Annotated in this window: 45 protein-coding genes and 1 pseudogene (1 of these 46 cut by a window edge); 28 read left to right on the forward strand and 18 right to left on the reverse strand. The window is 63.2% G+C overall.

The genetic code is table 11. From position 1 onward, the window contains the following. Positions 1-144: 144 nt before the first annotated feature. From P3T23_RS06985 to P3T23_RS07000, 4 genes are all read right to left on the reverse strand, one after another. On the reverse strand, positions 145-2,115 hold the full coding sequence (locus tag P3T23_RS06985) for a transglycosylase SLT domain-containing protein (protein WP_429260872.1): 1,971 nt from the start codon (positions 2,113-2,115) through the stop codon (positions 145-147). Between the two features lie 755 nt (positions 2,116-2,870). Next, positions 2,871-5,333 carry a glycoside hydrolase family 15 protein gene (locus P3T23_RS06990; protein WP_429315454.1) on the reverse strand — a complete coding sequence of 821 codons (2,463 nt, stop codon included), beginning with the start codon at positions 5,331-5,333 and terminating at the stop codon, positions 2,871-2,873. A 671-nt stretch (positions 5,334-6,004) separates the two neighbouring features. After that, on the reverse strand, positions 6,005-6,313 hold the full coding sequence (locus P3T23_RS06995) for a DUF4148 domain-containing protein (protein WP_429315455.1): 309 nt from the start codon (positions 6,311-6,313) through the stop codon (positions 6,005-6,007). 332 nt (positions 6,314-6,645) lie between these two features. Beyond that, positions 6,646-7,527: a LysR family transcriptional regulator gene (locus P3T23_RS07000; protein WP_429315456.1), complete on the reverse strand. Its 882-nt coding sequence runs from the start codon at positions 7,525-7,527 to the stop codon at positions 6,646-6,648. Between the two features lie 118 nt (positions 7,528-7,645). On the opposite strand from P3T23_RS07000, the gene P3T23_RS07005 reads away from it, so the two are divergent. Continuing rightward, positions 7,646-8,080, forward strand: a complete 435-nt coding sequence (locus tag P3T23_RS07005; RefSeq protein ID WP_429315457.1) for a VOC family protein — start codon at positions 7,646-7,648, stop codon at positions 8,078-8,080. 364 nt (positions 8,081-8,444) lie between these two features. Next, a complete protein-coding gene (locus tag P3T23_RS07010; RefSeq protein ID WP_429315458.1) occupies positions 8,445-9,275 on the forward strand; it encodes an EAL domain-containing protein in 831 nt (276 codons plus the stop codon). An 18-nt stretch (positions 9,276-9,293) separates the two neighbouring features. Here P3T23_RS07010 and P3T23_RS07015 read toward each other — a convergent pair whose 3' ends face one another. Both P3T23_RS07015 and P3T23_RS07020 read right to left on the reverse strand, forming a co-directional pair. Then, on the reverse strand, positions 9,294-11,375 hold the full coding sequence (locus P3T23_RS07015) for a pyridoxamine 5'-phosphate oxidase family protein (protein WP_429315459.1): 2,082 nt from the start codon (positions 11,373-11,375) through the stop codon (positions 9,294-9,296). Between the two features lie 135 nt (positions 11,376-11,510). Further along, on the reverse strand, positions 11,511-12,410 hold the full coding sequence (locus tag P3T23_RS07020; RefSeq protein ID WP_429315460.1) for a LysR family transcriptional regulator: 900 nt from the start codon (positions 12,408-12,410) through the stop codon (positions 11,511-11,513). 164 nt (positions 12,411-12,574) lie between these two features. Between P3T23_RS07020 and P3T23_RS07025 the strand changes: the two genes are divergently transcribed. The 3 genes from P3T23_RS07025 to P3T23_RS07035 all read left to right on the forward strand — a co-directional run bounded on the left by P3T23_RS07025 (position 12,575) and on the right by P3T23_RS07035 (position 13,779). Further along, positions 12,575-12,946 (forward strand): hypothetical protein, encoded by a 372-nt coding sequence (locus P3T23_RS07025; RefSeq protein WP_429315461.1) that lies wholly within the window; start codon positions 12,575-12,577, stop codon positions 12,944-12,946. A gap of 68 nt (positions 12,947-13,014) precedes the next feature. Continuing rightward, positions 13,015-13,395: a DUF5594 family protein gene (locus P3T23_RS07030; RefSeq protein WP_429315462.1), complete on the forward strand. Its 381-nt coding sequence runs from the start codon at positions 13,015-13,017 to the stop codon at positions 13,393-13,395. 75 nt (positions 13,396-13,470) lie between these two features. Next, positions 13,471-13,779, forward strand: a complete 309-nt coding sequence (locus P3T23_RS07035) for a hypothetical protein (RefSeq protein ID WP_429315463.1) — start codon at positions 13,471-13,473, stop codon at positions 13,777-13,779. Between the two features lie 42 nt (positions 13,780-13,821). Here P3T23_RS07035 and P3T23_RS07040 read toward each other — a convergent pair whose 3' ends face one another. The 3 genes from P3T23_RS07040 to P3T23_RS07050 are packed head-to-tail and all read right to left on the reverse strand — an operon-like array spanning position 13,822 to position 17,212. After that, the gene (locus P3T23_RS07040; protein WP_429315464.1) at positions 13,822-14,595 is read right to left on the reverse strand and encodes an SDR family oxidoreductase; all 774 of its coding nucleotides are present in this window, start codon (positions 14,593-14,595) and stop codon (positions 13,822-13,824) included. Continuing rightward, entirely contained in the window at positions 14,592-16,769 is a 2,178-nt protein-coding gene (locus P3T23_RS07045; protein WP_429315465.1) for a malate synthase G, read from the reverse strand. Before P3T23_RS07045 ends, P3T23_RS07040 begins: the two co-directional genes overlap by 4 nt. Positions 16,770-16,807: 38 nt before the next feature. Then, entirely contained in the window at positions 16,808-17,212 is a 405-nt protein-coding gene (locus tag P3T23_RS07050) for a heme-binding protein (protein WP_429315466.1), read from the reverse strand. Between the two features lie 457 nt (positions 17,213-17,669). On the opposite strand from P3T23_RS07050, the gene P3T23_RS07055 reads away from it, so the two are divergent. After that, the gene (locus tag P3T23_RS07055; protein ID WP_429315467.1) at positions 17,670-17,867 is read left to right on the forward strand and encodes a DUF3311 domain-containing protein; all 198 of its coding nucleotides are present in this window, start codon (positions 17,670-17,672) and stop codon (positions 17,865-17,867) included. Then, positions 17,864-19,357 carry a monocarboxylate uptake permease MctP gene (gene mctP, locus P3T23_RS07060; protein WP_429315468.1) on the forward strand — a complete coding sequence of 498 codons (1,494 nt, stop codon included), beginning with the start codon at positions 17,864-17,866 and terminating at the stop codon, positions 19,355-19,357. Before P3T23_RS07055 ends, mctP begins: the two co-directional genes overlap by 4 nt. Positions 19,358-19,454: 97 nt before the next feature. On the opposite strand, the gene P3T23_RS07065 is transcribed toward mctP, so the two are convergent. Beyond that, positions 19,455-19,841, reverse strand: a complete 387-nt coding sequence (locus tag P3T23_RS07065) for an SgcJ/EcaC family oxidoreductase (protein ID WP_429315469.1) — start codon at positions 19,839-19,841, stop codon at positions 19,455-19,457. 461 nt (positions 19,842-20,302) lie between these two features. Between P3T23_RS07065 and P3T23_RS07070 the strand changes: the two genes are divergently transcribed. After that, positions 20,303-20,815: an arsenate reductase ArsC gene (locus P3T23_RS07070; protein WP_429315470.1), complete on the forward strand. Its 513-nt coding sequence runs from the start codon at positions 20,303-20,305 to the stop codon at positions 20,813-20,815. Positions 20,816-20,856: 41 nt separating this feature from the next. Here the strand turns inward: P3T23_RS07070 and P3T23_RS07075 are convergent, their stop codons facing one another. The 3 genes from P3T23_RS07075 to pstS form a co-directional block, all read right to left on the reverse strand. Further along, positions 20,857-21,582 (reverse strand): cytochrome c biogenesis CcdA family protein, encoded by a 726-nt coding sequence (locus P3T23_RS07075; protein ID WP_429315471.1) that lies wholly within the window; start codon positions 21,580-21,582, stop codon positions 20,857-20,859. Then, positions 21,582-21,968 (reverse strand): thioredoxin family protein, encoded by a 387-nt coding sequence (locus tag P3T23_RS07080; protein ID WP_429315472.1) that lies wholly within the window; start codon positions 21,966-21,968, stop codon positions 21,582-21,584. Before P3T23_RS07080 ends, P3T23_RS07075 begins: the two co-directional genes overlap by 1 nt. A 73-nt stretch (positions 21,969-22,041) precedes the next feature. Further along, positions 22,042-23,070: a phosphate ABC transporter substrate-binding protein PstS gene (gene pstS / locus P3T23_RS07085; protein WP_429315473.1), complete on the reverse strand. Its 1,029-nt coding sequence runs from the start codon at positions 23,068-23,070 to the stop codon at positions 22,042-22,044. 561 nt (positions 23,071-23,631) lie between these two features. Between pstS and P3T23_RS07090 the strand changes: the two genes are divergently transcribed. The 5 genes from P3T23_RS07090 to P3T23_RS07110 all read left to right on the forward strand — a co-directional run bounded on the left by P3T23_RS07090 (position 23,632) and on the right by P3T23_RS07110 (position 30,936). Further along, on the forward strand, positions 23,632-24,582 hold the full coding sequence (locus P3T23_RS07090; RefSeq protein WP_429315474.1) for a GGDEF domain-containing protein: 951 nt from the start codon (positions 23,632-23,634) through the stop codon (positions 24,580-24,582). A 110-nt stretch (positions 24,583-24,692) separates the two neighbouring features. Continuing rightward, positions 24,693-25,307, forward strand: a complete 615-nt coding sequence (locus tag P3T23_RS07095; RefSeq protein ID WP_429315475.1) for a hypothetical protein — start codon at positions 24,693-24,695, stop codon at positions 25,305-25,307. 1,149 nt (positions 25,308-26,456) lie between these two features. Continuing rightward, positions 26,457-28,853 carry a type VI secretion system Vgr family protein gene (locus P3T23_RS07100; protein WP_429315780.1) on the forward strand — a complete coding sequence of 799 codons (2,397 nt, stop codon included), beginning with the start codon at positions 26,457-26,459 and terminating at the stop codon, positions 28,851-28,853. Between the two features lie 20 nt (positions 28,854-28,873). After that, the gene (locus tag P3T23_RS07105) at positions 28,874-30,286 is read left to right on the forward strand and encodes an N-acetylmuramidase domain-containing protein (RefSeq protein ID WP_429315476.1); all 1,413 of its coding nucleotides are present in this window, start codon (positions 28,874-28,876) and stop codon (positions 30,284-30,286) included. Beyond that, positions 30,286-30,936: a hypothetical protein gene (locus tag P3T23_RS07110; RefSeq protein WP_429315477.1), complete on the forward strand. Its 651-nt coding sequence runs from the start codon at positions 30,286-30,288 to the stop codon at positions 30,934-30,936. Before P3T23_RS07105 ends, P3T23_RS07110 begins: the two co-directional genes overlap by 1 nt. A 371-nt stretch (positions 30,937-31,307) precedes the next feature. Here the strand turns inward: P3T23_RS07110 and P3T23_RS07115 are convergent, their stop codons facing one another. Beyond that, on the reverse strand, positions 31,308-31,709 hold the full coding sequence (locus P3T23_RS07115; RefSeq protein WP_429315478.1) for an Arm DNA-binding domain-containing protein: 402 nt from the start codon (positions 31,707-31,709) through the stop codon (positions 31,308-31,310). 178 nt (positions 31,710-31,887) lie between these two features. Here P3T23_RS07115 and P3T23_RS07120 point away from each other — a divergent pair. Next, positions 31,888-32,319 (forward strand): annotated as a pseudogene (locus P3T23_RS07120) (diguanylate cyclase); the annotation flags it as partial. Positions 32,320-32,480: 161 nt separating this feature from the next. Here P3T23_RS07120 and P3T23_RS07125 read toward each other — a convergent pair. From P3T23_RS07125 to P3T23_RS07135, 3 genes are all read right to left on the reverse strand, one after another. Further along, complete coding sequence (locus P3T23_RS07125) at positions 32,481-32,720, reverse strand: hypothetical protein (RefSeq protein ID WP_429315479.1); 240 nt, start codon at positions 32,718-32,720, stop codon at positions 32,481-32,483. A gap of 54 nt (positions 32,721-32,774) precedes the next feature. Next, positions 32,775-33,083 carry a hypothetical protein gene (locus P3T23_RS07130; RefSeq protein ID WP_429315480.1) on the reverse strand — a complete coding sequence of 103 codons (309 nt, stop codon included), beginning with the start codon at positions 33,081-33,083 and terminating at the stop codon, positions 32,775-32,777. 107 nt (positions 33,084-33,190) lie between these two features. After that, positions 33,191-33,319, reverse strand: a complete 129-nt coding sequence (locus P3T23_RS07135) for a hypothetical protein (RefSeq protein ID WP_429315481.1) — start codon at positions 33,317-33,319, stop codon at positions 33,191-33,193. Between P3T23_RS07135 and P3T23_RS07140 the strand changes: the two genes are divergently transcribed. Together P3T23_RS07140 and P3T23_RS07145 are read left to right on the forward strand one after the other, a co-directional pair. Then, positions 33,318-33,569: a hypothetical protein gene (locus P3T23_RS07140; protein ID WP_429315482.1), complete on the forward strand. Its 252-nt coding sequence runs from the start codon at positions 33,318-33,320 to the stop codon at positions 33,567-33,569. The genes P3T23_RS07135 and P3T23_RS07140 overlap by 2 nt on opposite strands. A 165-nt stretch (positions 33,570-33,734) precedes the next feature. Beyond that, the gene (locus P3T23_RS07145; RefSeq protein WP_429315483.1) at positions 33,735-33,995 is read left to right on the forward strand and encodes a hypothetical protein; all 261 of its coding nucleotides are present in this window, start codon (positions 33,735-33,737) and stop codon (positions 33,993-33,995) included. Positions 33,996-34,244: 249 nt separating this feature from the next. On the opposite strand, the gene P3T23_RS07150 is transcribed toward P3T23_RS07145, so the two are convergent. After that, positions 34,245-34,406 (reverse strand): DUF1328 family protein, encoded by a 162-nt coding sequence (locus tag P3T23_RS07150; protein WP_429315484.1) that lies wholly within the window; start codon positions 34,404-34,406, stop codon positions 34,245-34,247. A 134-nt stretch (positions 34,407-34,540) separates the two neighbouring features. Here P3T23_RS07150 and P3T23_RS07155 point away from each other — a divergent pair, with 134 nt between their 5' ends. The 12 genes from P3T23_RS07155 to P3T23_RS07210 all read left to right on the forward strand — a co-directional run. After that, a complete protein-coding gene (locus tag P3T23_RS07155) occupies positions 34,541-34,837 on the forward strand; it encodes a hypothetical protein (RefSeq protein ID WP_429315485.1) in 297 nt (98 codons plus the stop codon). Between the two features lie 339 nt (positions 34,838-35,176). Then, positions 35,177-35,878, forward strand: a complete 702-nt coding sequence (locus P3T23_RS07160; protein WP_429315486.1) for an ABC transporter ATP-binding protein — start codon at positions 35,177-35,179, stop codon at positions 35,876-35,878. After that, positions 35,878-37,278 (forward strand): ABC transporter permease, encoded by a 1,401-nt coding sequence (locus tag P3T23_RS07165; RefSeq protein ID WP_429315781.1) that lies wholly within the window; start codon positions 35,878-35,880, stop codon positions 37,276-37,278. Before P3T23_RS07160 ends, P3T23_RS07165 begins: the two co-directional genes overlap by 1 nt. A gap of 7 nt (positions 37,279-37,285) precedes the next feature. Further along, complete coding sequence (locus P3T23_RS07170; protein WP_429315487.1) at positions 37,286-38,092, forward strand: outer membrane lipoprotein-sorting protein; 807 nt, start codon at positions 37,286-37,288, stop codon at positions 38,090-38,092. Positions 38,093-38,094: 2 nt separating this feature from the next. After that, complete coding sequence (locus P3T23_RS07175; protein WP_429315488.1) at positions 38,095-39,594, forward strand: hypothetical protein; 1,500 nt, start codon at positions 38,095-38,097, stop codon at positions 39,592-39,594. A gap of 118 nt (positions 39,595-39,712) precedes the next feature. Continuing rightward, positions 39,713-46,063, forward strand: coding sequence for an SDR family NAD(P)-dependent oxidoreductase (locus tag P3T23_RS07180; RefSeq protein ID WP_429315489.1), 6,351 nt, complete (start codon positions 39,713-39,715; stop codon positions 46,061-46,063). Between the two features lie 37 nt (positions 46,064-46,100). Next, the gene (locus P3T23_RS07185; protein ID WP_429315490.1) at positions 46,101-47,447 is read left to right on the forward strand and encodes an aminotransferase class I/II-fold pyridoxal phosphate-dependent enzyme; all 1,347 of its coding nucleotides are present in this window, start codon (positions 46,101-46,103) and stop codon (positions 47,445-47,447) included. Next, on the forward strand, positions 47,444-48,460 hold the full coding sequence (locus P3T23_RS07190) for a zinc-dependent alcohol dehydrogenase family protein (protein WP_429315491.1): 1,017 nt from the start codon (positions 47,444-47,446) through the stop codon (positions 48,458-48,460). Before P3T23_RS07185 ends, P3T23_RS07190 begins: the two co-directional genes overlap by 4 nt. A 1,310-nt stretch (positions 48,461-49,770) precedes the next feature. Continuing rightward, on the forward strand, positions 49,771-52,632 hold the full coding sequence (locus tag P3T23_RS07195; RefSeq protein ID WP_429315492.1) for a sugar ABC transporter: 2,862 nt from the start codon (positions 49,771-49,773) through the stop codon (positions 52,630-52,632). Further along, complete coding sequence (locus P3T23_RS07200) at positions 52,622-56,608, forward strand: tetratricopeptide repeat protein (protein ID WP_429315493.1); 3,987 nt, start codon at positions 52,622-52,624, stop codon at positions 56,606-56,608. Before P3T23_RS07195 ends, P3T23_RS07200 begins: the two co-directional genes overlap by 11 nt. A 95-nt stretch (positions 56,609-56,703) precedes the next feature. Next, positions 56,704-57,255, forward strand: coding sequence for a penicillin-binding protein activator LpoB (locus tag P3T23_RS07205; protein ID WP_429315494.1), 552 nt, complete (start codon positions 56,704-56,706; stop codon positions 57,253-57,255). A gap of 28 nt (positions 57,256-57,283) precedes the next feature. Beyond that, positions 57,284-57,671, forward strand: partial view of a PelD GGDEF domain-containing protein gene (locus P3T23_RS07210; protein ID WP_429315495.1) — the 5' portion only. Its footprint extends 1,088 nt past the window's final position; the window shows 388 of its 1,476 coding nt (coding positions 1-388); its start codon is at positions 57,284-57,286; its stop codon lies beyond the right edge, outside the window.

Genomic DNA, 57,671 nt, shown 5'->3' on the forward strand with positions numbered 1-57,671 from the left:
AATCGCGGCTGGCGAAATTCAGCTTCACCTTCTCGGTTCCGTGTTGAGAGGTCATCCAGAGATAGAAGGATCGTTATACAGTGTCGCGTATGCAGCCGCACTTACTGCACCCGAGCGATCCGCGGATCCGCGTTGCGGACGATATCATCGGGGCTCGATTTGGCCAAGCCGCTCCGTCAGCGATTGCGGGTGGCCATCAAACAGCGCCGCGTAGTAAACCGTGTTCGACAATACATTCTTGACGTAGTCGCGGGTTTCGTTAAACGGAATTGTCTCCGCGAAAATCGCGCCTTCCACCGGTCGCGGCAGGTTGGCCTGCCACTTACGCGGGCGCCCAGGGCCGGCGTTGTAGCCGGCGGTCGCGAGCACGGCAGAACGGTCAAGCTGGTTGTAAATCATCGATAGATAGTACGTGCCAAGCAGGATGTTCGTGTCGATGTCGTTCATCCTGGCCCGCGAGATCGTACCGAGCCCGATCTTCCTCGCGACCATCTCAGCGGTGTTCGGCATCACCTGCATCAGGCCGCCCGCGCCAACCTCCGAGCGCGCATTGATAATGAAGCGCGACTCCTGGCGAATGAGGCCATACGCCCATCCGACGTCGAACCCGGTGGACCGCGTATCGCGCTCGACAATCGTGCGGAATGGCGCCAGGTAGCGCAGCGAAAAATCATGTTCCGTCTGCGTCCTGTCGGCAGTGCTCACAGCCCGGTCATAAAGCTCGATGCGACGCGCGTACTCGGCGACTGCGAGCAGTTGTCGGTCAGTCATGCCGCGCAGCTGCCAGTTCCACTCACGGTTGCCTTCCGTACGCAGGTGCAGCGCGTAAAAGCGTTCTGCCAGCTCGAAGCCTGGTGTCCGGCCAGCCCGCTCAACTTCTTCGTCGGTCACCTTGGTCTGCGGCGGGATCACGATCTGCCGGCCGAGCGCCTCGGAGGCCAACTGGCCATAGAAGGTGTAGTTACCCGCGATCGTTCGGAATTCCTGGTCGGCTGCCGCCACCTCGCTGCTCTGCTTCAACGCGCGCGCGTACCAGTAGACCCATGCTGGCTGTGCGCGCAGCGCGGCCGGCATCTGCTCGATCGACCAGCGCACCATTGTCCAATCCCCGGCCAGCAGCGCGCTGCGCGTGCGCCACTCGTAGGCCTGACTCGACAGGGGCGCGTTCGCCGACAGCCGGTACCAGTTCACTGCGCCCGGTAGCTGCCTGAGCACCGCCTGATAGGCGATCGTGCCCCAACCGATAGCCCGTTCTGCCAGGGTGAGCGACGGTGCGATTACGGTGAAGGTGGCCTCGGCGGCCTCCGGATCGCCGACCGCCAACTGTGTGATGGCGAGCAGCGCGAGTTGATGGGACGCTGCGTCCAGCTGGATGCCTTTCGCGAGCAACAGGCGTGGCTGGTTCGTCGCCTGCTCGAGGAGCAGCTGATCCGGGCGCGCCGCGCCCAGCGCATCGACCAGTCTGCCGCCCGTCGTCCTCGCGCCCTGTTCATAGGCCTGGCGAATCAGCTGCCACCCATCGTCCGGAGTGAACTGCTGGTTACGGTCGAGCGCGGTGATCAGATCGACGCAGCCGTCACCGTACCAGTTCGGCTCGACGAGCAGCGCCCGCGCCGCGTCGGCCACATTTTCGCCTCGCGTCGCACGGGACTCGAGCGCATAGCACTTCACCTGCGTGTCGTCGTCCAGGACGAACTTTGAATATTGCGAATCGAAATCGTGCCAGTCGTGGCGCGCCCCGAGCACGCGAAGGTAATCGTTGCGCAGACGGTCGGCAATCGCCTGTCCGTCGTAGCGTTGCAGAAATGACAGCACCGGTGCGTCCGGCGCGTCGAGATTCGCATGCCCCGCGCCGTTGAACAGACGCGGCTTGATCTGGAAATAGCTGAGATAAGCCGGCGCCGGATAATTCGGAATCAAGCTTGCCAGGTGCGCTGCGCGCGCGGGATCGTTGTCGCGTGCAGCGTCATGCAACTTGATGAAAATCTGATCGTCGGCGGATAACGAGGTGAACGGGGTGGGATGTCTGGCTAGCACCGTGCCAGACATGACCAATGTCACGGCGGCAAGGGCAAGGCCGACCGTGCGAGACACCCGGTGAAGTCGTGTGGACATCGCTGTTTTCTCGTTGTTTCAGTGCAGAACATTGAACCAAAGCTTAGGCCGCTACCCGGCGAAGCGAAGCTTCGAATAACACAGGACTCAACCCGCAATTCAGCTCTTTGCGAGCCGGATGCCTGGGCCACATCGGCACTTGCGTGTCCGCTGTTTCGTAGCGTGGGTCGGGAGCTGGATTCGGCAATGCGATCCAGAAGGTCTTGAACGCGGCGTTGGTCGTTCTGGCCGGGATGCTCGCTTCTGGGTGGTTTTGGAGCGGAGGGTCGTCAAAGAGCAGCGAGGACTAAATGAAACGGGCACCCACCTGGGTGGAGATTCCTCCGCTTATGTCGAGAAAGACTCTTGACTGACCAGCGCGGCTAGAGCTCACGAGTGCTGCGAGTGAGGTAGTTGTTGGACCCAACCACGGTAGCCAGGCAGCGAGCGCGGGGGGCACGGCCGAGACCTTGGCTAGTCGGATGGAAGTCGAGATCGACGAACGTGGCCGAGTTTGTGGTCTACATCGTCAAAGGCCGTGACGTTCGAAGCAAATCTTTATACGACCGCTTTGCGCGCTGCGTCAGTATTTAACGGAGCACGGTGGTCTGCGACGATCGACGGCCAATTGCAGCAGTTCGCTCTCGTCGGCGCGTGGTCATTCGACCGGCGATTCAGCTTTGGTAAGAGACATTGAGACGGCCGAGCGTCGAGCGGCAGAGAAGGGTCGCATGCTGCCGATCGCGGTAGCTGTTCGCTGCCTGACGCGTGTTTTCTCAGAGGTGGAGGGCGATGGAGAAGTTGGCCCCCTGCCATGTTTGGCTTGCAGTCCAGAAGAAGGTGAATGTAAGAGACGACCCCGCTTGGGCTGCTTGCGTGGGCAGGTCGACGTAGTAGATGGCGACCGCGGTGGCGGCGGCTGTCGTGTCCTGCCATGTGTTCCAGTTATCGATCGACCAGCGCAGACGGAAAGGTGCGTCCAGAGGAATGCGAACTGTCTTGCCCGCCGCCATCGATGGTAACTGACGATCGAAGTTCCAGACCTCGAGCGTGCTCGTAGCGCGCGGAGTCCCGCCCGCCGTCGGCTGGTAGCGGTTAGCGACTACATCCAGCCGGTCGAAGACACGATTATCCGAAACGGATCGAACAAGCTTGATATATTCGGCGTGCGCCCATGCCAGGGGCATGGCAGAGCCGGTCGGTCCTCCGGTGACGAACGGAGTGTTCGGCAGATTGGGCATATCCCACACTTGCTCCGGAAGCAAACCGCGCGAGCCAGCGAACGCCTCAAGATACTGAATGTAGGGTTTGGGGTCGTTGCCAGCGGTCAGTTCGTAATGGCCGCGTTCGCCGGTGAGCAATGGCCAAGGGCGGCCTACACCGAAGGAGCAGCCAACGTACCAGTCCTGACCAAGATCCCCCTGACCATAACCGTCGTGGTTGTACCGGTAGAAACCAGGCCCCTGCGGCAGGCCTTTCTTGATGATCGCATCGACAACCTTGACGGAATTGACAATGACAGGATCGTCCGCGCCGCGCACGCCATATCGCACCAGTTCCAGAAAGCCCGCGTCCACGACGTCTCGTGCGCTGTACGTCTGATTCCAAAGGGTCACCTGGACAACGTTGGGATCTTCCGGAAAATCGAAGTCTCTTGCGCCGCCCTTGACGTGCGTCGGCAAAATCCGGACGTAGTGTTGCGAAACGTCTGGCAGTAGTGTGCCTTGTGTGGTGACGCACCATGCCTCGAGATGCGCCTCAAGGAAGTCAGCGTATTCGAGCAGAAATTGAGCCGTAGTCGGGTCCGCCCATTTATCGGCGGCGCAAACTAGCGCTGCTATGTTCGATGCGAGAGTCGATGGCGAATAACCTTCGAGCTCTTCCCATCGCTCCTGCTGGGTCATCGGGCCATTTATGATCAGCGCCCTGGTGGCAGCCAGCACCATCCCCGTCGGGTCGAACTGTTGGAGCAAACCGGCCTGGCTCAGGTGATAGGCCAGGATGACAGGAAACGAATATTCATCAAGCTGCGAGCAGTCCCCTGGCCACGGCTGGCCGTCGATGAAGAACTTCTGGTGGAAGCTGCCATCCGCCGACTGGGAGGAGGCCAGAAACATGAGCCCTCGCAACGGCGCATCTTCTTCGCCCGCGGCAAGGAGCGCGATTGCGCTCTGGCACATATCACGCGGCCAAACCATGTGATAGCCGCAAGCCAGGTCCGTGATCGTCTGCCCCCACGGAATGCTTAACGAGGCCACTAGCGCTCCGTCAGCCGCTTTGTCTTCATGTGCGAGCAGGATGTTCCGACTTTTATTGAAAAGCGAATCACCGTCGCCGGTGGTCCCTGGTTTCGGCACGAACGGCTTGGGAACTGCTGCTTTCCAGCCCTGGTTAAATGCCTGCAGATGGCTGTAAGTGCGAGCCGGTCCGTCAAAAGGATACGATAGCGCCTCGGAGATGGCGGTCAGCGCGTTGTTGGGGGAGGTCTGAGTTATCGGGGTTGCTTCATCGATGCAGAACGCCAGTGCCAGTACAAATTCATTTTGCCCAGGTGCGCGTTTGATCTCCGCCGTCAAAGCGACGTATCCGCCCTTGGCCGAATCGTAATTCCAGACCGGCAACCGTTTGTTGGCGATGATATCGGTCCAGCCGTCGTTGACACCCACGAATCCGCAGCTGGTCATCCCAAAGCCGCAGTCTGCTCCCAAGGCCAGCCAATAATTTGCGCGCGTAGCCACCAACCGATCCCCATTTGGGGTGCTTACGCGGTAGGCAGCGTTTTCGGCTCCGTATCCCGCCATATGAGGCGCCAGAAGCGCATAGACGTGTAGCTTATCCAGGAAAGATTGGGCTCCCTGCAATGTCGTACGAACTAACAGGCAAGATGCACCCGGTTCAGCGATCACGTCCTGCACGACCCTGTAGGGCTGTCCGGTAGCCTGGGAGGTCAGCTGGAAGGACAGGGCTTTTGGCTCCGGAAATGTGCACTGGTATGTGAAATCCTTCTGCGTATCGTGAAAGAAGGTCAACCCGTCGGTGATGATGAGCTGAAAGTCACGTACTTGCGGGGTGTCAACGTCTGGAAAGTAAATTTCGGTGAGGATGCCCCCTGCGGTCGTGTACCACACCTGGCTGGACAAGGAGTGCGCGGTGCCGATGGCATCCTTGTCCGCGCGGCTCCAATTGAGCGGATTACCTGGCGCGCCGGGAGCCGGGTTGGATTGAAGCAGGTTTGCCATGGCGTTTCACCCCATTATTTCACTACCGTTATAGGGCGCAGAAATAGCGAATGCGAGCTTCTTTGACTGGAGGCGGCGTATGCTTTGCTCGTAATGACGCTTGGCGGGGCATGCAAGCCACACAGGCCAGCGCGCTTTGCCGGGAAATGGGCATGAAGCTATGGCTGGGTTGACGTACGTTATCCGCATTGCCAGCGGCGAAGCGGAGGGTTGGCGACCGGTGCGGACTTCGCTCCCCGTCGCACACGTCGAGGAGAAGGCCGACGCAGCCATTGGATCTCGAGGTTTCATAGCCGTGCTCGACTCGCTGATGGCCAACGTTGCCATGACCGCGACTTCACGTACGTTTGCTTGCGCAGCCGCGATGCGAACCACGGCGAGCAAAGTCTTGGTTCATGTCGGACCGGGGCCGGCCATAAACGGTCTTTCGAATGTGCCTTCGCGAGGTACGAAAAGGCCGTCAATGCCGATCTGGTGGGGCCAACTGGGCGATATCAGTAGGGCGGGCTAGTGGACGGAAAAAACCACGGCGCACCGTGTGCATTCGTTGAAAAGGAGACCCGTGGGGCGGTCTTCAGCCCACGCTGCAAGGGATCAGCGCTGCGCTGCAATGCGACGCGCGGTTGCTGCGCGCTAAGTCCGAGGAGGTCCGTAGTGGCTCCGGGGGCTTCTCACTTGGGATGCGACTGCTTGCATTGCGATTCGAACCAATGGTCGACCTGGCGCTGCGCCGCGTGTAGATTCGCTGGGTAGTGTGGGTCGTCGTGCCATGGTGATGGGTTGTAGCCCGCTTTCCTCAGGGCCGAAAGCTCGCTTTTGTTTTGCGACTTCGTCCGAGGCGCGTTGCTCCTAATCGCGGCCAGGTCACGGCACTCCGTTGGGCTCAGATGTGGCCCGCTTTGTGGCACGCCGGCGGCATATCCAGTCAGCAGGAACGCCAACGCAGCAAGCGTCGAGCAGTTTCTCGTGAGGTTTTCCATAGCGCATCTCCACGCGTCCGATTGGAGCAACGCGAGCGGTGCGATGCCGCCGGTCGCGCGTGACTTCCGCGTTTATTTTGCCTTAGTCCAGTCACCGGAAGAAGGCCACTGTACAAAGAGAAGAAAGTCAGGCGCCAGCGCCTCGAATGACCATCGCACTTCCGAAAAGAGAAATACGCCCACCGGTTGTCGAGCGTCCGAGAAGGGTCGAAGAACGAAACCGCTCACGTCAGACGGAGCACCAATCGAACGTGTCGATGCAAGCCGAGGCATTTGATAGCGCCCTGTCGCCAGGTTGTGTCGAACCGTTTTGTTCCTTCACAGCTGGAGTGTCAGCCTTCGCGCGCTGCCCCGGCGGCGAGGCTGATGCAATCGGCCAACTGGCTCGCCGCCGCCTGCCGGCTATGACGGGGCCGCTCCACCAGTCCGATCTCGCGATAGAACGTATCGTCCCCGAGGTCGAGCGCGGCGACGCGCTTCGGCAGTCTGCCGAGCCCCGCGGTCCGCGGAATGAGCGCGACACCCAGACCGCGCGCGACCAGTTGCACGATGCCCTGCAATTCATCGAGTTCGATCGCGTCGCGAACCGTGAGGCGCATGCGTCGCAGAAAGCGGTCGACCAGGCGGCCGCCGAACGATCTGCGGTCATAGCGGATGAAAGGCTCGGAGCCAAGCAGTTCCCGCCAGGGCTTGCGTGCCAGCGCTGCCGGCACGAGCAGCGCAAAAGGTTCGGTCACGAGCGTGCGCCATTCGAGATCGGACGGCAGCGCGAAGGGCGGCTTGATGATGACGGCGATATCGATTTCGCCCGCGTCCACCTGCCCAAGCAGATTCAGCGATACACCCGGCACGACACGTATGCGCCATCCCGGCAGCTCGTGGCGAAAACCTTCGAGCGCGTCCACCAGAAACGAAACCTGCGCGGAAGCGATCGCCCCAACGTTGAGCATGCCGCTCTCTTCGGCGATGCCACCGTGCTCGCTGAGCCGCGCGTAGACCGTCATGAGTTCTTCGGCCACCGCCAGGGTCTCGCGCCCGGCCGGGTTCAGCGTGGCGGAGCGGCCCGTTCGATCGAACAGCGCGAAGCCGAGATGCTCTTCAAGGCGCTGCATCTGCGCGCTCACGGCCGATTGGGTCAGACCGATGCGCGCGCCGGCGCCCGCAAAGGTGCCGTGGTGCGCCACGGCGATGAAGGTCTTCAGTTCGCGAAGCATCGCTGATTCATCAAATTTCGTTGGGGTGAGATCCAGAATATATCGTTTTTCAGCAATTTATTTCATGCTTAGACTGGGCTCCGCTGACCTTATTCATCACTTTTCCGGACCTGTCATCATGAGCGAAACCCCCGCCGTCATTCCGCCGTTCCACCTGGCATTCCCCGTCCACAGCCTGGCCGCTGCCCGCGAGTTCTATGGCGAACTGCTCGGCTGTCCCGAAGGGCGCAGTTCGGATGCCTGGGTGGATTTCAACTTCTACGGGCACCAGATCGTGGCTCATCTCGCGCCTGAGGAGGCCGGCCATCGTGGAACCAGCGCCGTCGACGGCGATGCCGTGCCGGTGCGCCACTTTGGCGCCGTCCTGTCGATGGCGCAGTGGCAGGCGCTGGCGGACAGGCTCAAGGCCGCAGGGATCGGATTCATCATCGAGCCGCACATCCGTTTCAAGGGCGAAGTCGGCGAACAGGCCACGATGTTCTTCCTCGATCCGTCGGGCAACGCCGTCGAGATCAAGGCGTTTGCCGATATGGCGTCGCTCTTCGCGAAGTAATGGACAGGTTATAAACGCAACTAACGGTCTATCCTGACGCCTCTCTTCGAGGTCGTGCGGTGGTGCGCCACGAAGCCGGGCGAGCAGGGCAGGCGCCACGGCGTAAGCGTAGGCAGTGATGCGCTCCTGCGGGGAGCGATAGCCTCGCCGACGTGGACAACGAGAGAACACTGGCGTTGCCGTCACGTTACGCGGGTGAAACGTTTACGCACGCTCGATCGATTCGTCGAAACGGTCTCGTCCAGAGGGCGCGCGTATGAGGCGCGCGCCTGCTTGCTCGTAGGCGCGCATGCGTCGCCTGGTACGGAACATGCGTTGGTATGGGAACTGCCAAAACACTCGACGTCCCGGTCAACGCGTACCCATGCAAGTAAATGACGACCACGAGAATGCTCCGGCATACCAAAGTGCCGCAGCTATTCCGTTTACCGATCTCGAACGGCGGGTCTCGCTGGGACTTGCCTCGGGCGAGTTTCATCTGGCGTTTCAGGGTATCTACCAGATCAGCACCGGCGGCCTGTCGCGCATCGAAGCGCTCATTCGCTGGATGCATCCTGACTACGGCCTGCTGTTGCCGGAGTCGTTCCTTGTCGTGCTGAAAAACCCGCAGGTCGCGCTGGAACTGACCTGGTTCGTGATCGACAGTGCGTGCTGCCAGCTGGGCCGCGCGCTGCGCGAAGGGCAGGCTGTGTGTCCGGTCGCCATCAACGTGCCCCCAACAGTCGCCGCTTACGAGCACTTTCCCAAGGAATTCGAGCGTATCGCGCGCTCACACGGCGTCTCGATGGACCTGCTCGAAATCGAACTCGCCGAAACGGAAGACGCCGCAAAAATCCTGGCGACGAAATCACTGACGAAACCGCTGCGCCAGTCCGGTATCAGTCTCGCGATCGACGACTTCGGCACCGGCTATTCGTCGCTCGCGCTCCTGAGTGCCTTCGATGTCGACACGGTCAAACTCGCGCGCGAGCTGCTTGGGGCAGCGCCTGGTTGCCACCGTGCGGAGACCGTCGTGTCGGGGATTCTGTCGTTGCTCGAAGGGCTCGACGTGTTCATCGTGGTCGAAGGCGTCGAAACCGCGGCGCAGGCGCAGTGGCTCGCACAGTGGCCGAACGTGCTCGTGCAGGGATACTACTTCTCGCGTCCGATGCGCGAGCTGTCGCGCGTTCCCGGGCACGTGGCCAGCTTGGTGTGAAGCCGTTGCTCGCCACACCTAGAGGTCGAGTTGCAGCCGCACCGGCTCACCGTCCTCCGCTTCGGCAGGAACCGCACAGCAGATGAGCGCTTCGTCGTTCGCCACGTGGGTCGCGGGCGCCACGGGATACGCGACGGCACCTTCGAGAATGCGCGTCCTGCAGGTTCCACAACTGCCGCCGCGGCAACTGAATTCCGGCGCCAGGCCACGCGACTCGGCGAGTTCGAGTAGCGTTCCCGAACCGGGTGCCCAGTGCGCGTCCTTTCCCGACTTCACAAATGCGACTGGAACGGGCTTGCTGGCAGGCAGACGCGCCGGCTCGACCGGTGCGCCGGCGTCGCGCGTGCGCCGCAGCGAGGCGGGGCCGAACGCCTCCGCGTGGATGCGCGCGTCCGCGACGTTCAATCCGCGCAGTCCGTCATACAGGTTCTGCATGAACGCCGACGGGCCGCACAGGTAGAAGTCGTAGTCATCGAACGGCAGCGCCTGCTTGAGCAGCGCTAGATCGACGTGGCCGGCCACCTCGTAGTCGCGATCCTCGATCGCACCCTCGGTCTGGCTCAGGACGCGAAGCACGTGAATCGCGCCGTCGGCCATGTTCATGAGCGCGGCGATCTCTTTATCGAAAGCACGCTCCGGGAGGCTACGGGCCGCCTGGATCAGCCAGGTCGGACGGATCCTGCGCGTGCGGATTCCTTCGTGGACGATATGACGCAACATGGCCAGCATCGGCGTGATCCCGACGCCCGCTGCGAGCAGCACGGCAGGCCTGCGTTCGGCCGGATCGATCGTGAAGTCGCCGGCCGGGCCGCGCGCCTCGATCGTGTCGCCGACATGCAGCGTGTCGTGCAGATGCCGCGAGACGCTTCCCTCGCGTTTGACGCTGATGCGATAGACCCGGTCGGAGGGCGCGACCGAAAGCGTGTAGGTGCGCAGCACCGGCCTGTCGCCGCCGGGCAGCGTGACGCGCACGGGCAGATGCTGGCCCGCCGCGTGCGGCACCAGTCCGGCGTCCTCTGTCGCTTCGAGATGGAAGGAGCGGATGGTGCTGCTTTCGTCGACGACCTTCGTCACCCGCAGCGCACGCCATGCATTCGCTGTCGCGGCAGCTTTTAGCCGCCTGGCTGCCTCGTCCCAGCTACCCGTCATCAGCGAGTTCGGCGAGGCGCCGTCGCGTCTCGTCACCCAGCGCAGCGGCAGCGCGCCACGGCGAAACACCGCTCGCCGGGTGCGGAAGCGCCACAGTCGTTCAGCGCCCTGAAACGCGGCGATTTCCGGTGAATCGAGCACAACTTCGGCGTCGCCTGTCAGTTGCAGCAGATCGCCGCTGTCGAAGTCCGGGAAGACGAGGCCTGCCTTCGGATTCACCAGAATGTTGCCGAGCGTGTTGAAGAACAGATTGCCAGCGAAATCGGGAATCGTCAGCACACCGTCGTCGCCGATGCGCACAAAGCCCGCTTTGCCGCCGCGATGCGAGACGTCGATCTGGCGGCCCGCGCCATCGTCACGGTCGACGTACGAGGCGACAAAGAACGAATCGGCCGCGCCGATCACCGTGCGGGCGCGTTCATCGAGGCTGTCTGCGTATTCCGGTTCGTACGCCGACGCCGTGGCGGGGTTGCGGGTGAACTCGAAGTCGCGCAACTGGATGTATTGCGGGCAGTTGCCATAGCTCTGGACGACGCGCAGATCGAATGATTCCGGCCCGTCGCGGCGGATTACTCCGTTCAGCCGGTTGCGTCGCCGCGTGATGAGATCGATGCCGAGGAGAGCAACCGCATCGCCGTCCTCCATGCCGCTATCGGCCGGGTCTGCCGTATCGCGTGCGCTGCCGAGGCGCAGGCTGCGCGGATCGTCTGAATGCAGAAAACCCGGCTGACCCGCGCGCAGTGTGGCCCACACGTCGCCGGCCCGATCGACCGAGCCGAGCACGACGTAGGCGAGCAGCGGATAGAACTTGCGATGCTGCTCCGGCATATGGTCGCGGACCACGCGGCGGCCCACCTCGTCCATGCGTTTGTCGACGCCGACCTTCTTCTGGAGCGTCAGTTCGCCGGCATGCCAGGGCGGCGCGGGTTGGATGGGTGCAACATCAGTCATGACGACGGCTCCGGGATGTGTGGCAGCGATTGCAGTCTAGGGCACGCGGTCGCCGGTTTGAATCCGTCGCGGGGAGAATTCAGCATTCGCGAAACGCGAAGAGTGGGGGGCAGAGCGGATTGAGGCAGGCCGCGATCAGTTCAGCGACGTATTCGCCTGCAGCCGTTCGATCGCAAGATCGAGGAAGGTTCGTACTTTTCTGGTCACGTGCCGTCCTTCCCGATGAAGCACGTGGATCGGCAGGGGCGGCGGTTCGAAGTCGACCAGCACCACCTTCAACGTGCCTTCGCCCAGCTGTTGCGCGACCTGATACGACAGAAGCTGTGTCAGCCCCAGACCGGCGACGACGGCGCTGATCGCCGAATCGTTGGTCGTCGTGGTCATTCTCGGTTTGACGCGCACCGACTGCCTGCGCTCGTCGGTGCCGAAACGCCATTCTGACAACGCAGACACGCCGCTTGCCGACACGATTTCGTGCTGGGCCAGCTCGTCAGGCGTCTCGGGAATGCCATGGCGCTCGAGATAGGCCGGCGACGCGCACACCACCCGGCGAACCCGGCCGACGCGCACCGCCTGCATCGACGAGTCGGGCAACTCGCCGAGGCGAATGGCGACGTCGATACCTTCGTCGACGATATTGACGATGCGATCCAGAAACCAGCAGCTGATGTCGACTTCGCTATAGCGCCCGAGATACTCGGTGACGATCGGCGTGACATACATCTTGCCGAACAGCATCGACGACGTGATCGACAGCAGCCCGCGAGGGTTGCCGTGCATGCTGGTGGCAGACTGCTCGGCTTCCTCGATATCGGCAAGGATCCGGCGGCAGCGCTCGGCGTATTCGGCGCCGGTGTCGGTGACGCGCACCATGCGGGTCGTGCGCGTGAGGAGCCGCACGCCCATGGCGTCTTCCAGCTCGCCCACCATGCGCGTGACGACCGAAGGCGAGACCTTCAGCTTGCGAGCCGCCGACGCGAAGCCGCCCGTGTCGAGCACGGTCAGAAATGCGGTCATGGCTTGCAGGCGGTCCATACGGCTCGTGTGGGTTCGCGTCGAAGGCGCCGGACGGCGCCGATGCGAAGGATATAGCAGGGTGCCGCCGCAGGCGCAATGCGGTGCTGCATCAGGAAAGTCCGCGGGTGGCTTCGTGCTACGATTTTCCGACCGCAGCGCAATACCGGAGAGCGGAGAGCCCCGTGACAAAGGACGAATTGTGGAAGCAGTGGGACACCGAAGGGACGCCCGCCGCGCGAGCGCATATCGAGTCCGACAGATCCAGTCCCGAATCCCGCGACTGGACCCGCGAATGGATGTACCGGAAGCAGGAGACGCAGCAGGCGACGGAGGACGACGAGCGGCGCCAGCTCTCGTACCGCGCGCTCGCTGCGTCGGAGCATTCGAGCCAGGAGGCGCGCGAGGCGGCGCTGGCGTCGCAACGGTCGGCAGACGTGGCGCGCAGATCCGCCTTCTGGACCATGGTCGCCGCACTCGTTTCGCTGCTCGGCATCCTCGTGAATGCCGCCGTCAATCTCGGCTGGCTGGACTGGGCAAGGCACGTTGCGGGCTGATTTTTCGAGGTGATTTTTTCGACGGCATGCAAGGCGAAAGCAGGCCCAAAGCCACTAACGACACCACCATGAATCAGGATTCAGCCGCCCGGTTCGACCGGGAGTTCGCGCCGCGCATCGCCGCCGTGATTGCGGGTCTGTTCGAGCAGCACGTTCACGTCGAAGTCGTGCCGTACGCGGGCACGGGGCATCCCACGCGGGTAACCCTGACCGGCGCCAGGCTCGGGAGCCCGCACGGCTATGTGCATCCGCTCAACGTGTCGCTGACCTGGGATAGCGACGCGATCAACGGACTGATGCAGCCGGATGGCGAGGCGCGCTTTGCCCGCTATCTGGGCGCCATCCCACGCAAGCTGCAGAACTGGGAGGGCGGGCGCCCGGTCGATTTCGGCTCGCGTGCGCAGGCAGAACCGTCCATACTAATTGGCGGCCTCGATTTCGAGGCATGACGCCCTATTTGTCTGCCCGTTTGGCTGGGGCGACCGCCGTGCTACGATTTTGAGGTCAGGACGATGGAGGTGGTTATGGCTACGTACGCAATCGATGCCGTACGCATCAACCCTGCTAACGACCGCGTGACGCACGTGCGCTGGGCGCTCGTTAACCCGAAGACGCACGAGTGGCTGTCCTCGCAGGAGATCGTGGAGGTGGCTGACGTGGTCGCCGCCCTCCGCACAGGCAACACCGTCTGGTCTCTCTTTACGCTCGGCGGCATGCGATTGCTGGGTCCAAAAATCAAGACCGTCTCGCACACGGACGGCCACGACGGGATCGATACCGACGTCCCCGGCGGAAACGTCGAAAAGTTCATCGACGATCTGCCGCGGGTTTGAGCGCCTGGCTTCATCGCGGGCGTAGCCGCCCGCGATGAAGCGTCACGCTGCCGACAGGTCGCGAATGTCGCGGATATCGGCGGTGGGTGTCTGCCCGAAGGCGTCGCTCAACACGTACCCGATCATCTTCGCGGCGCTCGCTTCCGGCGTGGCGAGCTGACCGCTGCGCTTGAGGTCGTCGAACTTCTCGCGCAGCGGAAATTTCTCCGTGCCCGTGCTGCGGATTTCCGCCTGCATGCCCGTATCGACGACACCCGGCGCCAGGCTGCAGATCCGCAGCGCGCGATTATCGTCGAGCGCGACGGCGCGTGCGTGATGATCGAGCGCGGCCTTGGTCGCGCAATAGATGCTCCAGCCCGCATACGCGTTGCGCGCCGCACCGCTCGACAGATGCACGATGCGCCGGTCGCTCGCCTCGACGCTCGCGGCGGCGACGGCAGCGGCCAGCATCAGCGGCGTCGCCACATTCAGGCTGACCGCGTTCGCAATCGCGTCTGCCTGCTGGTCTTCGATCGGACCGATCGGCTGCACCGTGCCCGCGTTGTTGATGAGCAGCACGCGCGCCGCGCCGGCAAGGAAGCCGCGCAGCGCGTCGCCGGCGATCCATGCGGCGACGCGGCCGGTGTCGGCCAGATCGAGTTCCACATCCTTGAACGTCTGCGGGAAACGTTTCGCCAGCACCGGATTCAGCGAGCGCGACACGCCGAGTACTTCGATGCCCTGGTCGAGCAGCTGTCCGGCGAGCGCGGCGCTGAGGCCGCGCGTGTGGCCGGTGACGATGGCGCGGGTGAGGGGAGTCGTCGTGGTTACGGTCATGCGCAAGCCTTCTTTGCTTCGAGACGGAATCTGTGCAACAGCGGCTCGGTATAGCCGCTCGGCTGCTCGCGGCCTTCGAACACGAGCGCGCAGGCTGCCTTGAAAGCCAGCGATCTGTCGAAATCAGGCGCCATCGGCGTGTAGTGCGGATCGCCCGCGTTCTGCATATCGACGACCTTCGCCATGCGCTCGAGCGTTTCCTGCACCAGCGCCCGCGTGACGACGCCATGACGCAGCCAGTTCGCGATGTGCTGGCTCGAAATGCGCAGCGTCGCACGGTCTTCCATCAGGCCAATGTTGTTGATGTCCGGCACCTTCGAGCAGCCGACGCCCTGATCGACCCAGCGCACCACGTAGCCGAGAATGCCCTGCGCGTTGTTCTCGACCTCGTGGCGGACTTCGTCGGCCGACCATTGCGCCTTTTCGACGACCGGAATCGTCAGCAGGCCGGCAAGCAGTTCGTCGCGCTGACTCGCGTAGTCGATGCGTTCCATGTCCTGCTGGACCGCCTGCACGTCGACCTGGTGATAGTGCAGCGCGTGCAGCGTCGCGGCGGTCGGCGAGGGCACCCATGCGGTATTCGCTCCGGCCTTCGGATGGGCGATTTTCTGTTCGAGCATCGCGTGCATCAGGTCGGGCATCGCCCACATGCCCTTGCCGATCTGCGCGCGGCCACGCAGGCCCGAACTCAGGCCCGCGAGCACGTTGTTGCGTTCATAGGCCGTGATCCACGCGGACGATTTCATGTCGCCCTTGCGCGTCATCGCGCCGGCTTCCATCGCCGAATGCATTTCGTCGCCGGTGCGGTCGAGAAAGCCCGTGTTGATGAAGGCCACGCGCTCGGCCGCTGCGGCGATGCAGGCCTGCAGGTTCACGCTCGTGCGGCGCTCTTCATCCATGATGCCCATCTTGATCGTGTTGCGCGGCAGGCCGAGCAGCGCTTCGACGCGCGCAAACAGTTCGTTCGCAAACGCCACTTCTGCCGGACCGTGCATCTTCGGCTTGACGATGTAGATCGAGCCGGTGCGCGAATTCAGCTTGCGTTGCAGGTCGTGGATCGCACAGAGCGCCGTGATGACGCCGTCGAGAATGCCTTCGGGAATCTCGTTGCCGTCGCGGTCGAGCACCGCGGGATTGGTCATCAGATGCCCGACGTTGCGCACGAAAAGGAGCGAGCGGCCGTGCAGCCTGAACGCCGAGCCATCGGCGGCGAGGTACTCGCGATCGGCATTCAGCGCGCGCGTGAAGGTCTTGCCGTTCTTCGTGACCTGCTCGGTGAGATCGCCCTTCATGAGGCCGATCCAGTTGCGGTAAAGCTGGACCTTGTCGTCCGCGTCGACGGCCGCGACCGAGTCTTCGCAGTCGATGATCGTGCTCACCGCGGCTTCGAGCAGCACGTCTTTCACGTGTGCAGCGTCGGTCTTGCCGATTGAATCGGTGGCGTCGATCTGGATCTCGAAGTGCAGGCCGTTGTGCTTCAGCAGTACGGCCGAGGGCGCAGCCGCATCGCCCTGGTAGCCGACGAATTGCGCTGGCGTCTTCAGCCCGGTCGAGCCGCTTTTCAGCGCGACGACGAGTTGTCCGCCCTCCACGCTGTAGCGCGTAGCGTCAGTGTGCGAGCCATTGGCAAGCGGTGCGGCCTGATCGAGAAATGCCCGGGCGTAGGCAATCACGCGCGCGCCGCGAACCGGATTGAACGACGCCTGCTTTTCCGCGCCATCCGTTTCCGGGATGGCGTCGGTGCCATACAGCGCGTCATACAGGCTGCCCCAGCGCGCGTTCGCGGCATTGAGCGCATAGCGCTGGTTCGACAGCGGCACGACCAGCTGCGGGCCAGCCTGTTCGGCGATTTCGCGATCGACGTTGGCGGTGCTCGCCTTGACGCTGGCCGGCGCCCGCACGATATAGCCGATGCCTTCGAGAAACGCACGGTACGCACGCAGATCGCGAACCGGGCCTGGGTTCGCGCGATGCCAGTTGTCGAGCTCGATCTGCAGGCGGTCGCGTTCCGCCAGCAACGCACGATTCTTCGGTGCGAGGTCGTGCACGAGTGCGGCAAATCCTTCCCAGAACCTGGCGCTGTCGACGCCGGTCCCCGGAAGGGCTTCGTTTTCAACAAACTGCTTGAGGTTGGCCGCAACCTTCAGGCCGTTTTGGTCGGTCATCTGAGTCATGAACTGCTCCGTCTTTCCAGGTCAGGCTGTAGCCCGTTTCAGGCATGGATACTTTGTGCGCCGGCTTTCGCGACCTGTGCGTCCTGGTCTGCCTTCACGCCCGACACGCCCACTGCGCCGACAACCTGTCCGTCGACGATCACCGGCACGCCCCCTTCGAGCGTGCCCGACAGCGGTGCGCTGAGAAACGCCATGCGGCCGCCGTTGATCATGTCTTCATACTGCTTCGACTCGCGGCGCCCAAGCGCAGCGGTGCGCGCCTTGTCGGTGGCGATATAGGCGCTGATTGGGGCGCAGCCGTCGAGGCGCGAGAGCGCGAGCGGATGGCCGCCGTCGTCGACGACCGCGATCGCGACAGCCCACTGGTTCTTCGCGGCTTCCGCACGGGCGGCATCGAGAATCTGCGTAGCTTCTGCAACGGTCAGGACGGGTTTGCTGAGCATGATGGATTTTTTTCCTGGTTGATGAAAGGGGTCTTTCTGGAGGTTCGATTCTTGGACGCAGGCCGGTGTTGTTTGCACCTTCCGGGTGCGTCGAATGGGGCTGGGATAGCAGAAAGACAGGCGCGTGAAGTGTGAGTTTGCAGTGTTGAGCGCGCGTCGTCCAGAAGGCCCGCGAATATCGGCGTACCCGCGTGCGCGGCTCCTTCAACACGGCAGGCTTGCTGCAGAGCGCACCGGGATCGTGACCGGGCAGCGCTCGAGATCGCCCTGCGCGGCGCGCTGCAGCCTCGGCGGGATTCGCACATAATCGCGAACGTAGCCGTTCAGGACGACGGGCGGCGGCTACGCAGGAACCTTCATATGTGTTCCCGGCGCACGCGCTCTCGTGCGCGGCGCCACGGGCGATCCCCGTTGCGCCCACGCCGGGAGTTCCTTTCAGTTCAATAACATCAAGATCATGACTTCATCCGACCAAACGCAGCGACCCTGGGTCAAGGTGTTGCTGCTGATTCCCTACATCGCGCTCCTCTGGCTACCGTTCTATAACCACATCGAGCCGCCGCTCTTCGGTTTTCCTTTCTTCTACTGGTATCAGTTGCTGTGGGTGCCGCTCACGTCGCTCCTGCTGTATGTCGTCTACCGGAGCGTCAAATGAACGAAGTGAAATCGGTCGACAGCATCTCGATGAGTGTCTTCATCGCCTTCTTCGTGCTGGTGACAGTGCTTGGATTCGTGGCGGCGCGCTGGAAACGCGGGGACCTGACGCAACTGCATGAGTGGGGACTCGGCGGGCGTCAGTTTGGCACGATCATTTCGTGGTTTCTCGTCGGGGGCGACTTCTATACCGCGTACACCGTGATCGCGGTTCCGGCGCTGGTGTTTTCGGTCGGCGCGTATGGCTTCTTCGCACTGCCGTACACGATCATCGTGTACCCGTTCGTGTTCGCGGTGATGCCGAAACTCTGGCAGATCGCGCATGACAAAAACCACATCACCGCCGCCGACTACGTGCATGGCGAATACGGCGGCAAGCTTTTGCCGGCGGCCGTCGCGCTCACCGGTATCGTGGCGACGATGCCGTATATCGCGCTGCAGCTCGTCGGCATGCAGGTCGTCATCAAGGGGCTTGGCGTGAACGGCGAACTGCCGCTCGTCGTCGCGTTCGTGATTCTCGCGGTCTACACGTATTCGAGCGGCCTGCGTGCGCCGGCGATGATTGCGTTCGTCAAGGACATCATGATCTACATCGTCGTGATCGCGGCGGTGTGGCTGATTCCGTCGAAACTCGGCGGCTACGGCGCGGTGTTCGATGCGGCCGACAAGTTCTTCACGGCCAAGGGCGGTGCAACCGGCATCATCTTGAAGCCGACCCAGTTCACCGCGTATGCATCGCTGGCGCTCGGGTCGGCGCTTGCTGCGTTCATGTATCCGCATACGATGACGGCGGTGCTGTCCTCGGCGTCGGCGAAGACGGTGAAGAAGAATGCGATCTTCCTGCCGGCCTATACGTTGCTGCTCGGCTTGATCGCGCTGCTCGGCTACATGGCGATTGCAGCGGACGTCAAGGTGCAGTCGGCCTCCGATGTGGTGCCGGCCCTGTTCAGCAAACTGTTCCCGGCGTGGTTCGTCGGCTTTGCGGCCGCGGCCATCGCGATCAGCGCGCTGGTGCCGGCGGCGATCATGTCGATCGGTGCGGCGAATCTGTTTACGCGCAACCTCTGGCGTCCCATGGTGAACCCGGACATCACGCCGGAGAAGGAAGCCTCGACGGCGAAGATTGTGTCGCTCGTCGTGAAGTTCGGCGCGCTGCTCTTCATCGTGTTCCTGCCGACGCAGTATGCGATCGATCTGCAACTGCTCGGCGGCGTGTGGATCCTGCAGATCTTCCCGTCGATCGTCTTCACGCTATACACGAAGCGCATGTCGACGGCAGGGCTGCTCGCCGGCTGGCTGGTGGGTATCGTGACCGGTACGGGCCTCGCGATTTCGCAGGGGCTGAAGCCGGTGTACGCGCTGCATGCGGGCGGCGGGACCTGGCCGCTCTATATCGGCCTGATCGCGCTGGTGGTGAACATCGTCGTGACGTTCGTGGTGTCGGCGGTGCTGCCGAAACGTGGCGCGATGGGGCAGGTCACGGGCGCATGATGCGGTAGCGGTCTTCAAGTCTGCAGGTCAAGACCGGTATGCTGAAGCAGGAAAGCCGACCTCGCGTCGGCTTTTTTGTTTGACCGTACGCGGGCGGTCAGGTCTGCACGGTGAGCAGATTCGCATCGCGCGCGAGGAGCCATCGCCCGTCCAGTTCCTTGCGCAGGATCGTGAGCGTGTAGCCGCTGCGCCGCACCGGCGCGGCACCGCCTGGCGGCGTGATCGTCAGGTCGAGGTAGTTGCGCAGGAAGGCCCAGTCGCCGAGGATCTGGAGTTCCCTGATGTCGCTCGTGCCGTCGATCAGGACGTTTTTCATCCCCTCGGACGCGGCCGCGAAAGCCTCCTTGCCGAAAGGCTTCTGACCCGGGACCATGAAGACCACGTCGTCGGCCATCAGGGTAAGCACGGTGGCGGTGTCGCCATTTCTGCTGGCACTCATCCAGGTGTCGATCAGGGTGCGGATGGCGCGTTCATCGTCGCTCATAGAGGTTTTCCTCGAATGGAATCGGTGGTCCCGCCCGGCGCGGAACGGCCGCGGATACCCGCGCGACGCTCGCAGCGTCCCGGCCTGGCCGTTGCTCCGGCGATCCGGCAGGGGTATTGTCCCGCGTCCCCGCTGGCTTGCCGGGCATCCACCCAGATCTTGTGCGATATCCATGCCCGGGGCAGTGCACGCCGGGGAAGGGTGCCGCCAGGTGTTTGTGCGTACGCCGGGTGGCATGAGCCTGGTTTTTTTGTCTATTTCTTCGGAAGAAGACGTCCGGTAGTATCTCCTGCGGAAACGTGAGCCGGGCCGGTCTTTGAGAACGTAATTCTTTCAATGATCTTTCTATCTGGCCTGAATCGGGTCCACAGCTTTTTCCGTTTTGCGCTGTCACGGTGATGCAAGACTTGCCTGACAGAATCCTGCACATAATGAAAAAATGCACGTCCCGGGGTAGATACGTGACCAAAAAATATAAGGTGCTGTTTCTCTGCAGAGAGAATTCGGCGCGCAGTGTGATGGCGGAAGCTTTGTTGCGCGAGTTGGCTGGAGACCGGTTCGAGGCGTTCAGCGCGGGGGCCGAGCCCGCCGCCCGCGTTCATCCGTTGGCTATCGCGCAACTAAGGCCGGGCATTTCCGAACTCAGCCGCCTCAATCCCAAAAGCTGGCTGGAATTCACGGGCAACTGGGCTCCCTGCATGGACCTCGTCATCGGGATGTGCGACCGCGTGGCGGAATACCATGCGCCGTCATTCCCGGGTGAGCCCGAATTCTGCCAATGGAATTTCCCGGATCCGCTCGGTGAAGGGATGACCGATGACGAGCGAGCCCGTGCCTTCGACAAGGTCTTCTGGCAGATCCTCCGGCGGGTCACCATGCTGATCGCGTTGCCGCAGTATGCGATAGCCGGCCAGGAGTCCGTCGTCGAGTCGCGGCTGGCGTTTCGCGGAACGGAAATGGTGCTCTCCAGCTAGGGTGCAGGCGCGATCGCTTTCGTCGGCCTGTCCTGTTCCGCCTATAAAGACGTAGTCAATGCGGTGAGCCACGCCGGGCTTGCGGATAGCAGCGCCGTCTCGAGTGTCTTGTCGAAACCTGTGAGGATGAAGAACCCGAAGACGACGAACATCGTCCCGAGAACCGTCTTTCCCGCCGCTCCGATCGAGCCGAGACGGCCCCGCCTGAGCATCGACACTCGCGACAGCAAGCCGGCAAGCGCGAGAGGCAAGCCGGCTCCCACGCCAAACAGACTCATCAGCAGTGCGATCCTGCCAAGGCTTCTACCTTGCGCGGCGAGCGTCGTCGCTGCGCCCAGCGTCGGGCCGACGCAGGGGCTCCATACCGCACCCAGAAGCAGGCCGACGGCGAACTGGCCGGACAGGCTGTCGCCTCTTATCCTGGTTAACCAGTTCTGGCCAGCTCCGCTTATCCCTGCTGTCGCGCGGCTGACCGCGGCCTGCAATCGCTGCGAAAGCATCGCGAACCCAAACAGGACCATCAGCACGGCGGCGCCATGACGAAAGACGTCGTTGTCGAGCCCGAGCGATACGCCCACTGTCGCCACGAAAACGCCAATGGCGGCAAAGGAGATACCTAATCCGAGGGCGAGCGCGATGACGCCAAACCGGTGGGCAGCCAGCGCCGACGCCACGAGGATCGGCACGAGAGGTAGGGCACAAGGCGACAGGATAGTCAGGACACCCGCCATGAATCCCACCGCGTACGTGCCCAGCGTGAAGTCCATCACAGGGCCTTGGAAAACGTGTCCTTGATGTCCTGCTCACGCGTCTGTCCGGTCGATCGAGCGACTTCGCGACCGCCCTTGAAGACCACGAAAGTCGACTGCTGGCTGACTTTCAGGGCGCGCTTCAGGGCGACTTCCTGATCGAAGTCGGCCTCGAGGATGATGACGCCTTTGAACTCGGGCTGCGCGGCGAGGTGGTCCACGATGGGTTGTTGAATCTTGCAGGTCGGGCACCAGGTCGCGTGAAAGTAGACGATGTTGGGCGCGCCGGCGGCGTTCAGGCTGTCGAAAGCGGACTGGGTGAAGGCCTGCTCGCCGGCAACCGCGTAGCCGGCAACGAACAGCAGGCTCGAAGTGACGAGGAGCTTCCGGATAGCGTTCATCATGTGTGCCTGTTTCCTGATAAGTGCGGCGGTTGCGCGCGGGCGAACGCGGCCGCGCAATGCAAGGGTCGTCGCGCTATTCGACGATCGGCTTGCCCTGCGCGTCCTTTACCTTCGCGCGCCATTGCGAACGGATTTCGCTTACCACCGGGTCCGGAAGTGGAATGTAATCCAGCGCTTCGGCAGCCCGGTCTCCATGCCGGAACGCCCAGTCGAAAAACTTCAGGGTTTCCTCGGCGTGCCCGGGCTTGTCCGGCGTCGTGTGCAGCAGCACGAAGGTCGCACCAACGACAGGCCATGCGTCCTTGCCCGGCTCGTTGGTCAGGATCTGATGGAACGATCTCGACCAGTCGGCCCCGGCGGCGGCCGCCTTGAAAGCGTCCGGGCCCGGTCGCAGTGCGTTGCCCGCTGCATTCGTCATGGACGTGTAGGCCATGTGGTTCTGCTTCGTGAAATCCCATGCCACGTAGCCTATGGCGCCGGGCAGCCGCTGGACGAACAGGGCCACCCCTTCGTTACCCCGGGCGCCAGCACCATGCGGCCAGCGGACATTCGTGCCCTCGCCTATCCGGCGCTTCCATTCCGGATTGACCTGTGAAAGATAGTGGGTCCAGATGAAGGTCGTGCCAGAACCGTCCGACCGACGAATCACGGCAATCGCAAGATCGGGCAGTTTGACGTGCGGATTCAGTGCGGCAATGATGGGGTCATTCCAGTTGGTGACCTTGCCGAGGTAGATGTCGCCGAGCACCGGGCCGGAAAGCGTCAGGTCGCCGGGTCCAACGTCCGGAAGATTGACGACCGGCACCACACCACCCACAACGGTCGGGAACTGGATCAAGCCATCCTTTGCCAGGTCTTCATCCTTGAGCGGAGCGTCGGAGCCCGCGAAGTCGACGGTTTTGGCGAGGATCTGCCTGATGCCGTCCGACGAACCCACGCTCCGGTAGCTCACCTTGCCGCCGCCGCTCTTCTGGTAGGCATTGGCCCAACTGGCATAAATGGGAGCAGCGAACGTGCTGCCGGCACCGCTTATGTCGGTGGCTTGCACCGCGACGGCGAAGAGCGCGCCAGTCACGGCAGTCAGAGTACGCGCCGGTATCACGAACGCCTCACCTGGTATGGTTGTCTGTTCTTCAGTGGCTAGCCTGGCGATCTATTGCCGCGTGGATAAGAGCGTTCCCCGGGTATCGGCGGAGCCTGGCGTCGCGAATTACGAGGCTTTAATTACAGGACGGTGAGGGTGGAGTTGCCAATTGAATCGGGCTATCAGAGGAGGCGCATCTTTCTGAAAGGGGCTGGGCAACTGCGGACTGGATTTGCCGGCTCCTGCCGCCCGCGTGTCACTTGCATGTCACCGGCGTGTCAGATGGCGAGGGTTGGCGAAGCGGCCGCCAACGGCGGAATAGCGGGCGAAACGGCTCTTTGTTCTTCGGATGACGAACCTGGCGCGCGCGTAGACTTGGATCTGTCTCCACGTTCTCCATGATTTTCCGCACTGCCGGGATCATTGGAACGTTTCACGTGCCGCGGGTCTTCCGGCCCGCGGCGCCTTTCTTCCTGCCGGGGAGAAAGAGTGGATCCGCAGCAGGGGAGCGCCGCGGGGCCTTCGCGTTGGCGCTCCGGTTCGACGGTACTGCACGGTGAAAAACCTCAACCGATGTCCATGAAATCGATACTGGACCTGTGTACTGACGATGTCGCACACGAAGCGTTGCTGTGCGCGCTCGATGGACAACATCTGCTCGTCGCCATTTATGACACGAGTGACCGGCTCGTTTTTGCCAACAGCGCGTTCCGGCATTCCTTCGGCCTTGGCCGTAACGATGGCGAAATCACTTTTGCCGATGTGGTGCTGCGCGGCGTCCTGAACCAGCGCGGCACGCGCATCGAAGGCGACGATGCGCTGGCGTTCATCACGAATGCACAGGAACTGCGACGCCAGCACGCGGGGCAACGCACCTTCGCTGCCGAACTGATGGACGGGCGGTGGTTCTCGATGACGGAAACGCTGCTCGACAACGACTGGATCGTGGTGGTCGGCACCGACATATCTCACCTGAAGTCCACCGAAGAGGCGTGGATCGGCGCGCACGAACGCGCACTGAAAGAAGCCCGCACGGATGTGCTGACGGGGCTTGCGAGCCGGCGTCATTCGATGTCGGCCCTCGAGCTTGCGATGTCGGCTTCCGCGGGCGCGCAGACGCCCCTCACCATTGCGCTCGTCGACCTGGATCACTTCAAGCGCATCAACGATCTGCACGGGCACGCGGCCGGCGACGCTGTCCTGCGCGACTTCGGCGAGGTCTGCCGGCAGGCGACGCGTCAATCGGACATCGCCGGTCGTATTGGCGGCGAAGAATTCCTGGTGGTGTTTCCCGGCACGCCTGTCGAGCATGGCGCATCGGCTGTCGAACGGATGCGGCGCAACGTGCTTGGCCGCAGGGTCCGGTTGGCGGACGAGTCGTCGATCAGGTACTCGTTTTCCGCGGGCGTTTGCCGGTTCGAGATTGGCGACGACCTGAATGCAACACTGGCACGCGCCGACCGCGCGCTGTATTGCGCGAAAAGCGCGGGGAGAAATCGCACCGTCTCCTGGGGCGCGCCACCTGCCTGACCGCCGGCATGGGTAAGCAGCGAGCGGTTGAGTTGAGATGCCTGTTTCCCGTGTGCTGCTTGCTTGCGATGCTGTGAACCTTCAACTTCCCCGCGCGGCGCAGTCGCGTCATGTCGACTATCCGTGGCATAGTGCGGCCCATTGACCCGATGGGAGTGACGCATGGCCACACTGGAACCGATTCGCACGCACCTCGCGAAGTCCGCAACTACCGCCGCAAACGCGGGCGCATCGCGCAACGGCAGCCATCGATGAATATCAATCCCGACCTGAGCCAGCAGGACGAAGTCGTCCTGCTTGACGCCGTTCCCGGTCCCGCTTGCGAGCCTTTCCTTGTGGCCAGCGAGCGGCGCATCGCGCTGTCGTACCGGATCGCCGATGCGGACTTCGAACGCTTCGGCCCGTTCGATGACGATGCGGAACCGTACTGCATGATCCTGTTCACAGGGACCGATTTTCATCGGCTCGGGCCGCCAGGCGACGACGCGCTCGACATGCATCCGCTTGCGTCACGCGGTCTCCAGTCGTATTCGGCGCACGAGGTGGTGAATTCGTCGCTCGTTGCTGAAGGGTGGGACGTCGCGTCGCCGCAAGCTTCGCTGCGACATTTCGTGTTCACGTTCATGGACGCCACGTTTGAATGCGTCGCCGTCGACTATACGGTCGCGGGGGTGTTCGGCTCCGGCGACATCGCTGCCAGGGAGGCGTTCGCGCTTGTGCGCTGATCTTGTGGGCGCGGATAGTCGAGGGTCGTGACAGGGGGCGACCGAATGGATCGCGCGGTGCCTGCGCGCTGCCCCCGGATCGATAATCGTTGCGGGTCAAGGCCTTGGCGTAGGTGTGCCGGTGTTATCCACAGCCTTGCCAACAGAATCTGTGGGTAACTTGCGTCGTTTCCTGAGAGCCTTTATGGACAGGGGTTTGTGGGCGTGTGAGGAATTAGCAATGAGGTCCGGCAGGCTGGCTTTTCGCGTTCTCCCACGTTTCCCCATGCGCTGCGTTGCACTGGAAACTCGTGGAAAAGGGTGGAAAGCAGGCAGCAAATCAAAACATGTGTTGTGTGTTTTATGCGACACACAACCTGTCTGACAGACTTTCGTCCGCCCAGTCGTCCATGGTCTGGACACCTTACTTGTCCACCCACTCGCGTCTGCGGATAATGTCGTCCGGGGTCTTCGTGCTGCGGAACAGCACGCTGCAATCCCCTATCATGGATTCCCCACGACACGCCGCGCCGCGCTGGCGGCAACCCTCCAGCAACGGGCAGGGCAGTGCCATGACGAGGTTCGCGATTACCTGACGGCGCTACAGTTTGCCAGCCAGTGTCGCGGCCATTCCTCCAGCAAGGCACTGAACGACGACGAATGGCGCATGCTCGCGCTCGCCCCCTCGATGCGGCACTAGGGACTGTTTGCCCGAAAGACTTCCTTTTACGTCTCAGAAAAACAGGATTCCTATGGATGATCCGGCTGTGCTTGATCTCTACGTGGCGCTGGGTTGCGTCGCGTTGTTCTGTGCTGTCCTGACAGCCGCGATTCTTGCCGGCAGGCGGCGGGAAAGGACAGGTCACTTGCTGGGAGGCGGCAACAGAAACCGTTCTGATGCGCCATGAATCAAACGTGCCGGATTTCCTTCAAGAATTGTCAAGACACGCCTATCCCATATTGATTGCGTTGACCTGCCGGGTTTTAGATGTTGAGGTAACGGGCTTGGCAGTTGACGCTGCGTCGCTGGTCTTTTTCAGGGAGCAGGGAGTGGCAGAGTTTGATCCATTACACCAGGGTGTCACGGGATGCCAGGCGTATTTTCTTGATGTACCCGGCACGGATAGCGCGGCGGCGCTGTCGGTCGTGTCGTTCGAGGCGACCGAAAAGATGGGCGCACCTGTCGAGGTGCGTATCGAGTTGACCCATCCGCAACAGCTTGCGCGCTCCGATTACCTGAGCCGCGACGCGACGTTTTCCATCGTGCCCGACGATGGCGCGCCCCGGAAGTTCTCCGGATTCATCGAGCGTTTCTCGACGATCCAGACCACGAAGGATTTCACGAAGTACCGGATCGTCCTGAAATCGCACTTCGGACGGCTCCAGGCCGTCACGAACACGCAGGTCTTCCAGCAGCTCACGACGCCGCAGATCATCCAGAAAATCGTGTGCGGCCACGGCATCCCGGATCACCTGGTATCGCTCCGCCTGCGCCGCCAGTATCCGGTTCAACTGTGGCGTTTCCAGTACCGGATGACCGATTTCGACTATGTGCACATGCTCATGGAAAAAGCCGCCATCTACTGCTTCATCGTGGAGACGGAATACGGCGACCAGATTGTATTTGCAGATGACATCGACCATTACCTCTACGACGATCCGCAACGGATCGTACCGTACCGGGAGGCCGCGGGCCTGGAGGCGGGCGGCGTCGAAGCGGTGACGACACTGAAGACTCACACGGAGACGGTGCCGCAGTCGTTCATGGTCGCGGACTACAACCCGGAGCAAGCCTGGGAGCGGTTCAGGGACGAGGCCAACATCGCGCCGCAGGACCCGACGACCTACGGCCAGCCCTACATCTATGGCACGCATCACCTCGACCAGGCGGGCGCGAAGTGGGAGGCGCAGCTTCGTCATGAGGCGGCCATCGCACGACAGGTCATCTACGAGGGCGAGAGCAACGTGCTGGCGTTGCAGTGCGCGCGCGTGCTGGAGACTGATATTGTCCTGCGCGATGCGCCGAAAGGCCAGGTAGTTATCGAGGTCACGCATTGCGGCGTGCGCGATGCGTCCTATTCAAACAGCTTCAAGGCGATTCCTGCCGACCGGAGATTCAGGCTCCAGCTTGAACCGCAGAAATGGGCACGCATCTCCGGTACGCTCAGTGCCCGCGTGTGCAGCCCGGATAAATACACCTATGGCTATCTGAATTCTGCCGGATATTACGTAGTCCGTCTGGATGCCGACTTCGGGACCTGGCCCAATGGCGGTGAGAGTGTGCCGCTGCGCCTTGCAAAGCCCTTCGCGGGCAAGCTGCAAACCGGCATGCACTTCGTGGCGCTGGATAACGACGAGGCCGTGATTTCCTTCAGGGACGGGGACCCGGACAAGCCTGAAATCACCGCCTTCCATCACCATAGCCAGGCGCGCGACCTGGTGACGAACGACCGGCGCTGGCTCTCGCGCAACATGATCCGCACGCAGGCGAACAACAAGGTTCGCATGGAGGACTGGGCGGGCCAGGAAGGCATCAAGGTCAGCACGGAGCACTCTGGCAAGTCGCAACTGAATCTCGGTTACCTGGTGAACAGCAAGCTCGAATACCGGGGTGAAGGCTATGAGCTGAGGTCTGCGGGATGGGGGGCGCTTCGCGCGGGTAAGGGTGTGATGGTCACGGCCTACGACCGTCCAGGCGCGAGTGGCAAGCAGCTTGACATGCAGGAAACCATCGCCCAGCTCGAAAGCGCCCTGGCGACGGCAAAGGCGCTGGCAGCGTCTGCCAGCAGTGCGAAGGCCGAACCTGCGGACACCGGTGCGCAGCAGCAGATGAAGGAGGATTTCGACGGCCTGAAGAAGCCGGGGCTGCTGATGAGTACGCCCGCCTCTGCGGGCATCGTCGCGGGTGGCGGTGTGCAGCTTTCAGCGCAGGACAGCATCTCGACTGTCGCCGGAAAGAGTGCCGACTGGAGCGTGTTGAAGCGGTTCACGGTCGCGGCGGGTGAAAAGATTTCGCTGTTCGCGCAGAAGTTCGGCTTCAAGGCTTTTGCTGCCCAAGGCCCCATCGAGATTCAGGCGCAAAGCAATGCCATGTTATTCATTGCGGACAAGGACCTGACGATGGCGAGCGTCAACGGCGCGGTGCGTATCAGCGCGAGGAAGGAACTCACACTCGAATCGGGAGGGGCGTTTATCCAGTTAAAGGACGGCAACATTACCCTAGGAGGGCCGCTCGACCTGTTCCTGAAGGTCATCACGATCCAGAAGAAGGGCAAGGCGTCGATGCGTGTTCCCGTATCTGCCTTGCCGATACCGGTAGATATGAAACGGTATAGCAATCTGCTGGATCTTTCGGGCCTAGACGTGGTGTCAGACGACACCACACACGCGTGGGCGCACACTCGATACTACGTTTCAGAAAAGAGTGGGACGACGCTAGCGAGTGGAACCACTGACCGGTTTGGTACGAGTCCGCGCTTCTATACGAAAGAGCAGGAGCAGGTCGATATTTGGGTAGAAGGAAATGAATGGCTCGCGACGGAAGAATTGCGTGAGCCTAATGAATAAGCATCCGAAGGATAGCAGACGTGAGTGACGATCTAAGCGAATACTATACAGTGCGCGAGCACGATACGCTAAGCGGGATTGCGAGAAGTAAAGGTGTGGCGTGGCAGGATATCGCGCGCGAAAACGGAATTAGCGATCCGCGAACATTGCGCCCCGGTCAGCGACTCAGGATTCCCCGCAATGCAGGGAAAGTGCATGCCCACGTGCTTGATGTCGCACACAATCCGCTGTCGGGCGTATCGTATCGAATCCAGAGCGCGGGCCGGACGGTATCTGGAAAAACATCGTCGAGCGGCCAGACTGATGACTTTTGGCCGACTGCCGCGGGGCAGAAGGTGGAGTTTTTTATCAAGAAGCTGAGCGGCGAGTGGAAAAAGGTATACGAAACAACTTCACACGAGATCGATAAGATGGTGACCCTAGTGAGTCCTCGTCTCAAACTTGCCGCAGAAACTCACCCTCATCCAGAAAACATCCAAGCGTCGCAGTTGTCACCACGTCCGCGTCCCAAAGCCGAGGCAACTGGCCAGCAGACCCCTTCGAAGTTTGCACCGGGGAAAGGGATCAAGACTGAACAAGCTACCGAAAAGGATGGGACCGCCATCATGAAGGTGACAAGCGACGACGCGTCGCTCGATGAGTTTCTGGAAAAGTACACCGGCGACCCAATCACTGAGGACGATTACAAGGATGCTGCGAAAGAATTGGGCTGTAAGGTCAACGCAGTAAAAGCGGTCCACGAAACAGAGGTCGGCGCAGGAAGTTTCACCATCGTGGACGGACGCACTGTACCGAAGATCCTGTATGAGCGGCACTACTTCTACCGGTTGTCTGGTAAAAAATATTGGGATACCAACCCAGACCTCTCGTATCCCGTCGGGTATTACCGTATGGGCACGAAGTATCTGAAGAAAACGCAAAAACTGACCAAGACGGACGGAACGTCAGAGGATGTTGACGTGTGGGTTAGATTCGACAAAAAGAAGGACAAGGATCAAGCGACTGATGCAGAAAAAGGAAAGCAATTACTTGATGAAGGCGTATTGACAAAAGAACGCGATACCTATGGATCGTTTAGCTATCGACGTCTCCGCAAAGCCTTCAGATTGAATGAAACAGCCGCTTTGGAGTCGTGCTCGTGGGGTGCGTTTCAGATAATGGGCGCTAACTACAAGACACTTGGTTATTCTACGGTCCAAGAGATGGTGAGGGACCTGTCTCGATCAGAGAGACCGCATCTGAAAGGATTTGTGAATTTCGTCAAGGCAGACCCTGCATTGCTGAAAGCTATACAGAAAGAGGACTTCACCACATTTGCGTCCCACTACAACGGACCCTCGTACGCAGAGAATAACTATGATGGGACGATGAAGCGTCACTTCGACGATCTAGAAAAGGCAACCGCGACCAAGTCCGGCAAGGAAGCAAAGTGATGAGCACGTTTTCGAAATTGAAGTATGCGGCAGTGGTACTGATGTTTGCATGCAGTCACGCTATTGCCGATGATGCACGATCTGGAATTTACACACTGCGCTCGGTGCCTGGCACCCAGCTGGATTTTCGGAAGGTCTATCTGGCCTTAGACGGCATAAAAGCTTCTGGCTTCTTTGACAATCCGTTTACGCGGCCGACCGCCAACGATCCCGACGCTGACCCGACATGCCGTTTTTTTCTCAGTGGCGAGGTTACTCCACAGGGGGAGATTCGCCTCGATACTTGGTATCCCGATAGACAGTCTGGAAAAATTGAAACTGGCGCACCGATCATTTTGAAGAAAAAAGGGGAGGCTTGGGTGGCTACGGTCAGCGGGGATCTGCCGAACTGCGACGCACCGACAATCGACACGGGGGACTTCCTGACGCTCAAGTCGTCAAGACCTTGGCGCAACTTCGCCTTCGTCAACAAGTCCAAGACTTTCCTGTATTCGGCGCCAGATGATGCGGAACGCACCAAAGGCTATCTGGTACGTTTTGACGCGGTCGCTGTGCTTGAGAGTGATCACGAATGGTTGCACGTTGACTATTTCAGGAACGATGCTGACGTTGTTCGTTGGGTGAAGGGCTTGGACTTGACCGAAAGATAACCCGGATTATGCTGTGGAGCTTCGTAGCGCGCCGTGGGGGGCTAAGTTGGCCGCCTAGCCCGGGCGAGCGGGTGTCTTTTTGTGCGTGATTACGGCGATCCAGAAATCCCAGGGTGTGATTTCTACAGGGCAGCGTCCAGTAACAGTTCCTCGATGCCGGGGCCGTCCGCCGACTCCGCCGTCAGCGTCTCCAGGTACTGCCCGAGGCGCTGCCAGGCGTCGCGCCTCACCTTCGCATAATCGTACTGCTGGTAGCTCAGCAGCAGGGCGGGGTTCAGGCGCTTCTCGCGGCCTCACTGCTGACTGCGTGATTCAGGCAGGCTTCGATGATCGGCTGACGCACGCCGCACGGCTGCATGAACGTGGCACCGCTACGCCGCAGGTCGTGCGCGCTCGTGCTGCTGACGGGTGGGTTCCTCGCCGAGCTGCCGCCTGACCTGTGCCTGTTCCAGCTTCACCTTCGCGGCGACCGTCTGTTGCTGGCCTGCCGGATCGCTGCCACGCGATACCCGCAGGCGGATTTCCGCGAACGTCTCGCGGATCGCGTCGAGCGTTTCACGCGGCCATGCGCCGAGCGCCACTTCGCGTGCTGCGCCGTCGTAACGGTAGCGGTAGCGGAAGTGCACCGACACGCTGCCGTCCTTACCTGCATGCGCCTTGCCCGCAAGACCGCTGCCGTCCCGGATGATGCGGCCTTTGTCGGCTGGCTGGAGTGCAGTCAGGACCACTTCGCTGAAGTCCGGTGCTGCCGTTTTTGCTGCTGGTTCCCCCACATCATTCCCCACAAGTTGACCGTGATGGAACGATTGTAGTCAGGGCCGGGCAAGAGCGGTCAACATGTAAGTTGTTGAAGTTAAACAGGTTAGGTGTCACTAACCTGTGTTGCGCTGCGGGAGAAAATACTCCACAGCCTTGTGAACAAAATGTGGGGATAAGTCACATGCGAATCGTTTCGTGGCGGCTGTCATGGTCGACGTCGACGCCTTCAAGCGCTACAACGACCACTACGGCCATCTCCGGGGCGACGAATGCCTGCGTACGATCGCGCAAACGCTGGTCGCCGCGGCAAGGTATTCCACCGACATCGTCGCGCGATATGGTGACGAAGAATTTGCGCTGCTTCTGAAAGACGCCGACCGGGAAGGGACGCTCGCCGTCGGCGAGCATATCCGGCAGGCGGTCGAAAACCTGCGGATTCCGCACGCGACAAGTCCGGCCGGCATCGTCACGATCAGCGTGGGCGTGGCAGCGGATAGGGCGGGGAACAGGGACGATGGCGGCGGCGGAGACCTGATTGCCGCATCGGACAGAGCGCTTTATTCGGCAAAGCGACTCGGGCGTAACCGGACCTGCATGGCCGTCGCGGATGATCAGAAAGAATGAGCCCGCGTCGCCGTTCCATGCTCTTGGCGTCGTGCTTCGATCATGGCTGCGAGCATCACGCCGTCCTGCACGCGTGCGGCCCGATGATGTGAAAGCGGCAGTGCGTACCCGGTGGAACGGCAAGCCACCTGTCCCACCGGGTAACCCGGCGATGCGATGCCTTACTGGACTTGTGCCGGTGCTGCCTGGCGTTGCGCAGCCTGCTCTTCAGCATGTTTCTTTGCGAGGTGGTGTCCCACGACGCAACCGCCGACGGCGCCGACCACGGCGTGGTGTCCGGCATAGTGGCCAGCCACCCCGCCGACGACCGCGCCTTTCAGGCAGCCGGCGGCATTTGCCGTTCCGGCTGTTGCGAGCACCAGTGCCGTGGCTGCGAGTGCAAATGTGTGCAGAGCTTTCATTCTGAGTTACCCCGTGTGTTGTGTGAGCGGAAAGTGGTGACGGTCCGCCCGATTTCAATCGCCATCCCAGCCGTGACGTTCATGCCACTCGCGTTCCCGCTCTTCGTGATGGCGCCACTGCCGTTCGCGCCACTCGCGACGCTCCCGCCATTCGCGCTCGCGCCAGTCTTCATCGCCACCGTACGCCACGACGGGTGGCTGGGCATAAACAACCGGAGGCGGCGGCGCGTATTCGGGCTGTGCCGGCACAAACACGGGTCCGGGGATGCCGACGTCGATACCGACATCGACACGCGCAGACGCAGCGCAGGAAACAGCCAGCACAGCGATGCCCAGCATCGCTTTCAACGCGTTCTTGATCATTTCTTTTCCGCTTCGTGCAGTGAGTGCAAGGTTAGTAATCAGGAGCGGAGTTTAGGTGCCGTGACAGGTTGCAGGTGCAACGGCTGTGCGATATTCGTAACACGTCGTTACTGCGCGACGGCTTGTAGGCGGCTCGCGACATCGAACGCAGCGACACCCGCCTGCGCGACCTGCGCGTCGTCGAGCCGGTATTGCAACACCAGATGTCCAGCGCTATCGATGATCGCAATCACCATGGGCCAGCCTTGGCGCAAGGCTTCTTCTTCGGCTGCCCTCGCGGTGTGCCGCGCGCCGCTCTTTCAGGTGTGCGAGCGGGTCGAAGCCGGGAAGGTGGAGGTCGTGCTTGCCGGCTTCGAACCCGAGCCCGTGTCAGTCCATCTCGCCTGCTCGTCCGGAAAATCCGTGCCGCGGCGCGCGAGGGCGCTGATCGATTTTCTTGCCGCGCGGCTGTCCGCCGGGATGCCGGTCTGGCCGGCAAACTTCTGAGGATTTCTCGGAAACACGCGTCAGAGCTTGCCTGGCAATTTCCCTTGGTGTCAGATAGACGGTCTTGCGCCACCAGTCGGGCCGGGCCGGGCGGTAGCGGTCACGATACCTATACAGACCATGATTCCATGCGAATCGCATTAAAAAGCGTCGCCGGGGGAAGCAATGGACCACTATCAGGTCGAGAAGGACATTCAACATCTCGAACAGATCATCAACCACATTGCGGCGAACGACCCGCTTCCATTGTCGTACTGGCGCAACCGCGTGCAAACGGTTGCGGCGGCGGCGATTGTGCCGGCACAGCGAGGCCGCGTAAACCGGCTGATCGAGGCGCTGCAAGCACTGGAAGCCCGTTCGAAGGAGTTGCGTGCGCAAGGCACGGAAGGCGCGCCGGGCTCATTGCAGGAACCCGAGGGAAGCTAGAGAAGGGGACCCGGGTAGAGGCGGCGGTATCGGCTGCCGACGCACCCGGGAATCCCGCGAGGCGCCGCAAATATTGCAAGCTGCCACGCAATAATTGCAAGGTGCGCAGGTTGCTGCATGCGCCGCTCGTACCGATGCGGCACGCAAACGTTTGGTCAAAAACCAGATCGCGCATAGTCGCGACAGCAATGACACGCGATCCGTTACGAGCCTCCTGTTCGGAGCCCGCGACGGAAGACCTGGGTGCGTCTATCGCCTGATGACGCCCATCAGCAAGGTCACGAGGAAGATCACGAGGAAGATGAAGAACAGAACCTTCGCGATCTCAGCCGCGCCAGCGGCGATCCCGCCAAAGCCGAAGACAGCGGCGATGATCGCGATGATGAAGAAAATGACTGCGTATCGAAGCATGAAGGCCTCCCACCAATAGAGTGCCGGGTTGATCTGATGTCGCTCGACGGCGTCGTCTCACGGGCCGGTGAGGCCAACGCCGCAAGGGGAAACAGCAACCGCTGTGCCCACATCCGGAAAAACGCGCTCTGCCCGTGGGCATCTGTCCCGAACGGGCCGATGAGTTTGTGCGGACACCTTCGCGCGTTGCGCGGATGCCTCCCGCGATCCTGGCCCTTATCCGGATCACGGCAGGCATCATCGCCCGTCACGGAGACCCACTGTGGCCAGTCGCGAAGCGCCTCCGTTGTACCGGAATAGACGAACGAGATGGAATGAAAAAATATTTCGGATTCCAGATCGTCATTTATAAGATTATTTTTTTTGATACGACGATTGAACATCTACTTCCTGATGATCAAAAATTGTCAGTTCTGTTTTCAAGGGAGTAGATCATTGATAGTATGATTGATTAGATATGCTTATATCTTTAATTAAATATCTGGGGCGCTGAAAATGGAGAAATGAGAAGGCCTGCCGAAAAAAGTACCAGTATGACCCTGGGCGGAGGCCATTTGCAGAGCGGGATCACACAGCACGTCCAGGTCGCTGACATGCGCCCATGTGCGACGTCGCCGATATCGAACGGAATTGACCTGCAATTCTTCGTTTCGAATTATCGGAGTCGTCTCACGAAGTGCGCGTTGAACACGACGAACAAGGCGCGTCGGGCGACGAGAGCAGAGCCTTGTCATGACAGAAAAAGCTACAGGCCGGAATAACTGAATTCGATGAACGCCATCCTGATCGAGCAGCTCAACAAGACTTACAAGCTGGACAGTGTCGAGACTATCGGCCTTGCGGACGTGTCGGTGCAGATCGCGCCGAATCGGCTTACCGTGCTGAGCGGTCCGTCGGGAAGCGGCAAGACTACGCTCCTGAACATGGCTGGATGCATCGATCGGGCGGACAGTGGTCGGATCGTGATCGCCGGGCAGGACACGGCGCGTTTATCGGATAACGCCCTGTCGGACTTCCGCGCCCGCCAGATCGGCCACGTATTTCAGACATTCAATCTGTTGCCGGTGCTTTCGGCCTACGAGAACGTGGAGTATCCGCTGCTGATGGCGCGGGTGCGGGCAGACGCGCGATCCCGTCGCGTGATGCATCTGCTCGATGCGGTGGGGTTGGCGAACAAGGCGCAGCACCATCCGGGGCAGCTTTCTGGCGGCGAACGTCAGCGCGTCGCCATCGCCCGCGCGCTGGCGATGGCTCCGCCCCTCGTGCTCGCCGACGAACCGACGGCCAGTCTCGACAGCCACACCGGTGCTTCGATCGTCGAGTTGATGCGTCGCATCCAGCGAGAGCGTCGCGTGTCTTTCGTGATCGCCTCGCACGATCCGCAGGTCATCGGCGCCGCGGACGAGGTGGTGCGGATGCGCGATGGCCGCATCGTCGATTCGGGTCCTGTCTCGCAAAGGGAGGGCGCGTGATGCATGCCTTCTGGCTCGCGCTTCGAAATCTGCAGCGCAATCGCCGCCGTTCCATGACAACGCTGCTTGCCATGGTAGTGGGCGTATGCGCACTCCTGCTGTTTGGCGGGTTCAGCAGGGATATCACGTTGGGTATGCAGACCGATATCGTGCAGCACAGCGGTCATCTTCAGATCCAGCGGCGCGGCTTCTTCATGTACGGGAGCGGCAATTCGGCGGCGTATGGCATCCGGGATTACGGGCGGCTGGTCGCCGTGTTGCGCGGTGATCCGGTGCTCCGGACCATGGCGCTCGTCGTGACGCCAACGTTGCAGTTGGGCGGCGTCGCGGGCAATTTCAACGCCGGCGTTTCCCGCACGGTGATGGCGGAAGGCTCGATCGCCGCCGACCAGAGCCGCATGCAGGAATGGAACGACTATGGATTTCCGCTCACGTCCCGACCGTTTGCGCTCGAAAACACCGCCGAAGACGCCGCCGTCGCAGGCGTAGGACTCGCGCGCGTGTTGCAGCTGTGCGTGCCGCTGCATATCCAGGATTGCCGGCCGGACGAAGTCATGTCCGATCACCCGGTGGCCGCCGCGTCCGTCGATGCGCCCACCGACGTGATGGCTCTCGCGGCGCTCGAAGTGCCTGCAGGGCGGGCTGACAGCACCGCCCGCATCGACGTTCTCGCCGCGAACACGCATGGTGCGCCCAACGTAGGAAGCTTCACGGTCGTCAAAGCTGAAGAACAGGGCGTCAAGGAATTCGACGATGTGTACCTCGCGCTCCATCTGCCGCGGGCTCAACGTCTGGTTTATGGCGGTGACGAGCCGAGGGTGACGGCGTTGGAAGTGCAACTTCGGCATACGAACCAGTTGCCCGCCGCGCGCCAGCGCATCGAGCAGATTCTGGCGACGCAGTTCGCCGACCAGTCGCTCGCGGTGCTCGACTTTGCGACCCTCAATCCATTTTACGGGCAGACCAACAGCATGTTCTCGGTCATCTTTGGATTCATGTTCGTGATGGTCAGCGTCATCGTGCTGTTTGTCGTCAGCAACACGATGAGTATGGCGATCATCGAACGCACGGTGGAAATCGGCACGCTGCGCGCCATGGGCATGCGCCGCGGCGGCATCGAGGCGTTGTTTACGCTCGAAGGCCTGCTGCTCGGCTTCGCCGGCGCGGCGGCGGGCGTAGTGATCGCATTGCTGCTGGCCATCGTCATCAACCATAGCGGTCTGTCATGGACGCCGCCCGCCCGTACCGACCCGGTTGCGCTGACCGTGCGTGTCTGGGGCGCGTGGGAGCAGATCGGCATGACGTTTTTCAGTCTCGCACTGGTGGCGAGCCTGTCCGCCTGGTGGCCAGCGCGCCATGCCGCAAGACTGTCCATCGTCGACGCGCTGCGCCATGTCTGATTCCTCAATGTCTGTCCATCTTCGGAGGTGGCCTGTGCGCCGCGGTCTGTTCGCCTTGCTCTACGTTGTGCCACTTGCTCCATTCCACGCGCATGCGCAGGCAGCGCCGGACGCCCAACAGCTTCTCGCCGCGAGCGACGCCATCCGCACGCCGGCCCAAGCGTTCGTGCTCAATGCCGCGCTGACGGAGTACCGGTCGGGCAAGCAGGTCGACGCCAACATGCTGTCGATCTATACGAAGCCCGATGCACCCGGCGGAACGTTCCGCACGCTGGTGCGCTTTGAGGCGCCCGCGCGCGACGTCGGCAAACTGATGCTGAAAAACGGCGACGATCTCTGGTTCTATGATCCGGCCAATCAGGCCAGCATCCGGATCTCTCCCGACCAGCGGCTCCTCGGGCAGGAGGCCAACGGCGACGTGGTGACCGTGAACCTGGCGCACGACTACACCGCCACGCTCCTGGGCGAAGAGGACGTGACCGACGGCGACCGTCAACTGCGTCACTGCTACAGGCTTTCTCTGGCGGGCAACACTCCGGGACTCATCTATCACCGCATTGAGATGTGGCTCGACGCGACCAACAACAGGCCGGTGAAGGCAAGGTTTTTCTCGGAAAGCGACCGCCTGCTCAAGACGGCGTTTTACCGCCGCTACACCATGCAGCTCGGTGCCGAGCGTCCGACCGAATTTGTCATCATCGACGGACTCGATCCCAACTGGGTGACGGTCATGCGATTTTCCGGCTACGCGTGGCGCGCCATCCCGGACGCGTGGATGCAGCGGGACTATCTGGCGCGCTTCAGGCCGGAATGAGCGTGAGACACGTCCGCACGTTTGCGCCCGCCACGCTGCTGCTCGTCGCTTCGCTGATACCGCGTCTCGCCCACGCGGAAGATGCCGGTGAGTCAGCGGGGCCGATGGACGGCGCCCGGAGTTCCGCGGATCCATCCGAAGCGTCGGCTGCGGCGAACGCGAGCGTGCCGGACGACGGGGTGGACGCCGCACTTCGGCTCGCCGACACGACCTCGGCCACGCCGGCCGCGCTGGCCACGGCCAGCGGACGCGCCGTGGGGAACGCCGTGTCGAATGCAACAGCGGATGGCACGGGCAGCGCGCTTGACCTTGCCAATGCATCGGATACGTCAGCGGCTACGTCCACGTCTGCTGCGGCGACGGTTCGCCCGTGGAAGCTGAGCGTCGAAAACGCCGTGCGGCTGAGCGACTATCAGAACGCAGGCGGTTCGGCGCGCAACCAGGTTTCGCTGGATGTTCAGTATGCGCGGAGTCTGGTGCCGTCGCTGAATGTCAATTTCTCAATGCGCTTCGACCGTTTCGATCCGCTTTCTTCGAAGGCCGCACCGTCGCGTAGCGAGAGTCTCATCAGAGAGGCTTATGTGAGCTGGCGTGCGTCGCCGCTGCAGGTGGTCGATGTCGGGCGCGTCAACCAGCGTGTCGGGGCTGGATTCGGCTACAACCCGACCGATTTCTTCAAGGCCGGCGCAGTGAACCTCGATGTGTCGCCCGATCCCCAGAGCCGGCGCACGAACCGTCTCGGCAGCGTGGCCGTGCGCGGCCAGCAGCTGTGGGACACCGGATCGTTGTCGCTGATGCTGTCGCCACGCCTGACGCGCTATAGCGCGCCTGGCGACCCTTCTGCTTCATCCGCCCTGCAGAGGACGAACGGCGTGAATCGCTGGATGCTGGTGGGCAGCCAGCGGTTGAGCGAGACCGTGCAGCCGCAATGGCTGATTTACGGCGAGCAGGGCCAGGCATCGCAATTCGGCGTGAACTTTAGCGCGCTCTTCGGCAACTCGATCGTCGCCTATGCCGAATGGGCCGGCGGGCGCCGGCAATCGATTCTCGCCCGTACCACGGGTGTCGACGACCGCGCATTCCGTGCGAGTTCGGCCGTGGGCGCGACATGGACGCTGCCGAACGACCTGTCGCTGACAGCCGAGTTTCAGGGCAATGGCGCTGGCGCATCGGCCACGCAGTGGAGCGCGCTGCAGGCGTCGAATCCGGCGGCATGGGGCCGCGCGGTGCAGACCGTCACCGCGTCGCAGGAACTGCCTGCACGCCACGGCGTATTCCTGATGGCGAACTGGCGCAACGTCGGTGTGCGGCGGCTGGATCTGTCCGGCTTCGTGCAGAGCGACGTCGGCGCAGGGCGGCAGTTCTGGGTGGAGCTGCGCCGCCGCTTTTCCCGTTTCGACGTGGCGCTGCAGTGGCAGCGTCAGACAGGGGCGTCGTGGAATCGCTTTGGCGCAATGCCGGAGCAGCGCAGCGTTCAACTGGTCGGAACATTTTATGAATAAAAATAAGGATTCCTGTGGGTATGAGACTGCACATCCGGCAACGGCAATCCCGACACGGCGTTGCCGGCACAAGCCTCACGGCCCGGCCTTACCAAAAACGATGAATCAAGGAACTGACATGCGTGATATCGCCGTGGTGGGGATGGCTTGCCGTTTCCCCGGTGGTCTGGATGACCTCGATCTGCTGCTGGCTGCGCTGCGGCAGCGTACTGTGACCGCCGGGCCGATCCCGGCCGACCGCTGGGATGCAGCACGCTATTACTCCGCAGACGAGGGCGCGAAGGGCAAGGCGTACGTCGCCCGCGCCAATTTCCTGAAGCAGGACGTCCGTTCGATGGACGCGGAGTTTTTTGATCTGCCTCCACGCGTCGCCGAAAACATGGATCCGCAGCAACGTCTGCTGCTGGAACTGACCTGGGAAGCGTTCGAGCATGCCGGACTGGATCTGCCAGCCCATGCGGGCCGCAAGGTGGGTGTCTACGTCGGCGGTTTCATGCTCGATCACATGATCACGCTGATGCAGCCTGCGAACCGTGCGCGCCACAACGCCAATACCGCGGCGGGCATGATGATGACGATGCTGTCGAACCGGCTTTCGCACGCGTTCGACCTGCGCGGCCCGAGCCTTTCGATCGATACGGCCTGCTCGTCGTCGCTCGTGGCCTTCAGCTATGCATGCCGCGACATCTGGGCCGGCGAATGCGACATGGCGGTGGTCGGCGGAGCCAACGTGATGACGCGGCCCGAGTATCCGGTCGGCATGAGCAAGGGGCAGTTTCTGTCGCGCGACGGCGAGTGCAAGTCTTTCGATGCCCGCGGTGATGGCTATGGCCGGGGCGAGGGCGGCGGTATCGTGCTCCTCAAGACGCTCGAGCGCGCACTGGCGGATGGCGACACGATTCTCGCCACGGTCGCGGGGGCGGGTGTCAACTCGGACGGTCGCACGCCGGGCATCTCGATGCCGAGCGCGCAGGCGCAGGACGAGTTGATCCGCGACGTGTGCGAGCGCTTCGCGATCGACCCGGCGCAGGTGCGCTATGTCGAATGCCACGGGACCGGAACCGCTGTCGGCGATCCGATCGAAGCGGCATCGATAGGCTCGGTGTACGGCGCAGGCCGCAGCGGTGACGCGCGCGTGGTGCTGGGCTCGATCAAGAGCAACATCGGGCATCTGGAAGCCGGCGCGGGTGTCGCCGGCATCATCAAGGCCGTCCTGACGCTGATGCATCGCGAGGCGTTCCCGCTCGGCAACCTGCAGACGCCGCATGCCGGCATCCGCTTCGAGGAACTCGGCGTGCGCCTTGCGGACGCGCCGATCCGGCTCGCCGAAGCGGACGAACCCTTCCTCGTGGCCGTCAACTCGTTCGGCTACGGCGGCACCAATGCGCACGTCGTGCTGCGTTCGGCGCTTGCGACGGCCACGCGGGGCGCCGCCGCGACCGCGGCAGGGCAGTCGACGCAGCCGCGTCCCGCGGGTTATCCGCTCTATCTGTCGTTGTCCACGCGCAGCCCGTCTGCGCTCAGGGCGCTCGCTCTGCGCTACCGCCATCTGCTCGAGCAACCGGATGTCGATGTCGGCGACGCGCTGTATTCCGCCGCCATGCGGCGCTCGCCGCTCAGCCATCGCGCCGTGGTGATGGGCGCCGGTCGTGACCAGCTGTCCGAGGGGCTCGAATTGCTTGCGCGGGGCGAGAGTGCGGAGCATGTCGTCACGGGTCAGCGGGTTGTAGGCAGCCAGCCGTTGCCGGTATGGGTGTTCACCGGCATGGGGCCCCAGTGGTGGGCAATGGGTCAGGAACTGTACCGTGACGAACCGCTGTACCGCGCCGCAGTCGACGAAGCCGACCGGATTTTCCAGGGCATCGCCGGCTTCTCGATTCTCACCGAAATGCTGAAGGGCGAGGCGGAGTCGCGGATCACCCAGACGCTCTACGCGCAGCCGGCGAACTTCATGATCCAGTGGGGGTTGGCGGCGCTGCTGGGTGCTGGCGGCGTCAAGCCAGGGGCGGTGGTCGGCCATAGCGTCGGCGAGGTGACCGCTGCCTGTGTGAGCGGCGCGCTGAGTCTCGAAGACGCGCTGCGCGTCAGTTACGAACGCAGCCGTCTGCAGGCGCGCACCGCAGGCAGCGGCAGCATGCTCGCCGTCGGCCTCGGCAGCGAAGCCGTCGCAGACTGGCTGAAGCCGTTCGAAGGCTGCATCGAGATCGCGGCGATCAACGGTCCCAATACGCTCACCCTGTCAGGCGACACGGCGGCGATTGCAACCCTCGCGGCCCAGCTCACCGCGTGCGAGGTGTTCAACCGCGTGCTCACCGTGGAGGTGCCCTATCACAGCCACCTGATGGACCCCATTCTCGCTGAGCTTGAGACTTCGCTGCATGCCATCGTCGCGCGTGAGCCGGAGATTCCGCTCTATTCGACCGTGACCGGACGCCGCGTCGAAGGGCCCGGGTTCGGCGCCGGCTACTGGCCGCAGAATGTGCGCAAGCCGGTCGCCTTTCTTGCTGCGATCCAGTCGCTGCTCGACGGCGGTTTCGTCGCCTTTGTCGAAGTCGGGCCGCATCCGGTGCTCTCGAGCGCGCTGCGCGATTGTGCCCGGGAGCGCGCAAAGGAGATCCACGTGATCGAAACGCTGCGACGCCACGAGGCCGAGCGGATACGTGTGCAGCGCGCGGTAGCGCAGGTGTTCGCGAGTGGCTGCGAGATCGACTGGAAAATGCTGAACGGGCAGGGGCACGCGATTGCGCTGCCGAACTACCCGTGGCAGCGCGACCGTCAGTGGGTGGAGACGGAGCGCGCCATCTACCAGCGCGTCGGCCCGACCGCACGCCCGATGCTCGGCTTCGAACTGTATCCGGCGGCCGATGTCTGGGCCAATGACCTCGAGCATGAGGCGCTCGCGTACCTCAAGGACCACATCGTCTCCGGCACGCCGGTCATGCCAGCAGCCGGGTACATGGAGACGCTGCTGGAGATCGCCGCGTCGCTGGATCCCGACGCGCCGGGCTGGCGGCTCGCCGACGTCGAGATTCGCGCACCGCTTGTCATCTCCGCCGACCGGGCCATCGATTATGTTTCGACCTGTGAGCGCAGCACGGGCAGCGTGGCGATCCACAGCATCGATGCGGGCAAGACCGGCGAAGGACAGTTGCATCTCACAGGCACCGTCGGGCCACTGCCGTCATCCGAAGTCCGCCGCATCGATCTCGACACGCTGCGGGCATCGCTGGGCGCAGAGCAGGACGCGACTGACTTTTATCGCCAGCTGTCACGCATCGGGCTGCAGTATGGGCCGAAGTTCCGGGCGGTGCGGTCGCTGCGCATCGCGCCGGAGGGCGCTCGCGTGCTCGCGCTGATCGAGAGTCCGGCGGAGTTGCCGGATGCCGGCTACCACGCGCAGCCGGCGATGCTCGATGCCTGCTTCCAGGTGCTCGTCGGCATGCTCGACGACAGCGAATCGACCTGGCTGCCGACCGGTCTCAAGGAACTGCGCCTGCTGGTGCCGTCGCTGCCCGAACGTTACTGGTGCCACGCCGAGCGGGTCAGCCGGAGCTCGCGCCATGTCGACGCCGACCTGACGATCATCGACGATGCCGGCACGATTCTGTCGGTGATCCGCGGGCTGCGTGTCACCGCAACGGCCGCCAGGCTCGAGCGCACGGATGCCCACGGCGACCCTGTGAAGCTGCAGATGCTCCGGTACGAATGGGCCGATGCCGGGCGCCTGTCGGAACCGCGTCGCCTCGGGCACTGGCTGGTCGTCGAGGATCCGGCCGCTCCTGAACTGGCCGACCGGATCGCCGATGGACTGACCGCCTATGGCGCGCGCGTCGTGGCGCGTCTTCATGCCGGCGCTTCTGCCCGCGCGCAGGGCGAGCGGATGGGTGTGCGCCCTGACGTGCAGGCTGATGTGGCGGCCGCGCTGGAAGCCGCAGGTCCGCTGGAGGGCGTCGTCTTCGTCAACGGTGCGGGTGCACGGCTCGATGGTGCCGATCCGACAGGCACCGAGGCTTTGCTGCTGATGCTCGCGGTGACGCGACATCTTGCCGGCGCTCCGGCGACGCTGCGTCCGCGTGCGTATGTCTTGACGCAGGGTGCCTTCGAGGTAAGCGAAAGCGACCCGCCAGTGCAGCCCGCGCAGTCCGCGCTCAACGGTTTCGCCCGCGTCGCGTTCAATGAAATCGACGGTATGCGCTTCAGCACGATCGACGTTCCGGTCGCAGCGGCCTCTGAAGACCTCGACGCTGCCATTCTCGAGCTGGTGTGCGACGCAGAGGAAGATGAAGTCGCGATCCGGCGCGCTCGCCGCCTCTTTAGCCGGCTGACTGCGAATCCGTTGCTGACTGAGCCGCTCGTCGAGCCGCTGCCGCTGACGGCCGATCGTGCCGTGCTGGTGCGCAACCTTGGCGAGGGCGAGACGGGGGCGGGCAGTGTCAAGCTTGTCGAGGTAGTCCGTGCGCCGCTGCGCGGCAATGAAATCGAATTGAAGCTCGATCAGGTTGCCTTGGCGATGCGTGCGTTGCGTACCTCGGGCGGCGATACGCTCGACGACGACTACGTCGAAGTGGTCGCGACCGTGTGCGGCGCTGGCAAGCACGTTACCGACCTGCGCGCAGGAATGAGGGTGTATGGGCTTGCGCCCGCCGACTTTGCAAGCCACATTCGCGGGCCGCGCCGGGCCTTCCATCTGGTCGAGCTGGATGAGGCGGTGCCCGCCGCGTCGCTGCTCCTTGTCGCCGCCCGGGATGCAGTCGCCGAACGGCTCGCGGAACTGGCTGACCTGGATGAGGGCGCGCACGCGCTTGTGGAAGCCGATGAGACGGGCCTCGCGGTGAGCGCGGCCTTGCGCCGGCGCGGTGTGCACGTCACGCTGCTCGCGAGTGCGAAGGGTGCGCCGTCGGCGCAGGCCGCCGGCCAGCCGTTGCTCGCGGCGACGCCCGAGGCGCTGGAAAGCGCGGTGGCCGGCTGCACAGGCGGCAAGGGATTCGACGTCATTGCCGGGGTGATGAGCCGGTGGGGCGGCTGTTTCGGCTGGCGTGCGCTCGCGGCCGGGGGCGTGCTGATCGACACCGCCGGGCGGACCCAGCCGTTCACGGTGCCAGGCTCGGCTTCGGCCGTTGTGCGCGCCGACCTGTCGGTGCTCACGCAACGCGCGGACCGCTTCGCCGCGTCGCTGCGCGGTGCGGTCGGACGCGCAGTTCGTGGCGAGCTCGCGCCGGCCGACGGCCTCTCTGTGTCGATCGTCGATCTGGCGAGCAGGAAGCTGGCGATGCCCGATGCCGACATCGCACTGATCGTCAGCTTTGACGACGCCTCCACCGCGTTGCAGGTGCATGTTCACGAAGCGATGGCGTTCAGGCCGGACGCGACCTATCTGGTCACTGGCGGGCTGGGCGGCTTCGGTCAGAAGACTGCCCGCTGGCTGGTGGAGCACGGTGCCCGTCATCTGGTGCTGGCCGGCCGCAGCGGTCTGGATACGCCCGAGCGCCGCGCTTTCATCGCCGATCTGAACGCGCTCGGTGCGCATGTCGTGTGCGTGCGCTGCGATGTCGCGAATGAAGGTCAGGTCCGCGATCTCTTCGCCACCATGGCAGCCTCGGCGCCCCCGCTGCGCGGTGTTTTCCATGCGGCGGCCGTGATCATCGACGAGCCGCTGACGGAGCTCGACCCGAAGCACCTGGTGACGGTCATGCGCAGCAAGGCTGAAAGCGCCCGCCTGCTGCACGAACAGACCTGCGGGATGGCGCTCGATCATTTCGTTCTCTATTCGTCAATCGCGAACCTCGTGGGCAATAGCCGGCAGGCGAGTTACGTAAGCGCCAACGGCTTCCTCGATGGACTGGCATGGCACCGGCGCGCGCTCGGGCTGCCGGCAACCAGCATCAACTGGGGGGCGATTGCCGATGCAGGCGTCGTCACCCGCGACGACAGGCTGGAGCAGTTCATGCGGTACATGGGGCTGCGCGGTATGGCGTCAGAGGAGGCGCTGGGATGGCTCGGGCGCGCGCTGCAGCGCGAGGTGGTGCAGCTCGGCATCATGCTGATCACCAACTGGGCCGACTGGGGGCGTTACGAGACATTGGGCAGCCAGTCGCCGCGCTACGCCGCACTGATTGCCGCCGATTCGAACCCGGACCTCGGCGCTCGCGAGCTGCTACGCGGGGAACTCGCAGAACTGCCGCCTGCAGAGCGCTTCACGGTGCTGGCGAGCCTCGTGGCATCGATCATCGCCGACGAACTGGAGACCGCGGCCGGGAGCATCAACGTCGACCGGCCGATTCTCGATCTCGGTGTCGATTCCTTGATGGCGACCGAAATCCAGTTGCTGCTCGACCGCGATCTCGGCATCAGCGTGTCAGTGCTCGAAATCCTCGATGACCTGACGATTCGCGGGATCGTAGCGAGAGCGCTCGACAGCTTCGGCTGGGGAGCGTCCTCCGAGGCGGCATCACAGACTCAGGCGGCCTGAGCTCTGCCTGCGCCAGCAACACGAAAGGGATTCGAACATGACAACTGAAACGCACATTGAACGGCTGCGGGCACGACTGCTTGGCAAACCGGGCAATGAACGTCCGGACGCGCTGGCGCCTGCGCGGCGCGCCGTCTCCGCGAGGGTCAAGCCCGGCCCCGAGCATTACGACTTCGCACAGTTCCCCGAATTGCGCGAGTACACCAGTACGCGCTGGTACTACGACAAGCAGGGTTACGAGTGGAACATGTTTCGCGAGCATGTCGGCGTCGCGAGCGCAGAGGCCGAAGTGGCGGGCCGGCGGGTGACCAATTTCTCGTCGTACAACTATCTGGACCTCGCGGGCGACCCACGGGTGCAGGCAGCGGCCAGAAAGGCGATCGACGACTTCGGCACCTCGACCGGCTCCGGGCGGATCATCATGGGCGAGATACCGATCTTCGCCGAGTTCGAGAGGGAGGTGGCCGACGTTCTCGGTGTCGAGGATGCGGTGCTCGGCGTCAGCGGCTACGGCACCAACGTCGCGACGATCGGCTACCTCGCGCGCAGGCAGGATCTGATCCTGTACGACGAACTGGTCCACAACAGCATGCTGACCGGCGCGAAGATCAGCGGTGCGCGCCGCTTCGCCTTCGCGCACAACGATTACGACGCACTGGAGCGCCTGCTCGTCGAGCATCGCGGCCACTTCGAACGCGTGCTGATCCTGACCGAAGGCGTGTTCAGCATGGATGGCGACATCCCCGACATCCCCCGGCTGATCGAGATCAAGAAGCGGCACCATGCGCTCCTGATGGTCGACGAAGCGCATTCGATGGGCGTGATCGGCGCGCGGGGCCTCGGCGTGGTCGACCACTTCGGTCTGAACGGCGCGGATATCGACATTCACTATGCGTCGATGAGCAAGGCTTTCGCGACGATCGGCGGCTATGTCGCCGGACGTAAGGCGCTCATCACGATGCTCAAGTACTACGCGCCGGGCCTCGGTCTCTACATTGCGTCGCCCATGCCGGCGAATGCCGCCGCCGGGCTGGCGGCGCTGCGGATCATGCGCGCCGAACCCGGGCGCGCGCGACGGGCCGTGGACAACGCAGCGTATTTCCGCACCCGCGCCCGGGAAGCGGGGCTCAGCACCGGCTTGAGCGACGGCTCGGCCGTCGTGCCGGTGATGCTGGCCGACGCCGAACTGGCGCTCTGGATGTCCGCGCGGCTGTTCGACAACAACGTGTTTGCCTTTCCGATGATCTTCCCGGTGGTGCCGCGCGACGCCGCGCGTTTGCGCTTCTTTATCAACACCGCTCATACCCGCGAGCAGATCGACCGCACGATCCGCCTGCTGGTCGAACTGAAGGCCGCGGCGCCGGCCAGCAAGGGACTCTTTTGAAGCAGATCCGTTTCGACACCTTCGGTCCTCCGTCGCAGGTGGCCCGCTGCTGCGACGCAGCCGACCCCGGACTGCCGTCAGCGTGGGAAGTGCTGGTCGATGTGGAGGCCTGCGCGGTGAATCCTGCCGACCTTGCGCGTCTGGCCGGGCGCTACGGCGAACTGCCGAAGCTGCCCGCCACGCCCGGCCTCGAAGCGGCTGGACGCGTCGCAGCCTGTGGCGCGTCGGTACGCAACCTTGCGGTGGGCGATCGGGTTCTGCTGGTGGCCAACGACAACTGGTGCCAACGGCGCCGTCTCGCGGCGTCGATGGTGTACAAGGTGCCGCCTGAACTCGACGTGCTGCAACTGGCGTCGCTCAAGGTCAGCGCCTGCACGGCGCTTGAACTGGTGCGCCGCCCGGCTGTGCTGAAACGCGGCGACTGGCTGGTGCAGACCGCGCCACTGTCGAGCGTGGGCCGCGCGGTCATGCAGATCGCCCGGCACGACGGCTTGCGCACGCTCAACATCGTGCGACGCGCCGACGCGCTCGCCCAGGTGCTGGAAGCAGGCGGCGACGCCGCCATCGAGGACACCCCTCTGCTGGTGCAGGCGGCACAGGCCGCCACCGGCGGGGCATCCGTTTCGCTCGCGCTCGACGCGGTGGGCGGTGACGGCGTTGCGCGGCTCGCGGATCTGCTTCAGCCCGGCGGCTCGATTGTGAACTACGGGATGTTGTCAGGCCAGCCGATGCGCCTCGATTGCCAGCAGGCTATCTTCAATGGCATCAGTCTGAAAGGATTCTGGCTGACAGAGCGGCTGTCGCGTATGTTGCTCGCGCAACGTGACGCATTGATCGCGGAAGCGGTCGATCTGCTTGCGCGCGGCGTACTGAAGAGCCAGATTGCCGCGACTTATCCGCTTGAAGCGATCAGCCAGGCGCTGCGCCATGCCGAGGCGCCGGGGCGGCAGGGCAAGATCTGTCTGCTGCCGAATGGCCCGGTCGTGGGCACCGCGTGTGCCGGGATGTCGTAGAGGCGCGGGCGAGCGCAGCGCGATGTGACGATCGATCTGTCGCGTTCGCGCCAGTCCGTCAACGCGCGCTATGCCGCCACGCGACGTTGGGGAGACGCGGCAACTGAAGACGTTTCCATGGCGGCGCGATCGAGCGTTCTATTGACTGGCCGGGTATCAGTTATCTGCCGTGGTAACCGTTTTGGATCTGTGCGCTAACGCACATTTTCCAGCCGAATTCACATCGCAAACCAAAACCGCAAAGCGTCATGGTGATATCCAATATGCGTTTTATATCCGGTCGTATAACTGAACAGAAATAACGGCGCATCGAGATTTCCGATCCGGCGATTGGGATCGGTGATGTGACCATTTTACGAAGGCTGGAACTGCATGTCCCAACCCATTCAAGTACGCGGAAGAAATTGCTGGTTTTGACTTTGACATCCATGGATGGGACCGTAAATCAGTTGGAATATCTTTAAATTTGCTTGTCCAGGCGTTAAGGATTGTCAAAAAAACCCGGAATCCGGGCGCCACCGTCTCCGCCCGGCCGTGGGATGTATGTGAAAAAACACCCGAATTCAACGATGGTCCGCAAATTTTTCTTCGATAACCGCTGAGCTCGAGCAAATAACTTCAAGAATCGACGTCTTACCAACTGTTGCGCATCCTCAATTTCGTGGCTTGTCGGTGTAATAATTTTTACGCTAACGTTTGCGCGGCCGGATTCTGGAATCAGGCGTTGCTGCTGCGCGATAATCCATTTTCGCAATCGTTTTCCGCCCGGTTTTTTCTCCTCGCGGTTGCCGTGCTTTTATCTGAGGCGGCGGTTAGAATGCGGACCGATTCGCCATTTCAGAGAATTTTTAAACCTGGGTGAATCCAGCCGGCGATATGGTCAGTACAGGCAAACCATGGGGACGTCGGTGACGGGGTAGATCGACGGGCGTGGAGCAAGGATCTTCGGAATCTGGGGGTGAAGATTCCCGCGCTCAATTAGAAAGTCATCTAAAGAAGCGAATACGGAAATGATGTCGACCAGAATTCAGCACTCGTCTGGAACGCAGCCTGAGGGCGCCACCAGTATGGCGCTTTCCCCGCTCCTCGTCCCGTCATCTGTCACGACGAAGCGCTCACCTCCGATCCGTCTGAACCCCGCGTGCCTGTGAAGCGCGGGATGCAGACTGCGTCCGCCGCCTGAGCGCGGCCCGACGTGGTCACACCGCAGGCACGCGTTGGGTGCACGCCGTCAGAAGGCCCTGGCGTGGCCGGCAATACCGTGATCGACGCGTTTTTTGATGCGTCCGCAACCTTGGATCGGAAACAGGATGTCAAGAACCACGACGAGATTGAGCGGGCCTGCAGCATTGACTCCGCGCAGGACAGAACGCCGGAACGGGTGGAGCGGGTTCGCGCGCGCCATCGGCCTGTTTGCGACCGGCGCACTGCCGTGGGTTGCCGCTCACGCGCAGCACCCGGCCAGACCCGCCGCCGCGCCCGCGGTCGCGATCGGCCTGTCTGCCGATCCGCGCGCCAATATCGCTGGCGCGACGGCGGCGCGTGCCGACCCGTCCGTCAATCTCGCTTTCTTCTATGCATCCGATGTGCCCGTCGGCGAGCTTCAGGCGTTCGACGCCGTCGTTCTCGACCCCGCGAAGGGCTTCGATCCCGCTGCCCATCCGTTGAAACACACGGTCTGGATCGCACGCACGGACGGGTCTGAAGCGCCAGCTGCGCCCGCCGATTTCGTCGCGGGGCAGATCGAGCCGCTTTGGCAACGCGGCTATCGCGGCTTTCTGCTCGACACACCGCAAGCGATCGCCGCGATCGACGCCATTCATGCAGCGCATCCCGACGCGCGCCTGATCGTCGGCGGCCCGAATGCGCTGCAGGTGGCAGTGCCGCATGCCGGTGCGCTGTACGCGGTGGTCGGCGAATCGCTGGTGCGCGGCGTCGACGAAACCGGCGGGCAGTCGATCGACGTGCCGGATGCCCTGCGCGAGAGCCGTATTGCAGCCGCACGCGCCTTCATGCAGCAGACCAGCGTGCCGGTCGTGTCGCTCGAATACTGTGCCGGCGCGGACCGCGAGTGCGCCCGCACGACCGCCGCCAAGGTGACCGCAACGGGCATCGTCCCTTTTGTGACGGACGTGGCGCGCGACGTGGTCGGCATCGGGGCTATCGAGGTGCTGCCGCGCAAGATTCTCATCGTGCAGGACCGCGACACCAAAGAGCCGCTCGACGGCACGCCGGGTGTGCGCGATCTCGCGATGCCGCTCAACTACCTGGGCTATGACGTCGAGTACGCCGACTTCGATTCCCCGCTGCCGGCCGGCATCACGCCGGACCGCTATGCGGGCGTGGTGGCGTGGTTCCAGCAGGACGCGGTGCCCGATGCGGAGCAATGGCGCCACTGGGTCGCGGGACGCATCACGGATCACGTTCCGGTCGTGTTCTTTGGACAGTTCGGCTTCGACGCCGCGGAAGACGGCGGCGCCGCGCTCGACCTCGAGGCCGTGCCGGGCACGCCAACGGGGCCGGTCACGGTGGTGGCGCAGGATCCGATGGTGGGTTTCGAAACCAGCCCGAAGCCGGATGCACGCGATCTGGCCGGCGTGCGCGTCGGCCCGAAGAGCCGCTCGCTGCTGCGCGTATCGGCCAACGGCACCTTGCTCGACCAGGTGGCGATCACGCCGTGGGGCGGCTACGCGTTGAACCCGTATACGGTCGAGTCGCTCGTCGGCGTCGACCAGGAGCGCTGGGCCATCGAGCCGATCGCATTTCTCAGCGCCGCATTGCGTCTGCAGACGATGCCTTCGCCGAGCGTGACGACCGAAAACGGCCGGCGTCTCTTCATGAGCCACGTCGACGGCGACGGCTTCGCGTCGCGCGCCGAGTTCCCGGGCGCGGACTTCTCGGGCGAGGCGCTCTACCAGCAGATTTTCACGCGCTACAAGGTGCCGATGACGTTCTCGGTCATCGAAGGCGAGGTGGGGGCGAAAGGCCTGCATCCGGATATCTCGCCGCGTCTCGAACAGATCGCCCGCAAAATGTTCGCGCTGCCGAATGTCGCCATCGGCACGCATACCTATTCGCATCCGTTCGAGTGGGACAACGTCGACGCAACCGGCCAGCGGGTGGATCGCGGTGGTGGCGATGCCGCGTTCTCGCTGAATATTCCGGGCTACAAGTTCAACATCGACCGCGAAATCACCGGCTCGATCGATTACATCAACGAGCGCCTCGCGCCTGCGGGCAAGAAGACGGTCGTGCTGCAATGGTCAGGCGACTGCCAGCCGCCGGGCATCGTGGTGCGCAAGGTGTATGAGGCGGGCGTCTTCAACCTCAATGGCGGCGACACCGTCATTACGAAGACGGACAACAGCTGGACCAATATCGCGCCCATCGGCGTCGACAAGGGTCCCGGCGCGTACCAGGTCTACGCGCCGAATCAGGACGAAAACGTCTACACGAACGAGTGGCTCGGACCGTTCTACGGCTTCACGCGCGTGCTCGAAACCTTCGACATGACGGAGAAGCCGCGCCGCTTCAAGCCGATCGACGTGTACTACCACATGTACAGCGGCACCAAGGTAGCGTCGCTGCGGGCGCTGGACCAGATCTTCACGGCGGTGCTGAAGCAGCCGGTGCTGCCCGTGCACATCACGGACTACATCAGCAAGGTGCTCGACTGGCGTTCCTTCGCGGTCGCGCGTGGGGTGGGGAGCCATGAAGGCGAGTGGGTGGTGCGCGGCAACGGCTTCGTGCGCGAACTGCACTGGCCGAAGACCGAAGCGCCTGCGCTCGCTTCATCGGTGGGTCTAACCGGCTTTGCACCGGGACCTGACGGCACCTATATCCATCTCGACGACGGCAGTGCCCGCTTCTCGTTTGCCGTGATCGATGCAGCACGTGGCAAAGAGGCCGGCGCCAACGCGAAGCTGCCGTATATCGCCGAGGCCAACGGCTTCGTGCGCCGCTTCGAACGGATGCCGACGGGCATGCGCTTCGAATTCGGCGGCTACTACCAGCCGTTCGTGAAACTCGCTAACGCGCAGATGTGCAGCGTGAGCGTGGATGGGCGCGCGGTTTCCGCCCAACGCGATGGCGGCGCCCTGCGGTTCGACACGGCAGGCGTTGCCGGACAGCAGGTGGACTATCGACCCGTCGAGATTGCCTGTGGCCACTAATCCTCCCAGTCAGCGTCCCCGTATCGCGCCTCTGTGGCTCGTGATGCTGCTCGCCGCCGTCGTGCTGCTGATCTTCTACGCGGCTTGGCCGCGTGGCGGCCTGCGCGAAAGCATGCTGGCCAGCACGACGCCGAGCGAGCTGAGCGTTGCCTATCTCGAAGCATGGCTGAGAGTGCAGCCGGCGAATCCGGAATTCCTGGCGTTGCTCGGCGAGCAGTACGCGCACCTGGGCCGTCTCGACGACGCCTTGCACGTTGCAGCGCGGATGGACGCGCTGAACCGCGAGCCGATGCACCGCAAGGCGACCCTGCTGCGGCTGTCGATCGCCGAGCAGGAGACCTTTGCGATCCCTCCGGACGATCCGCGCCGCGCCGCGGCGTTTGCGAAGCTTCGTGCGCAATTGATGGTTGCGGCCAGCTTGACCTGGCCCACGCCTGATCTCGAGTCGCTGGCGCAGCGCGCGGCATCCGCCGATGCACCGCAACTGGCGGTGCAGCTGTATGAGCGTCTCGTCGAGCAGGATCCGGTCCGGCACGGTCACTGGAATGCACAGGTCTCGCGCTTCGCGCTGTTTGTCGGCGACTATCGGCACGCAGCCGATGCGTGGTTCCGGGAGCAGGCCGCAGCGGCCACGCTCGACGAACAGCGCCGCGACTTTCTGGCAGGTATCCGCGCACTGCAGTCCGGCAACCTGTTGAACGAGGCGCTGGAAGCGGCCGACCAGCATATCGGCGCGCTTGCCGACGACAGGGACACGCTGATCGTGCTGCTGAACCTGGCGCGCGCCGCGAACCGGCCGGATCTCTCCGACCGCTATGCGAAGGCGCTTGCCCGTTTTGCCGCCGTGCGACCGGAGGGCGCATTGGCGATGCGATGCGCCTCATTCGCCCGGCCGCGCATGGCTGACGTTGGCCACGAAGCGCCGTATGCGTACATGGACGGTCCGCAGGCGAGCGGCCGGTCGCGCATGCGTGTTGATGCCGGCACTTCGGGATGGCCTGCGGTGCGTGCATGGCGCGTGGCAGCAACGACCGACACGATGAATCCCGCTGCAGCCCCGGGCGCTGCGGCTTCAGTGGCTTCTTCAGGCAAGGCGGCTACGGCTAGAAATGGCGACGTGGCGAGTCTGGTCTTTCAGTCGTTTGTCGAAGCGGGCGACCTGGCGAGCGCACAGAAGGCAGCCGGCGAACAGGTTGCGCGCGATCCGCATTCGGCCGTCTGGCTCAGGCGTCTTGCCCAGGTAGCGGAATGGAACCACGCGTCGCCGCTCGCACTGAAATCATGGCTGGCCTATGCCGAGACGTCGAACGATCCGGCCGCGTGGGCGAATGTGCTGCGTATCGCTCCGATGCTTGATGACGATAACGCCTATATCGCCGCGCTCGTGCATGCATCGCATGCCGAGCCGGACAACCTGAAGCTCGTGGACGATGTTGTCGCGACTTACGAACGTCTCGGCCGCCCCGAAGATGCACTGGCGTTCCTCGCGGCGCATCCGCGCGCGAGCGAGGGCGACGCCATCGACGACCGCATGGGTACGCTGAACGAGCGGGCAGGGCACGACGACGCAGCGCTCGCGGTCTATCGACGGTTGCAGCAGCACAGCCCGGGCAACGCAACGTACGCGCTGCGCACGGCGAGCCTGCTGTACCGGCATGGCGACTACAAGGGCGCGTTCGACGCGCTGCAGAAGGCGCGCGGCGGCGCGAAGGAAGACGACGAGGCGTTCTGGCGCAACTACGCGCAGCTCGCGCGGTTGCTGCAGCAGGACAAGCCGACCAACGACGGCTACGCGCATCTGCTCGCGACGGGCACAGCAACGGACGAAGACCTCGGCGACATGACGTACTTCTACGACCCGTGGCCGATGGACGCGGCGCGCACCTCCGAGTTGCAGTACAGGCGCGATGGCACGCCGCGTGCGTTGCAGAACGCGCTCTACTACTACACCGAAGCGCAGGCGATGGACCGCGTCGCCGCGCTGCTCGGGAGCCTTTCTCCGGCGCAGCTTGCAGCGGCGGAAAGTGATCCGGGTTTCCTCGGCGCGCGCGCGGAATACTACCGGCTGACCGACCGTCCGCTCGATGCGCTGCATGACCTGCAACGTGCGGTGAAGCTGCCCGGCGCGCCCAACGAACTGCGCACGGCGCTGCTGTGGATGCTGATCGACTACGGCAGCGCCAGCGAACTGCGCACGGCGCTGTCGGCGTGGCGCGACCCGGCGGCCGGCTCTTCGTCGCTGTGGGAACCGTTTGCCGCAGCGGAACTGCGACTCGACCGTCCGCAGGCGGCGCTCGGCTATCTGCGTCTGGAAGCGGCCACGATGTCGCGCGATCCACTGTGGCTGCTCGCCTATGCCGACGCCCAGGAAGCGGCCGGCCGGCCCGACCAAGCCTTGTCGATCCGTCGCAAGGTCTGGGTCCAGATGCAGAGCGAAGAGCAGGCCGTGGTATCGAATGGACGCGGCGCCAGCGCTGCCCTCAAGCGCCGTGCGGGCCGCGATGCCGACGCCCGCGAGCAGCTCGCGGGCCAACGGGTGACGCTGGCTGCGATTTTTGAAAATGGCGACGTGTCGAAGGCACTCCTCGACGACCTGTTCGCACACGACCCGAGCCGACAGACAACGCCGCTCGAACGCCGCACGATGCTGGGCGACGTGCGTGGGCTGCCGCCGGTCGCAGCGGCGCCGGACGCGGCTGCGGGCAACGCGGACGGTGGCCGGCTCAAGTCTGCCGTGGCGAAGGACGTCGCGGTGGCGTGGGCGCTGTCGACCGAATCGCAGCCGCTGGCGAAGCGCTGGCTCGCACGTCAGTACGCGAGCCGCCTGCTTCAGCCCGGCGACGCGAGACTGGCGATCGCGCTCGCCGATAACGATGTCACGACCATGAACCAGCTGCTCGACCGCGAAGCCGGCCGGCTGCCGATCGACAACCGGATCGATGCCCTGTCCGCGGTGGACCGGCCGGGCGCCGCGCAGAAGCTGGCGTACAGGGGCCTCGAAGGCGCGCCGGACAATACCGACCTGCATACGCGGGTGGTGGACACGGCGCTTCTATGGCCGCAGTCGATCGACGCCACGGTGACGAGCTACGTCGAGCATCCGCTCGACTACATCGAGCAGACCCTCGGCGCGAGCCGCAAGATCGCGGACCGCTACATGATCGGGGTGACCGGCACGCAGCGCTTCCAGTGGTCCGCCGACCAGACGCAGCTGATCAATGTGCCGGGCGTCGACCGTTCGATCGACTTCTTCGCGCGGCGTCAGACGCTCGACACGGCATTCCAGGTAGCGGCAGGACGGCGCGAGGCGCTCGACAGTTTTTACACACTCGCACTGGACGCCGAAGCGGGCCGCCGCAATTCGCCGCTGCGCTTCACGGTGCACGCGGGCCGCAACGAAACCGCCCCCGAGACGCAGACGCTGCAGGTGGGCGGCATGAAGGACAACGTGATCGGCGGCATCGTCTATCAGCCGACCGACCGCATCCAGGTGTCGGGCACGGTCGAGGCCGACCGCTTCTACAGCCAGGCACGCTCGTTTCTGGGCAGCGGGATCCTGGCGACCGGCGAGATCGCTTACAAGCTGCATATCCAGTATCCGGACTACACGCTGCGGCTCGTGGGCATCCGCGGCCGCTATGCCGCGAGTGGCCAGCCCGACGCGCTGATCTCGAGTCTCGTGCCGGCGACAGAAGGGCTGGCAGGCTCGTTCATCCCGGACACCTACGCGCAGTACGGGCTCTTCTTCGGCTTTGGCAACGATCTGCTCGAGCAGTACACGCATCGCTGGCGTCCGTTCTTCGACGTCGGCATCGTGCACGACTCGATTCAGGGATGGGGCCCGCAGGTCAGTGTCGGCGTGGCGGGCACCGTGTTCGGCGGCGATCACGCGGCGGTGTATCTGGAGCATGAACGCGTGTCGCGCCTCGGGACGCCTGTCACCGAGATCGGGGCGCGCTACAGCTGGTTCTATTGAAGTTCGTATCACCGGGGCGGGCGAAGCGGCGGTTGGCTCTGGCGCGCTCCCATTGACAGACACAGACAATTCGACGTTATTCGAGGAGCAGTTCCATGATCGGTATCAAGAGGTTTGCCCGCCGGGCTTCGTGGTGCGCCGCAGTGGCGGCGTCGGTGTTGGTCGTGGCCGCCTGCGGCACGATCAGAAAGACGGATGCGCCGACGCTGGCGGCCGCGGATACGGTGGCGGTCGCGCCGATCGCCAACTTCACGGAGACACCCGACGCCGGCCGCAGCGCCGGCTCGATCGCGGCAAATGCATTGCGCGTAAGCGGCCTGACCGATGTGCGCCTCGCGCCGGCGGATACCAGCGCGAACGCGATGTTCGATAGCGCGGCGCGCGACAGCACAGAGAAAAAACTGGAATGGGCGCGCTCGCAGCACGTCCGGTTTGTGCTGACCGGCGCGGTCGAGGAATGGCGCTACAAGGCCGGTGTGGACGGCGAGCCGGTGGTGGGCGTGACCTTCGAGCTGATCGACGTGTCGACCGGCAAGGTCGTGTGGAGCGCAACCGGATCGCGCACGGGCTGGAGCCGTTCGGGCCTGTCGAGCATTGCGACTGCGCTGATCGGCGATGTTCTCTCGCCGCTGGGCGCGCATCGTTGATTGCGCAACAGTCGGCAGCAAGCTGTCCATGAGCACCTCGACAAGTCATAAGGAACAGGCCGTGAATACCGCAGCCGTGCAACCCGCCTCTGGCGCATCGCAACAGCGCAATGCCAATCCGTTCGGCAATCTCGGACGGGTGCGCCGCTTTCTGGCCCCTGCCGTGACGCGGCCATTCGCTATCGTCGAGACGATCGTCTTCATGGTGATCGTGTGCGGCCTCGCGTGGCTGGTCGAGCCGCGCGATCCGTTGCTGCTGGGCGCGGGCTTTCCCTGGCTGTGGCTCGCGCCGCTCGTCATCGCGCTGCGCTACGGCGCCTTGCCCGGTCTTCTCGCCGACGCGTTGCTGCTCGCCGTGTGGCAGCTGTTCTATCCGCATGGCAGCGTGTTTCCTGTGATGGTGTTCGCAGGCGGGA

It is taken from the genome of Paraburkholderia sp. GAS448 (genome assembly GCF_050435685.1).
Classification (GTDB): domain Bacteria; phylum Pseudomonadota; class Gammaproteobacteria; order Burkholderiales; family Burkholderiaceae; genus Paraburkholderia.

Coding starts and splice junctions, on each gene's coding strand:
- P3T23_RS07020 (WP_429315460.1), bottom strand. CDS start 12,410: ATGGACCGCCTGCAAGCCATGACCGCATTTCTGACCGTGCTCGACACG.
- P3T23_RS07075 (WP_429315471.1), bottom strand. CDS start 21,582: ATGGACTTCACGCTGGGCACGTACGCGGTGGGATTCATGGCGGGTGTC.
- P3T23_RS07110 (WP_429315477.1), top strand. CDS start 30,286: ATGAGCACGTTTTCGAAATTGAAGTATGCGGCAGTGGTACTGATGTTT.
- P3T23_RS07000 (WP_429315456.1), bottom strand. CDS start 7,527: ATGCTTCGCGAACTGAAGACCTTCATCGCCGTGGCGCACCACGGCACC.
- P3T23_RS07145 (WP_429315483.1), top strand. CDS start 33,735: ATGGACCACTATCAGGTCGAGAAGGACATTCAACATCTCGAACAGATC.
- P3T23_RS07135 (WP_429315481.1), bottom strand. CDS start 33,319: ATGGTGATTGCGATCATCGATAGCGCTGGACATCTGGTGTTGCAATAC.
- P3T23_RS07160 (WP_429315486.1), top strand. CDS start 35,177: ATGAACGCCATCCTGATCGAGCAGCTCAACAAGACTTACAAGCTGGAC.
- P3T23_RS07045 (WP_429315465.1), bottom strand. CDS start 16,769: ATGACTCAGATGACCGACCAAAACGGCCTGAAGGTTGCGGCCAACCTC.
- P3T23_RS07090 (WP_429315474.1), top strand. CDS start 23,632: ATGAAATCGATACTGGACCTGTGTACTGACGATGTCGCACACGAAGCG.
- P3T23_RS07100 (WP_429315780.1), top strand. CDS start 26,457: ATGGGCGCACCTGTCGAGGTGCGTATCGAGTTGACCCATCCGCAACAG.
- P3T23_RS06990 (WP_429315454.1), bottom strand. CDS start 5,333: ATGGCAAACCTGCTTCAATCCAACCCGGCTCCCGGCGCGCCAGGTAAT.
- P3T23_RS07130 (WP_429315480.1), bottom strand. CDS start 33,083: ATGATCAAGAACGCGTTGAAAGCGATGCTGGGCATCGCTGTGCTGGCT.
- P3T23_RS07030 (WP_429315462.1), top strand. CDS start 13,015: ATGAATCAGGATTCAGCCGCCCGGTTCGACCGGGAGTTCGCGCCGCGC.
- P3T23_RS07065 (WP_429315469.1), bottom strand. CDS start 19,841: ATGAGCGACGATGAACGCGCCATCCGCACCCTGATCGACACCTGGATG.
- P3T23_RS07195 (WP_429315492.1), top strand. CDS start 49,771: ATGTCAAGAACCACGACGAGATTGAGCGGGCCTGCAGCATTGACTCCG.
- P3T23_RS06995 (WP_429315455.1), bottom strand. CDS start 6,313: ATGGAAAACCTCACGAGAAACTGCTCGACGCTTGCTGCGTTGGCGTTC.
- P3T23_RS07050 (WP_429315466.1), bottom strand. CDS start 17,212: ATGCTCAGCAAACCCGTCCTGACCGTTGCAGAAGCTACGCAGATTCTC.
- P3T23_RS07180 (WP_429315489.1), top strand. CDS start 39,713: ATGCGTGATATCGCCGTGGTGGGGATGGCTTGCCGTTTCCCCGGTGGT.
- P3T23_RS06985 (WP_429260872.1), bottom strand. CDS start 2,115: ATGTCCACACGACTTCACCGGGTGTCTCGCACGGTCGGCCTTGCCCTT.
- P3T23_RS07150 (WP_429315484.1), bottom strand. CDS start 34,406: ATGCTTCGATACGCAGTCATTTTCTTCATCATCGCGATCATCGCCGCT.
- P3T23_RS07080 (WP_429315472.1), bottom strand. CDS start 21,968: ATGATGAACGCTATCCGGAAGCTCCTCGTCACTTCGAGCCTGCTGTTC.
- P3T23_RS07185 (WP_429315490.1), top strand. CDS start 46,101: ATGACAACTGAAACGCACATTGAACGGCTGCGGGCACGACTGCTTGGC.
- P3T23_RS07165 (WP_429315781.1), top strand. CDS start 35,878: ATGCATGCCTTCTGGCTCGCGCTTCGAAATCTGCAGCGCAATCGCCGC.
- P3T23_RS07010 (WP_429315458.1), top strand. CDS start 8,445: ATGCAAGTAAATGACGACCACGAGAATGCTCCGGCATACCAAAGTGCC.
- P3T23_RS07005 (WP_429315457.1), top strand. CDS start 7,646: ATGAGCGAAACCCCCGCCGTCATTCCGCCGTTCCACCTGGCATTCCCC.
- P3T23_RS07170 (WP_429315487.1), top strand. CDS start 37,286: ATGTCTGTCCATCTTCGGAGGTGGCCTGTGCGCCGCGGTCTGTTCGCC.
- P3T23_RS07035 (WP_429315463.1), top strand. CDS start 13,471: ATGGCTACGTACGCAATCGATGCCGTACGCATCAACCCTGCTAACGAC.
- P3T23_RS07125 (WP_429315479.1), bottom strand. CDS start 32,720: ATGAAAGCTCTGCACACATTTGCACTCGCAGCCACGGCACTGGTGCTC.
- P3T23_RS07040 (WP_429315464.1), bottom strand. CDS start 14,595: ATGACCGTAACCACGACGACTCCCCTCACCCGCGCCATCGTCACCGGC.
- P3T23_RS07205 (WP_429315494.1), top strand. CDS start 56,704: ATGATCGGTATCAAGAGGTTTGCCCGCCGGGCTTCGTGGTGCGCCGCA.
- P3T23_RS07055 (WP_429315467.1), top strand. CDS start 17,670: ATGACTTCATCCGACCAAACGCAGCGACCCTGGGTCAAGGTGTTGCTG.
- P3T23_RS07095 (WP_429315475.1), top strand. CDS start 24,693: ATGTCGACTATCCGTGGCATAGTGCGGCCCATTGACCCGATGGGAGTG.
- mctP (WP_429315468.1), top strand. CDS start 17,864: ATGAACGAAGTGAAATCGGTCGACAGCATCTCGATGAGTGTCTTCATC.
- P3T23_RS07140 (WP_429315482.1), top strand. CDS start 33,318: ATGGGCCAGCCTTGGCGCAAGGCTTCTTCTTCGGCTGCCCTCGCGGTG.
- P3T23_RS07015 (WP_429315459.1), bottom strand. CDS start 11,375: ATGACTGATGTTGCACCCATCCAACCCGCGCCGCCCTGGCATGCCGGC.